Raw genomic sequence first — 55,678 nt, forward strand, 5'->3', positions numbered from 1 at the left:
GCTGCCTCAAGGAGTCGAGCACCCAGGCCGACCGCGACGCGCTGGTGCGCTGGATCTTCGTGGCGATGTCGGCGCATCCGCTGACCGCCGACCTGGCCGTGGTGCCCGCGGACACGGCCTCGGCCGTGAGCCGGGACGCCAGCGCGGTGTTCGCGAAGCTCATCACCGTGACATGCGGCGCGGAGTCGGCGGGCACGATCAAGTACGAGGGCACCGAGGCCTTCGGCAAGGCGTTCGAGGTGCTGGGCATGTCGGCGATGGACGGACTGATGGGCCATCCGCGGGTGGCAGGGGCGGTCGCCGAGATGACGTCGCACCTGGATCCGGCGCAGTTCGACGAAATGATGAAGCGTTACGCGGATTAATCCGCGCCGAAGCGTTCGCCGAAGAAGTCGCCGTCATTCCACGCCGGCCGTGCGTCGGCGTCGCCGATGCCGCGGGCGAGGGCCGCCGACAGTCGCGCCAGGCGCGCGGCGTCGCCGTAGTGGATCGGCAGCTCGGCTTCGTCGCAGGGCTGGTGGTAACAGTTGCGCATGAACCAGGTGGCGGAGACCTTGGGGTCGCGCTCGGCGTCGGCGGCCTCGATGCCGCCGTCGAGGTAGACGGCGGGGATGCCTTCGCGCACGAAGGAGAACTGGTCGCTGCGCACGAACACGGCTTCCTCGGGGAAGGGGTCGGGCGAGACCCTGACCCCGACCTCGCGCGCGGCGGCGTCCACCGCGGCCTTCAGCGAGGAGTGCTCGACGCCGATCGGCACGACGTCGCGGCTGGGCGCGGTCAGCACCGGCATGTCCAGGTTGATGTTCGCCACCAGGGTGGCGCCGGCGCCGGGGTGGCGCGCGAACCAGCGCGAGCCGAGCAGGCCCTGTTCCTCGGCGGTGACGGCGACGAAGGCCTGCGAGCGCCGCGTGGCTTCGGTGCCCTCCGCCAGCGTGCGCGCGGCCTCGGTCATGATCGCGACGCCCAGGGCGTTGTCGAGCGCGCCGTTGTAGATGCCGTCGCCCTCGACCTCGAGGCCGGTGCCGACGTGGTCGAGATGCGCGGTGTGCACGACGTACTCGCCGGCCAGCGCGGGGTCGCGGCCGCGCAGCACGCCGACGACGTTGCGCGAGTCCAGCGGCTCCACGCGGGTGCGCACGGCCAGCGCCAGGCGCACCGGCAGGTCGAAGCCGCCGGCCTGCCCGCCGCGGGCGCGCTCGGCCAGCTGCGCGGCGCTGCGGTCGCCGCCGGCGAACAGGGTGTCGGCGGCGGCGGCGCTGACGCGCGCGACCACCTGCAGCGCGGGGAAGGTGTCGATGCCGCGTCCGTCGGCATCGCGCAGGCGCATCGACGGCCGCTCCCAGCCGGCGGCGCTGCGCGCCCAGGGCGTGCGCACCTCGTCGGCGGCGGTCCCCACCAGCACCGCGCCCACGGCGCCGCGTTCGGCGACGCTGCGCAGCTTCTCGTCGAGCGCGGCGTGGAAGGCGCGGCGGGTGTCGTCGAAGCGTTCGGGGGCGCCGCCCAGCAGCACCGCGACCTTGCCGCGCAGGTCGAGGCCGGCGAAGTCGTCGTGGCCGAGGCCGGGGGCGTGGATCGCCTGGCCGACGAACACGGCGGGCGCGTCGACCGAGGCATCGGCGGCGTTGAAGTTGGCCATCGGCAGGAACTGGCCCTGGAAGGCCAGCGTCGCGGACTGGCCGCCGAGCCTGACGTCGAACCTTGCGCCCTCCGCCACCAGGGTGGCGCGCAGCAGCGGGACGCGCTGGAACCAGCCGCCGTCGTCGCCACCGGGCGCGAGGCCGGCGGCGGCGAAGCGGGCGGCGACGTGTTCGGCGGCGAGGTCGAAGCCCGGCGTGCCGGTCTCGCGGCCCTGCATGCGGTCGTCGGCGAGCGCGCGCACGTCGTCGGCGATGCGGTCGGCGGCCGGGTCCTGCGCCTGCGCGGCGTCCGGGGGGGCCGGCAGGGCGTCGGGATCGTCCGCGCGCTTGCAGGCCGAGAGGCCGGGCAACAGCAGGAGGGCGGCGGCGATGGCGAGCGCGAGGGCGGCCGTCGGGCGACGGCGGATGGCGGCGGGCATGATGGATCCGGCGGCGGAACAGGCCACAAGCCTAGCGTGCGGCGGCCTCGCGCAGGAACGCTTCGCCGATCGCGCGGGCGTCGGCATGGGGCTCGGGATCATTGCGATTGGTCAGCATCACCACGGTGAGCCGTTCGGCCGGCCAGCGCAGGATCACGTTGCGGAAGCCGATGGTCTCGCCGGAATGCCAGAGCGCGCCGCGACCGTCGATGCGCCAGCCATAGCCGTAGGCGGCGACGTCGTCCTCGCCGGTGGGCGTGGTGGTCTGCGGCGCGAACGCCAGCGCGCGCGAGGCGTCGGACAGCAGGCGGTCGTCGGACAGCGCCGCGTCCCACTTCGCCAGGTCGTCGATGGAGGAGTAGATGCCGCCGTCGCCAAGCACGGCGCTGGTGGTGGACTGGTCGGTGCGGCGCCAGCCGGCACCGTCGGCGCTGTGGCCGAAGGCGCGCGCGGGCACGGTGTTGCGGCCGTCGACGAAGGCCACGCTGTGGTCCATGCCGAGGGGGGCGAAGATGCGCTCGCGCAGGACCTCGGGATAGGGACGACCGGCGGCGCGTTCGACGACCAGGGCGAGCAGGGCGTAGCCGGAGTTGCTGTAGCGGTAGGCGCTGCCGGGGGCGAAATAGGGCGCGCCCGTGGCCGCCGCGGCTGCGGCCGGGTCCGTGGCTGTGCCGTCGGCCCCGGCGGCATCGGCCGTGGCATCGGCCGCGCGGGAGGCGGGCGGCTTCGCGGCGGCGTCGGCGGTGAAGGTGGCTCCGACGTGGTTGGCGGCGCCGTCGTCACCGGAGGCGCAGGGCAGGCCGCCGGCCAGCAGGCACAGCACGTCGGCGTCGCGCACCTGGCCCTGGAAGTCGGCCGCCATCAGGTCCTCGTAGTCGTGCAGGCCCGAGGTGTGGCTGAGCAGGTGGTGCAGGGTCACGCCGTCGGCGCTCGCGGGCAGCTCGGGCAGCCAGCGCCGCACGGGATCGTCCAGGCGCAGCCGGCCGTCCTCGGCGAGCAGCAGCACGGCGGCGGCGGTGAACTGCTTGCTGACCGAGGCCAGTCGGAAGTTCGTGGCCGGCGTCACCGGGGTACCGGCGGCGATGTCGGCCAGGCCCACGGTGCGGCGCAACAGGGGCTCGCCGTCGCGCAGCACCAGCAGCGCGGCACCCGGCACGTCGCCGGTGTAGCGCTGCAGGCGCGCCTCGGCGTCGGCGGCGGCCTCGCCCGCGGTGGCTGTGGCCCAGGGCAGGATCGTCATCAGCAGCAGTGTGGTGGTCAGGCGCATCGCCCGAGTCTAGCCGCGCACGGCCGACGGTGGCACACGGGGCGACGCAGGGTCCGGGCCGCCGCGCGGCAGGCGCGTCCGCTCAGGAGCGACCGCGCGGCGGGAAGGGCAGCACCTTGCCGCGCTCGTCCGCCTCGGGGTCGGGGCGGTGCCACAGCACCGGCACGTCGTCCGGGGCGGCGGGCTCGAACTGCGCGCGCTCGGCCGCCGCGCGCTCGGCATCGGCGGCGGCCTGCTCCTCCTCGAGCTCCCAGCTGTAGCGCTTGCGCGGCGGCGCGGGATCCAGGCGCCGGAACAGCCACGCCGCAAGGATCCCACCCAGCGCGCCGCCGAGGTGCGACTGCCAGCTCACGCCCGGCTCGCGCGGCAGCACCGTCAGCAGCATGCCGCCGTAGAACAGGAAGCCGATCATGGTGGCGGCAATGGCGGCGCGGTCGCGGCGCAGTACGGCCAGCGCGAGCACCAGGAACATCAGCCCGTGGGTCACGCCGCTGGCGCCGAGGTGGAACGAGCCCGGCGCGCCCAGCGCCCATGCGCCGAGCCCGGAGCCCAGCCACATCAGCGGCAGGCCGCGCAGGGACGCCTTCGGGTACACCCAGCCGGCCAAGGTGCCGAGGAACAGCACCGCCGCGCCGTTCGCGACGATGTGCTCGAGCGAGCCGTGCAGCAGCGGCGCGGTGAGGATGCCGAACAGGCCGCGCAGGGCGCCCGGCTGCACCGCGAACAGGCGCGCGTCGAAGCCCGCCTGCGCGCCGTAGACCACCGCCAGTACCGCGACGAACGCCGCCGAGACGCCCGCGGCACGACGGAACCGGCGCCAGTCGGCCGCGCGCTGGGCGGCCGAGTCGGGCGGATGGTCGTGGACGGGCAGGTGCATGGGCGAAGCATGGCGGCGGATGGCGGCAACGCAAGGGCGGGGGCCGTGCCGGACTTCGCCGCGCCGCACCGGCGCCGCGGGGAGCGCAGGGCCGCACCCGGTAGAATCACGCCATGAACGAAGCCCTCCCCGTCGTCCGCCTGCGCAACGCCTGGCGCTCCAGCCACCCGTGGATCTTCCAGAAGCTGGTCGAGAAGCCGAATCCGCGGCCCAGGCCCGGCACCATCGTCGATGTCGTCGGCATCGACGGCGAGTGGATCGGCCGCGGCTTCTACAACGGCCATTCGCGGATCGCGGTGCGGATCCTGGAGACGGACCCGAACGTGGCGGTGGACGCGGGCTGGTTCGCGCGGAAGATCGCCGATGCCGTGGCGCTGCGCCGCGACGTGCTGCGCCTGGACGAGGTGAGCGACGCCTGGCGCGTGGTGCACAGCGAGGGTGACGGCCTCAGCGGCCTGGTGGTCGACCGCTACGCCGACCTGCTGGTGCTGGAGTACTTCTCGGCCGGGATGTTCCGCCACCGCGAATGGATCATGGATGCGCTGCGCGCGCAGTTCCCCGGCTGCCGCTTCCATGCCTTCGCCGACGAGCACGTGCAGAAGCAGGAGAGCTTCGACTTCCACGGCACGCCCGGCACCGAGCCCGCGGTGATCACCGAGCACGGCATCCGTTTCCGTGCCGATCCCGCGGGCGCGCACAAGACCGGCTTCTTCGCCGACCAGCGCGAAAACCGCGAGTGGCTGAGCCGGCAGGTCGCGGGCAAGCGCGTGTTGGACCTGTGCTGCAACACCGGCGGATTCGCGGTGTATTCGGCGGTGCGCGGCGCGAGCGAAGTGACCGGCGTGGACATCGACGCCGACGTGATCGAGCTGGCCAAGGGCAACGCGAAGTGGAACGGCGTGCGTCCGCGATTCGTGCAGGCCGACATCTTCCCCTGGCTGCGCGACGCCGCGAACGCCGGCGAGCAGTACGACGTGGTGATCCTGGACCCGGCCAAGATGACCCGCGACCGCGAGCAGGTGATCCCGGCGCTGAAGAAGTACCTGGACATGAACAAGCTGGCGCTGTCGGTGGTGAAGCCGGGCGGGCTGTTCGCGACGTTCTCGTGCACCGGGCTTGTGGCCGAGGACCAGTTCCTCGACATGCTGCGGCGCGCGGCGTTCTTCTCCAACCGCACGGTGCAGGTGTTGAAGGTGTCCGGCGCCGGCCCGGACCATCCGTTCATGGCGAACGCGCAGGAGTCGCGCTACCTCAAGGCGGTGTTCTGCCGCGTCCTGGACTGACGTGCAGGAGCGGCTACAGCCGCGATCGATCGTTGGGCCGGGGCGGGGCATCGCGGCGGTAGCCGCTCCCACAGGGCGCCCTGCATGCACAGGATTTGTACAGGCCCGGGATTGATCAGCGGCTAACCGGAGCGTGCCTAGCGTGACAGGGCCGCAGCGGGCACGGACGACGTGCCGCCACTGCGGACCGACCCCTGTCACCGCTCCGGAGCCTCCCATGCGTACCTTGCTGATCCTCCCCTTGGCCCTGCTCGCCGCAGGTTCCGCGCACGCCGCCGGTCCCGAGGCCGGGCGCTGGTCGATGTCCCTCGTCGGCGGCCTCGACGCGCCGGTCAGCGGCGACGTCCATGACGGCGCCACGGTCACCATCCCCGACCTCGGTCCGCTCAACCCCGACCTCACCGGCGTGGACGCCGAGCTGCGGATCGGCGCGCGCAGCCACGACCGCATCTACGACCACGCCGGCACCGTCGGCCTCGAGCTCGCCTACGCGCCCAGCGACCGCAGCGAGATCTTCGGCCAGGTCCGTCGCACCGAGGCAGACGATGCCCGCGTGCAGGTGGGCGGCGCCTACGTGCCGGCGCTGGACACGGAGCTGCCGGTCTACGGCACCTTCGGCGACTACAGCGCCTTGTCGGCCGAGGTCGGCTACCGGACGTATTTCGGCACCGCAGGCTCCGCGCGGCCATTCGTGGGCGCGCGCATCGGCGCCGCGCGCGTTAACGAGATCCGCGCCACGTTCGAGATCCCGGATGCCGCCATCACCATCCCCGACGCGGCGTTCTACGACAAGGGCTGGGCGGCGAGCGCCGGACTCGACGTGGGCGTCATCGTGCCCATCGGCGAGACCTTCAGCGTCACGCTCGCCAGCGGCGTGCGCTACATCGCCGACCTCAAGGACGACGACAGCGCGATCGGCGGACTGGGCCTGGCCTCGATCAACGACACCGGCAGCCGCATCTCGGTACCGGTGATGCTTTCGGCACGCTGGGATTTCTGAGGCGTGCCCGCGTGCCCGCTGGCCGGGTGACAGCCGGCGGGCACGCGTCTTTGGCCGGGCGGAACCCGGCCGCTCAAGCTTCCACCGGGTCGGGTGCCGAACGGAGCACGTCGACCAGCGCACGTAACGCCGGAGGCACGGCGCGGTGCCCGGGGTAGTACAGGGCCATCCGCTCGGTGCCATGCATCCAGTCGGACAGCACGCACCTGAGCCGGCCCGCGGCGATGGCCGGCCCGGCGGCCCGGTCCACCACGTAGGCGATGCCGAGCCCGCGCTCGGCGGCGTCGACCATCAGCTCCTCGTCGTCCAGCACCAGCGCGGCATCCGTGTCGACCAGGCTCTCCTGCCCGGCACGCTCGAATTCCCAGCGGTACAGCCGGCCGCCGGGCAGGCGATGGCCGACCAGCCGATGCCGTGCCAGGTCGTCCGGCGCGCGTGGCTCGCCGGCCTGGGCGAGATAGTCCGGGGAGGCCACGCACACGAAGCCGACCGGCCTGCCGAAGGGCACGGCCACCATGTCCGCGGGAATGGAGCCGGCCAGGCGCACGCCGGCGTCGAACCCGGCGCCGACGATGTCGACCAGGCGTCCCTCGGCCACCAGGTCGACCCGCACGTCGGGGAAGCGCGCGGCCACCAGGGGCAACACGTTGCGAACGAGGTGCCCGGCCACCACCCGAGGCGCGTTCACCCGCACCCGGCCGGAGATGCGTCCGTGGAAGGCGGAGGTGGCCTCCAGGGCCTCGTCCAGCGACTGCATGGCACCGCGCAGCCGCTCGAGCAGCGCCGCGCCCGCTTCGGTGGGCGAAACGCTGCGCGTGGTCCGGTGCAGCAGGCGCACCCCCAGCCGTTCCTCGAGCGCGCGCACCGCGTGGCTCAGCGTGGACGGGGCGGATCCGAGCTCGTCCGCCGCGCGACGGAAGCTGCGGTGGCTGGCCACGGCGAGGAAGGCGGCGAGTTCGTTGAGGGAGGGGCGCATGATTGCTGCGATTCTTGCAGCAGCGCATGCGGATTCCAATGTCTTATCGCATCAGTCGCCGGCTGGTATTCCTGTCGTCGGCCACGGAGAAGACCCCTCCGGACGCCGCCCCCCCCACCGACCGGAGCAGGACATGCCCACCCGCGAACCCGTGTTTCCATCCAGCCGCCAGGCGCTCTATTCGATCAATCGCTATTCCGCCGCCATCCGCTCGGGCGACCTGCTGTTCGTGTCCGGACAGGTCGGCAGCCGCGAGGACGGCTCGCCCGAACCGGACTTCGGTGCCCAGGTCCAGCGGGCCTTCGACAACCTGGCCGACGTGCTTGCCGCCGCGGGCTGCGGCATGGACGACATCATCGACCTCACCACCTTCCACACCGACCCGGAGGCGCAGTTCGCCGTGGTCAGCGAGGCGAGGGACCGGGTGTTCCCGCGCGCGCCGTACCCGAACTGGACAGCCGTCGGCGTCAACTGGCTCGCCGGCTTCGACTTCGAGGTCAAGGTCATCGCGCGCATCCCGCCGCCGGCCTGAGCCCCGGGTCGCAGGGGCTGCGAACGCATCGCCTTAGACTGTCGGCATGAATGTCGAAACCGTGCTGGTGCTTCTCCTGGTGGTCGCGATCGCGGCCATCGCGTTCCTCGTCGCGCAGTTGCGCCGTAATCCGCTGGAGGCCGAACTGCGCGCCGAACGCGAGGCCGCCCGCGCCGCGGTGGAGGCCGCGGGCCGGCTGCAGGGCCAGCTTGGCGCCGTGACCGCCGAGCTGGACGGGGCGCGGGCCCGCCACCAGCGCGATGCGGAGGCCCTCGAGGCCGCGCGCGCCGCGCTCGAATCGGCCCGTACGCAGGCCGGGCTGGCCGAGCGCAGCCTGGCCGAACGCAGCGAGGCACTGGCCTCGATGCAGCGCCGCGCCGAGGCCGCCGAAGCCAACTGCGGCGAACTGCGGCAGCAGTGCTCCAACGCCGAGCGCCGCTGCGCGGAGCTCACCGCCAACCTCGAGCACTCCCAGCGCGCGCGCGCCGAGATGCAGGCTTTCGTCGACGAGGCGCGCACGCGGCTGTCGTCCGACTTCGCGGCGCTCGCCGGCAAGGTGTTCGACGAGCGCGGCAAGCAGTTCGAGGCCAGCGTGCGCGCGGCCAACACCCAGGGCCGCGCCGACATCGAGACCCTGCTCAAGCCTTTCCATGACCGCCTGGGCGAGTTCCGCAACCGCATCGACACGCTCTACAGCGAAGAGGCGAAGGAGCGCTCCGCCCTGTTCGGCGCGGTCACCGAGCTCAAGACCCTCAACCAGGACATGGCCGGCCACACCGCGGCGCTGACGCGCGCGCTGAAGGGCAGCAGCAAGGTGCGCGGCGACTGGGGCGAGCTGATCCTGGAAAGCGTGCTGCGCGGCAGCGGCCTCGAGGAGGGCGTGCACTTCGAGCGCCAGGCCGGCGTGCGCGACGACGAAGGCCGCGCGCTGCGCCCGGACGTGGTGGTGTTCCTGCCCGACGAGCGCAGTGTGGTGGTCGACAGCAAGGTCAACCTGGTCGCATGGCAGGAGGCGATGGATGCGTCCGACGAGCCCGAGCTGCACGCCGTCGCGCTGCGCCGCCATTGCGATGGCCTGCGCCGGCACGTGAAGGACCTGGCCGACCGGGCCTATCCGGCTGCGGTCGGGCCGCATGCGCTCGACGTCACCATCGCCTTCGTGCCGATCGAGGGCGCGCTGTCGGCGGCGCTGGGCTCGGACCCGTCGCTGCAGACCTACGCCTTCGAGAACAAGGTGGTGTTCGCTTCGCCGAACACGCTGATGGCGCTGCTGCGCGTGGTCGACCGGCTGTGGACGCGCGACCGCATCCACCGCCAGGCGCTGCAGATCGGCGAGACCGGCGGGCTGCTGCTGGATGCGCTGCAGGGCTTCCTCGAGGACTTCGAGCAGGTGGGCACGCGGCTGGACGCGGTGCAGAAGTCCTATGGCAACGCGAAGCGGCGGCTGGATGAATCCAACCGCAGCGTGCTGGCACGCGCGCGCAAGCTCACGGAGCTGGGCGTGCGCGGCAAGAAGGCGCTGCGCGAGGAGCTGAAGCCGGACGGGGCGGCGCTGGCGCTGCCGGCGGCGGAGGACGAGGCCGAAGTGGCGGCCGATGGCGACGCGACCGTCTGACGACGGTCGCTGCGCGTCGCGCGGGGATCAGGGCGGGGTGGAGCCCGGCACGATCGGCATGACGTCGACGGGGACCGTGGGGTTGGTCTCGTCGTCGAGCAGGTAGTCCGGCAGGTCCTGCTGGTCCTCGCGGATGCGGTCGCCGTGGATCTGGTAGCTGCGGCGCTGCATCCAGGCGTCGCGCACCAGGGCGTACTCGTCGGCGGCGCCCTCGCGCAGGCGGTCGACGGCGAACAGCTGGGTGCGCAGGTCGACCAGCTGCAGGCCCTGCAGGCCGATGCGCACGGTGTCGTCGTTGATCTGGCGCGTGGGCGAGACCTGGCCGTCGCCGACCAGGCCGAACACGTCGCGCACGGTGCGCGGGCCGAACAGCGGCAGTTCGACGAAGCGCGACTGCTCCCAGCCCCACACGCCCAGGGTCTGGCCGAAGTCCTCGCTGCGGTTGGGGATGCGCATGCGCGTGGCCGGATCGAACAGGCCGCCGACGCCGATCGTGGCGTTGACCAGGAAGCGGCCCAGCGACTGCCCGGCCTGCTTCGGCTTGCCCTGCAGCAGCGCGTTGAGCGCGCTCACCGGCTGGCCGAGGTTGGAGAAGAAGTTGCCCACGCCCAGGCGCACCGGTCGCGGCACGACCTTGACGTAGGCGCGCGCCAGCGGCTCGGCCACGGCGCGGTCGATGGCCATGTTGAAGCCGTGGACCTTGCGGTTCCAGTTCTCCCACGGATCGTGGCCGGGGGCGCCGATGGTGGCGGGCTCCGGCAGCGTCGGATCGGCGATCGGGTCGTAGACCTCACCGCCGTAGATCGCGGCGAAGTCGAGCTCGGCCTGGGTGGCGGCGGAGCTGGCGGCATCCATGTCTGCAGATGCGGGTCCGTCGATTCCGCCTTCGCCGTCCACGCCGACATCGCCCGCGGTAGTGGAATCGAGCGCCGGCTGGCCGGCCTCGTAGGACCCACCGTCCGTAACGGTCGAGGCCATGTCGGCGTGCGGCGTTGCCACGTCGCTCGCGGCCACCGGCGGCGCGTCGGCGGGCGCGGGCGTGCGCGGCGCGTGACCCGCGCAGCCCGCCAGCAGGACGAGGCCCAGCGCCAGCGCGGTGGCGCGCAGCGGGGCGGAAGACGGGCTGTGCATGCGGTGGATGCCCATGTCAGGTGCCGAAGCCGAGCGCGGCGTCCAGCCGGTAGGCCGCGCGCAGGTCGGACAGGCCGGGTGGGCTGCCGACGACCTCGATGCCGGCGCTGCCGGCCGCGTCGGCGAGCGCCGACAGCAGCGCCAGGCCGGCGCTGTCGACGCGGGTCACGCCGGTGATGTCGATGCGACGCACGCCAGCGCACTGCGGGCGAGCGCTGCGCCACAGCGCGGGCACGCGCTCGCCGGTGACGTCGCCGCGGACCCGCAGCGCGTCACCCTCGCGACTGACGCCGGGATCAGTTGGTGCGGGCATCGGCCTGGATCCGCCCCGCGCGCAGGTCGGCCGCGACGTCGCGGATCGACTTGCGCGAGAGCGGGGTGTCGAACTGCTGGCGGAAGGTCTGCACGAAGGACACGCCCTCGACCATCACGTCGAACACGCGCCAGCCGGCCGGCGTCTGCCGCATCAGGTAGTCGACCGGGATCGGCTCGCCGCCCTGGCGCAGCATCTCGCTGGAGACCTTCACGCCAAGGCCGCGCGGCAGCGGTGTTTCCGACTTCACGCGCACGCGCAGGCGGGTGTTGAAGTCGAGCAGCGAGCTGCCGTAGCGGCGCATCAGGCTGTCGGCGAGCGCGTCGGCGAAGACCTTCACGTCGGCGTCGTCGGCACCACGGCCGTGGCGGCCCAGCACCTGGCGCGCGGAGTACTCGCGGTCGAACATCTGGTCGAACTCGCCGGCGATGAAGGCCTGCAGCTTGCTGCGGTCGGCGGTGAACTCGGCGCGGCGCGAGTCCAGCGTCGACAGGATGCGCTGGCTGTTGTCGAGCACGAGCTTGCTGGGCGAGCCCTGCATGGTGGCGGCCGGCGCGGCCTGCGCCTGGGCCTGCGCGCAGGCGCCGAAGGGCGCGGTGGCGAGCAGGGCGGCGGCGAGGATCAGGGGAACCAGGGGGCGGGACGTCATGGGGTGCTCTCCGTGGGGGGCGGGGTGTCGTCGGCAGGCGCGTCGGGCGCCGGGGTGCCGCCGGCATCGGCGCCATCTTCGCCAGTGCCGCTGAACATGTACTTGCCGACCATCTGCATCAGGTCGACGGCGGGTTGGGTGTAGACCAGCTCTTCGCCGGGCTTGAAGACCTCCAGGTCGCCACCGGGCTGCAGGCCGACATAGCTTTCGCCCAGCAGGCCGCCGGTGAGGATCTGGGCCGAGGTGTCGATCGGGATCTCGTTGAAGCGGCTGTCGATGGCCAGCGTCACGATGGTGTCGAACTTGACCGGATCAAGGTCGATCTTCGAGACGCTGCCGATCGTCACCCCGCCGACCTTCACCGGCGCGTTGGGGCGCAGCTGGCCGAGGTTGGTGAAGCGCGCGGTCAGCTCGTAGCTGTCGCGTGCGAAGCCGAACTTGCCGTTGGTCGATGCGACGGCCAGCACCAGCACCGACGCCAGCGCCAGCACCAGGAAAGCGCCGACGGCGAACTCGAGTCTTGGGCCACGGGATGTGTTCATAAGGACACCTGGTAGAAGCTTTCTTGCCACGGATGACGCGGATGGACGCGGATTTTCACGGATAGAGCAGAAGCAATTCCTGTTTGGCTTTATCCGTGTAAATCCGTGTCATCAGCGTGCATCCGTGGCAAATGCTCTTCACGTTGCTCATCTGAACAGCAGCGCGGAGAGGACGAAGTTGAACATCAGGACCAGCAGCGAGGCGTTGACGACGGCGCGGGTGGTGGCGACCGAGGTGCCTTCGATCGTCGGCTCGGCGTGGAAGCCCACGTAGGCCGCGACCAGGGCCGCGGTGCCGCCGAAGATCGCCGACTTCAGGAACGCGACCAGGAAGTCGTCGCGGAAATCGACCACGTCGCGCATGGTCTGCCAGAAGGTGCCGTTGTCCACGCCCAGTACCTGCACCGCCTCGAACCAGCTGGCCGTGAGCGCCAGGCTGACGAAGAACGCGGTCAGCAGTGGCACGCAGACCACCGCCGCCCAGAAGCGAGGCGCGACCGCCTTGGCCACCGGGTCGATGGCCATCAGGCCCAGGGCCTGGATCTGGTCGGTGGCGCGCATCAATGCGAGCTCCGCCGCGATCGAGGAGCCGGCGCGGCCGATGAACAGGAGCGCGGTCAGCACCGGCGCCAGTTCGCGGTACAGGCCCAGGCCGATCAGCACGCTGACCTGGTTGGCGGCGCCGTAGGTCTCGAGCGCGCGGTAGCCGAGCAGGGTCAGCGACAGGCCGACGAAAGCGCCGCCGACGGCGATGATCGGCAGCGAGCGCGCGCCGATCTTGTAGATCTCGCGCACGAGTTCGGCGAAGAAGTCGCGCGTCGGCTTCGAGGCGGCGAACACCGACAGCGAGAACAGGCCGGCGCGGCCAAGCGAGCGGGTGCTGGAGACGAAGGGCATCAGCGGGCCTCGGCGTCGGGGCGCGGCGCGGTGGCGACGTGGGGTGCGGCGGCTGCGTCGAGCACGTCGGCGACAACGCGCGCCGGCGCGGCGGCTTCGGCGCGTGCCAGGGCATCGCGCGCGCTGGGCTGCGCCGAGGCCGGGTCGAAGGCGATCGGGCCGTCCGGCTCGCCGCGCAGGAACTGGCGCAGCAGCGGGTCGTCGCTGGCCTCGAGCTCGGCCGGCGTGCCGGCGAAGACGATGCCGCGGTTGGCGGTCACCAGCACCTGGTCGGCGATCGGCACGGTCTCGCGCACGTGGTGGCTGACGATGATGCTGGTCATGCCGAGCGTGGCGTTGAGGCGCGCGATCAGCGACATGATCACGCCGGACGCGATCGGGTCGAGGCCGGTCAGCGGCTCGTCGTAGAGCATCAGCGGCGGATCGAGCGCGATCGCGCGCGCCAGCGCCACGCGCCGCGCCATGCCGCCGGACAGCTCGCGCGGGTACAGGTCGGCGGCGGTGCGCAGGCCCACGGCGTGCAGCTTCATCAGCACCAGCTGCTCGATCACCGGGGTCGGCAGCGTGGTGTGCGTGCGCAGCGGCAGCGCCACGTTCTCGCCGGCGGTGAGGTCGGTGAGCAGGCCGTTGCCCTGCAGCAGCACGCCGATGCCCTTGCGCAGCGCGAGCAGCTCGCGGTGGCGGCGCGGCACCGGCTGGCCGAAAACCTCGACCGTGCCGGCCGCCGGCACCAGCTCGCCGGTCAGCGCCGCGAGCAGGGTCGATTTGCCGCTGCCCGAGGGCCCGAGGATGGCGGTGATGCTGCCGCGCGGCACCTCAAGGTCGATGCCCGACAGGATCGTGCGCGCACCGCGGTCCAGGCGCACGCCGGAGAGGCGGACGGCGGGGACGTTCGATGCGGGAGGCACGGCGTGGGGCATTCTGGGATCGGGTGACAGGGCGGCAGAACCCGAGGAGCATGAGGCTCTGCCGCTGAACAGGGGCAAGACAAGCCCATTATCCCTTGCAATGCGGGTGCGGTTGCTACACGTCAGCCGGTAGAGGCTGGGACCAATCCTGAATCGCTGCTTCGAACTCATCCTTGAAGTGGTACATCAGCCGATCCAGCTCCCAGCCATTCAGACCTGCGGACCGGGCGACTCCCAGAAAGAAGTCCTCTTCTTCCGTGTAGCTCCCCAAGGACAGTCCCAGAGCCGACAAGATCGATTTGATGCGGGCATCCACCGCGATACTGTCCCGGAAATCCTCGTGGTAGACATCCATCATGATGTTCCGCGCGTACTTCGGCCCAATCCCGGGAAACTGCTTGAGGAACCTGATTTTTGCATCGCGCCCTGGAAGAGCCAGGAGCTTGTCCCGGGCTGCGAGCGGCCCGCCAAGCATGTTGATGCGTTCGAAGCAGCCAAGAAGGAAGGCGGCCTTGCGATCTGGCATGCGGACCTTTGCCTCCCTGCAAACGGACTTCAACGTCGCCTCCCTGGCGTCCGGGGTCAGGCGGTCCAGGGCTTCGAAGGTGACACGATCGTAATTCGCCTTGTTGCCGATCAGTCCATGCCATCCGGACGATCGACCCATCGTCGCGAAACTTTGTAGGAGGAAGTGCCAGAGAAAATCCTCGCGACGCAGGTTGACGTAATCCGCCTTCAGGGCCTCAAGGTAATCAGCTTTTCCAAGCGAAATCATCTTCGCGATAGCCGCGAGCTTCTCCGACGCTTCTGTACGTGTCATCCAGTAAGTCTCTTGACAGCTTCCACGGGAGCGTGGCAGGAGCTCGGCCACGCCATTCTCAGTATCTATCCGGATCCAATCGCAGGGGTGTTCTGGCGTATCGGCAAACGTCGCATACAAGCAAACATCCGCCGCCAGCTTCCTGTTTCGATGACTCCGAGTCGATTTGAATCCAAGTGAAGTCCATCTGTCGAGCAAAAGCGCGAATCCCAGCGGGTCCATTGCGCCGTCGCGGAAAAGCTCGCCGTCGTGACAGCAGGAGCCGAAACTGGACGCTTCGCGGCGCAAGCCATGATCCTTGCGGCACCTGTCCCATCCGCCCGGATACTTGCGATCGATCACCCGGATCGGAATGATCAGGTTGTAGAACTCGAGTCGAATGGCCACCGGCGCCTCCGAAGCAACACCCGGACTGTGTGGCATTCCCGTCTCATGGTTTGCGATGTCCACCATCCACCGCTCCGGGAGGGGTAATGAAGCATGCGTCAGTGAAGTATCGCTACCGGAAAACCGTCGGCTCGGGCGGCTGGACCGGAAGCTCATGGAGCGGCAATGTGGCAGCACAGAGCGAGCAGCTCGTCATGCAGATCCTCCGTAAACGTCATCCCGGCTATGAGGTCGAATTGATCGAGATTCGATGGAAATGAGCTGAGTTCCGGCCAGGCGCGGTATCAGCGCCTGCGACCGGGCTGCGGCATCATGGCACCTGGTACGGGGGAGCAACGATGGGTCAGGGCCTGGCGGCGCATCTGCGGAAGGAATTCCGCCTCGACTGGAACGGCATCCACGGCGCATCGCACTGGGCGCGGGTGCGCTTCCACGGCGTGTCGCTGGCGCGCGGGCTGGGCCTGGACCCGCGCGTGCCGGCGCTGTTCGGCCTGGTGCACGACTCGCAGCGGCGCAATGACGACCACGATCCCGAGCACGGCCCGCGCGCGGCGGAGTACGCGCACTGGCTGTGGCGCAAGGGCGTGATCGCGCTGGATGCCGCCTCGATGGCGCTGCTGAGGGAGGCCTGCCACGGCCATAGCGACGGCCACGTGGAGGCGCATCCGCTGGTGCAGGTGTGCTGGGACGCCGACCGGCTCGACCTGGGGCGCGTGGGCATCCGCCCGGATCCGCGCTACCTGTGCACCGTGGCGGCAAAGGATCCGCGGCGCATCGCGCGCGCCTGGGCCTGGTCGACGCGATGAGCACGCCGCCCGACTTCCGCCTCTACCACTCCAACGCGCTCGAGGTGCTGGCGGGCATCCTCGCCGACCTGCTGCGCGCGCCGGTGGCGCCGGAGCGCCTGCTCGAGCCGGAGGTGGTGCTGATCCCGCAGGTGGCGATGCGGCGCTGGCTGCAGGCCACGCTGGCGGCGGCGCACGGGGTGGCGGCGAACATCGACTTCCTCACGCCGGGTGAATTCGTGGGCCGCGTGCTGGCGGCCAACCTCGGGCCGGCGCAGGACGAGCTGGACGCGGACACGCTGCACTGGCGGCTGTACGCGGCGCTGCGCGAGCCGGCGCTGCTGGAGCTGCCGGCACTGGCGGCGATCGCCGCGCACGTGGGCGGCGGCGACCCGCTGCGCGCCTGGGCGCTGGCCGGCGAGCTGGCCGCGGTGTTCGAGAAGTACCAGGCCTGGCGCCGCGACTGGCTGCTGCGCTGGGAGGCCGGCGCCGATCCGGACGATCCGCAGGCGATCCTGTGGCGGCACGTCGCGCGCGGCCGCGTGCACCGCGCGCGCCGCATCCAGGACTACCTGGACCGCTTCGAAGCGCCCGATGCGCCGCTGCCCGCGGGCATGCCGGCGCGGCTGTCGGCCTTCGCCACCCTCAACGTCTCGCCCGACGTGCTGCGCGTGGTGGCCACGCAGGCGCGCGTGGGCACGCTGCACTGCTTCGTGCCCTCGCCTTCGCAGGCCTACTGGGGCGACCTGCAGCGCATGCGCGCGGTGCCCGAGGCCGAACTGGCCACCGAGGGCGCACTGCTGGCCGGCGGCGAGAACCGGCTGCTGCAGGCCTGGGGCGCGGCCGGCGTGGACTTCATGCGCCTGGTGGGCAACTACGAGGTGGTGCACGCCTCGGCCGAACTGCGCGCGCACGCCGATCCGGCCGACGGCGGCGGCCCGCTGCGCGGCAGCCTGCTGCGGCGCATGCAGTCGGACGTGTTCCACCGCCGCGGCGAGCCGGGCGTCCCGAAGCGCGAGGCCGTGGACCGCGCTGATCCCAGCCTGCAGCTGCACGCCTGCCACACGCGACTGCGCGAACTGCAGGTGCTGCGCGACCAGCTGCGCGCGCTGTTCGACGACAAGCGCTTCGACCCGCCGCTGCAGCCGCGCGAGGTCGCGGTGCTCGCGCCGGACATCGATCCCTACCTGCCCTACCTCGGCGCGGTATTCGGCGACCGCGGCGGGGACGACGCTATCCCCTATGCGCTGGCCGACGCCAGCCCGCTTGCCAACGAACCGCTGGCCGAAGTGTTCCTGCGCCTGCTGGCGCTGCCTGTGTCGCGCTTCGGGCTGCACGAGATCCTCGACCTGCTGGCAAGCCCGGCGCTGGCCGAGGCCAACGGTCTCGACGCGCCCGCGCTGGAACGCCTGCAGGGCTGGCTGTCGGACGCGGGCGCGCGCTGGGGCCTGGACGCGCAGCACCGCACGCGCTTCGACGCGCCGGCCGATGCCGCCTACACCTGGGCCTTTGCGCTCGACCGCCTGCTGCTGGGCTATGCCAGCGGCAGCGACGCGCTGGTGCAGGCGAATGACGGACAGCTGGTCGCGCCGCTGCCGGACCTCGAAGGCGGCGCGCTGGATGCGCTCGACACCCTGCTGCGGCTGCTGCGCGTGCTTGCGCGCAACGCGGAGTTGCTGGGCGAGGCGATGCCGCCGGCGCAGTGGCGCGAGCGGCTGCTTGAGCTGCTCGATGCGCTGCTGCCGCGGCCGCCGGCGAGTGCCGCGGGCCAGCGCGCGCTCGACCGCCTGCGCACGCTGGTGGATGCCTTCGCGCGCAGTGCCGCGGAGGCCGGCTTCGACGCGCCGGTGCCGGCCGAAGCCGTGCGCGCGCACTTCGGCGCGGTGCTGGCCGAGGCCGACGTGCGCGCGCCGCTCCTCACCGGCGGCGTCAGCATCGCGCGCATGGTGCCGATGCGGCTGCTGCCGTTCCGGGTGATCTGCGTGCTGGGCATGAACGACGCCGAGTTCCCGCGCCGCGATCCCGCGCCCGGCCTCAACCGCCTCACCGCCGAACTCGGCACCGGCCGCCGCCGCGCCGGCGACCGCTCCACGCGCGATGACGACCGCTTCCTGTTCCTGCAGCTGTTCACCGCCGCGCAGGACGTGTTCTACGTCAGCTGGCAGGGCGCCGACCCGCGCGACGGCAGCCGCCGCGAACCCTCGGTGCTGGTGTCGGAGCTGATCGATGCCGCCGCGGCGCAGCACGCGGACGATGGCAAGGACGTGGGCGAGGCGCTGGTGGTGCGGCACCCGCTGCAGCCGTTCTCGCCGCAGGCCTTCGGCCCCGTCGACGAGCCGCGCCGCTTCTCCTACCACGCGCGCTGGCAGCAGGCCGCGGCCGGTGCCGCGGATCGCCGGGTGCCGCTGCCGCCGTGGTTCGAGGGCGTGCCACTCGCCGACGCCGATGCCGAACCGGAGCTTCCGATCGGCGCGCTGCGCCGCTTCCTGCTGCACCCGGCGGAAAGCCTGCTCGAGCGCATGGGCCTGCGCCTGGTGGGAGTGGAGGAGCAAGGCGACGACCTCGAGCCGCTGGCCGGCCCCGACGGCGGGCTGGAGCGCAGCATCCTGCAGCGTGCGCTGTTCGACGAGCTGCTGCAGGGTCGCGATGAGGCCGGCATCCACGCCATGCTGCGCGCGCGCGGCCTGCTGCCCTCGGGTGCGGCCGGCCGCCGGGTACTGGCCGACCAGCGCGATGCGCTCGCGCCGTGGCTGGACGCGTTCGCTGGCTGGCGCGACGACGCACAGCCGGAGTCGCTGCTGGCCGAGGTCGAGATCGACGGCGTGCGCATCCACGCCCGCATCCAGGACGTGTATCCGCAGGGCATCGCGCGCCTGCGCTTTGGCAAGCCGAACGGCCCCAGCGTGATCCGCAGCGGCCTCGACTGGCTGCTGGCGCGTGCGGCGGGCATCGAGCTGCCGTTCCATGATTTCTTCGAAAGCCGCGCCGCCGGGGTCGGGCCGCATCCGCGCCCGGCGCTGTCGCGGCAGCAGGCCGTGGACGCGCTGCGCCGGCTGCTGGCGCTGCGTGCGCTGGGCCTGCGCGCGCCGCTGTCGTATGCGCCCTACAGCGCCTGGGCCTACGCCAGCGTCGACAACGACGACGACCCCGACAAGGCGGTGGAGGCGGCACGCAAGCAGTGGCACGGCGTCGGAGGGGGCTTCGCCGAAGGCCAGGGCGATGCGCTGCGCCAGGTGCTGCGCGGTCGTGACCCCTTCGCCGACGAGGCGATGCTGGTGCGCTTCGCCGACGCGGCGATGACGGTGTTCCTCGCCGTGCGCGACGGCAAGGTGTACGACGGCGTCGATCCCGCAACGCTGGCCGGCCTCGCCCGCGCCCATGACCCGGAGGAAGGCGAGTGAACGCGCCGCTCGACCCGTACGCCACCCAGCCGCTCCAGGGCGTGTTCGCCATCGAGGCCTCGGCCGGCACCGGCAAGACCTTCACCCTCGCCACGCTGCTGGCGCGGCTGGTGCTCGAGCGCGGGCTGGGCGTGGGCGGGATCCTCGCGGTGACCTTCACCGAGGCTGCGACGCAGGAGCTGCGTGCGCGCGTGCGGCAGCGGCTGGTGCTGGCGGCGGAGGTGGCCGCGGACGGCGGCGCGGAAGCCGCGGGTGCTTCCGATGCCGCCGTCGATGCAACCGACACCTCGCGCGGCGGCGCAGGCGCGCCGGCCCGCGCAGCAGGCGCGCCGCGCGTTGCCGCCAACACCTCACCCGAAGCCGTACTGATGCGCCAGCTCATCGACGCCCACCTCGCGCGCGGCGACGAGTCGCGCGATGCCCTGCGCCGCCGCCTGCGCCGTGCCGCCGATGACATCGACATGGCGGCCATCTTCACCATCCACGGCTTCTGCGCCCGCGTGCTGCGCGAGCATGCGCTGGAGAGCGGGCAGGGCTTCGACCCGCCGGAGCTGCTGGCCAGCGACGCCGAGCTGCGTTCCGCCATCGCCGCCGACCTGTGGCGCGCGCACGCGGTGGACGCCGACGCCGTGGACGACCTGCATGCGCTGTGGCCGCAGGGCCCCCACGCGCTGGCGAAGGACCTCTCGCTGCTGGTGCGTGAGCAGGTGCTGCGGCCGGAAGCCCCCGACGACTTGCCCGATCCCGGCCCGATGCTCCGCGCCGCCGCGAAGACCTTCGCCGAGGCCGCGCGCACGCACGGCGACGGCTTCCGCGTCGAGCTGCTGCGCGCCACCGAAGGCAAGCTGCTCAACGGCAACAGCTACAAGGCCGAGTGGATCCAGGACCTGTTCGACCAGCTCGCGCGCTGGTGCACGCGCGCCGACGCCGGCATCCGCTTCCACCACGACAAGCTCGGCAACCTGCACCGCGAGACGCTCATCAAGCGCACCAGCAAGGCCGGCGCCGGGCGCACGCCGGACTCGCCGCTGTGCGATGCCGTGGAGGCCTATGCGCAGGCGCTGGCCGAGGCCGACCGCCTGCGCGAAGGCCGCAAGGCCGCGCTGCTGCACCGCCTGCGCGACGACGCCCGCCGCCGGCTGGCGCGGCACAAGCAGCTGGCGCGCGTGCTCACCTTCGACGACCAGATCGACCGCGTGGCCGACGCGCTCGCCGGCCCGCACGGCGACGCCCTGGTCGAGCGCCTGCGCGCGCAGTACCGCATCGCGCTGGTGGACGAGTTCCAGGACACCGACCCGCGGCAGTGGGCGATCTTCGACCGCGTGTTCGGCGCCGACAGCCCGGAGCCGGCGCTGTTTTTGATCGGCGATCCCAAGCAGGCGATCTATGGCTTCCGCGGCGGCGACGTCGAGACCTATCTCGCCGCGCGCGCCACCGCCACCATGGCGCCGCCGCTGGCGAGCAACTTCCGCTCGCGTCCGGCGGTGCTGCGCGGCATCGAAGCGCTGTACGCCCAGGCGCAGGCCGCGCACGACGCCGCGCCCGAGGCCGTGCCGCCGCCCTTCATCGACGCGCGCATCGCCTTCCATCCCGTGCAGCCCGGCGGCGTGCGCGACGACGCCGAATACCAGCGCGACGGCCAGCCCGCGCCCGCGATCACGCTGTGGCGCGCGCTCGAGCCCGCGGCCGACGACAAGGGCAAGGTGAAGCCGCACAGCTCGCCGTACTCGCGCGAACTCGCCACCCGCGCCTGCGTCGCCGCGATCCACCGCGTGCTGACCGACGCCCGCGAAGGCCGCGCCACGATCAAGGGCCGCCCGGTGCGCCCCGGCGATATCGCCGTGCTGGTGCGCAAGCACGGCGAGGCGGTGATGATCCGCGACGCCTTGGCCACGGTCGGCATCCCGGCCGTGGCCGCCGGCAAGCAGAGCCTGTTCGCGACGCCCGAAGCGCGCGAGCTGCACACCCTGCTGCAGGCGCTGGTGCACGGCGCCGACGACCGCCGCCTGCGCGCCGCGCTCGCCACCGTGCTGGTGGGCGAGGACGCGCACGCCGTCGCCGCGCTCGATGCCGATGGCGAGCTTTTGCAGAAGAAGCAGCTCGACGCCCTTGCCTGGGGCGAACGCCTGCGTCGTGCCGGCCCGCTGGCGCTGGTGGGCGAGCTGTGCGCCCAGCATGCGCCGCGCCTGCTTGGCCTGATGGACGGCGAGCGCCGGCTGACCAACTACCTGCAGCTGGCCGAACACCTGCAGGAAGCGCAGCGCACGGCGCTTGGTCTGCATGGCCTGCTCGACTGGCTGGCGCGCGCCATCGCCGATGCCAGCGCCGACGACGAGGCCCAGCAGCTGCGCCTGGAGTCCGACGCCCGCCGCGTGCAGATCGTCACCCTGCACAAGAGCAAGGGCCTAGAGTACCCACTGGTGTTCCTGCCCTACGTGGGCATCGGCGGCAAGCCGCCGCACCACGGCGGCCGCGTGGTGGTGCACGGCGACGACGGCCGCGTGCTGCACTGGAAGCTGCAGGAAGAAAGCAGCGGCTGGAAGGACGCGCTCGCCGCGTGGGAACGCCACGAACGCGCCGAGAACGCGCGCCTGCTCTACGTCGGCCTCACCCGCACGCGCGACGCGCTGTGGCTGGCCACCGGCCGCTTCTACAACCACGCGCAGTCGCCGCTGTGGCCGATGCTGGCCGATGCCGACGCGCTGGCCGCGCGCGCGCCCGGCACCATCGCCATCGACCGCGCCACGCAACCGGCCGCGCTGCCCTGGCTGGGCGCCGACGCCCGCGAGGACGTGCCCCCGGCCCGCAGCGCCACGCGCGCGCTGGCCAGCGACTGGTGGGTCTACAGCTTCACCCAGCTCGCCAATGCCGACGGCGGCCACGACACCGCCAGCGCCGCCACCCAGCCCGCCGCCGGCGGGCGCGACGAACCCGCCGAGGACGCCGCACAAGTGGATGCCGAAGCCGAAGCCTATGACCCGCGCTTCGGCGGCGCCCGCTTCGGCGTGGTGCTGCACGACGCCTTCGAACACGCCGACTTCGCCGCCTGGCGCGGCTGGCGCCCCGGCGACAGCGCGCCCGACGGCGAGCTTGCAAAGATCACCGCCGCGCTGGGCCGCGGCGGCTACCCCGCCGACGACATCAAAGACGGCGTGGCCGTGATCACCCCGATGCTGGGCCACTGCCTCACCGCCGTGCTGCCCGAAGGCAGCGCGCTCGCGGACGTGCCCGCCGCGCAGCGCCGCCCCGAGATCGAATTCCAGTTCGCGCTCGCGCCCACGCGCGTGGACGCACTGCTCGCCCTGCTGCACCGCCACGGCGTGGTCACCGCCCGCCAGGGCTTCGGCCTGCGCCGCCGCCTGGAAGGCCTGATGACCGGCCTGATCGACCTCACCTACCTGTCTGATGGCCGCTGGTACGTGCTCGACTGGAAGTCCAACCGCCTGCCCGGCTACGGCGCGGCCGACCTGGAACAGGCCATGGCCCAGAGCGAGTACACCCTGCAGGCGCTGATTTACACCCTGGCCCTGCACCGCTGGCTGCGCTTCCGCCTGGGCGACGGCTACGACTACGCCCGCGACTTCGGTGGCGCGCGCTATCTGTTCTGCCGCGGGATCGATGCGGGCGCGGGCGATGGCCGCGGCATCGCCGCATGGCGCTTCGCGCCGGAGCTGGTGCATGCGCTCGATGCGCTGTTCGCAGGCGAAGCGAAGGAGGTGGCCGCATGAGCCTGCTGGATGCGCTGGACCGCGCACGCGCGCTGCGGCCGCTGGACGTGGCGCTGGCGCAGAGCCTGCGGCGGCTGGATCCGGAGACGCCGGACGCCGTGCTTGTGGCCGCGGCACTGGCGTCGCTGGCGGTGGCAGCAGGGCATGCGGGTTTTGATCCGGCGGAGCCGCAGCGGCTGGTGGAGGCGCCGTTCGCGTGGCCGGAGATCGGCGCGTGGCGCGCCGCGCTGGAGGCGTCGCGCTGGGTGGCGCGGCCGGAGCGTGGCGATGACGAGTCCGCGCCCTATGCGCCGCTGGTGTTCGAGCATGGGCTGGTCTACCTGCGCCGGTACCGCGAGTACGAGCGGCGGCTGGCCGAAGGACTGCGGCGGATCGGGCATGCGCCGCCGCAGCATGGGGCTGCAGGCGCGGACGCATTTCCGGCGGACATCGATGCCCTGGTGCCCGAGCCGCTCGCGCCGCTGTTCCACCAGCTGTTCCCCGATACCGCCAGCGGCGACGACGCCCAGTCCCGCGCCGCCGCCGCCGCCCTGCGCCACAGCCTGCTGCTGGTCACCGGCGGCCCCGGCACCGGCAAGACCACCACCATCACCCGCATGCTGGTGCTGCTGGCCGCCCAGGCCCGCGACGCCGGGACCCCACCGCCGCGCATCGCCCTGGCCGCCCCCACCGGCCGCGCCGCCGAGCGCATGGCCGAAAGCGTGCGCCACGCCCTGCAGGCCCTGACCGCCCTAGGCGTGGACGAAGGCCTCTGCGCCCAGCTCCCCACCGCCGGCACCACCCTGCACCGCCTGCTCGAGACCATCCCCGACAAGCCCGTGTTCCGGCGCGATGCCGACAACCCGCTGTCGTACGACGTGGTGGTGGTGGACGAGGCGTCGATGATCGACCTGCCGCTGATGGCGAAGCTGGTGGAGGCGGTGCAGGACGGGGCGCGGCTTGTCCTTCTGGGGGATCCGGACCAGTTGCCATCGGTGGAGGCGGGCGATGTGCTGGCGGGGATCCTGGGGGCGGCTTCGGAAGCAGAGCAGGGCAAGCCGTCTGTCGAGGGCGACCCCGCCGCTTTCCCTGCGCGCCACATCCATCTCACGCGTGGTTACCGGCAGAGTGCGGCGCTGGATCTGGTGCCGCTCGCTGCCGCCGTGCGCGAAGGCGACAGCGATACCGCGCTGTCACTCCTGCGCAGTGGTGAACTTTCCGGCGTGCACTTCCACGAAGGCGATGTCGACGTCTTGCAGTCGCATGGCAAACATCTGCTGGCCCACTGGACGGCGCTGGCCGAGGCGAGCGATCCCGCCGAGGCGCTCGCCCGGGCAGGCCGGCTGCGCATCCTCACCGCCGTGCGCGAAGGCCCGCAGGGCGCGCGAATCCTCAATGCGCGAATCGAGGAATTGCTGGCCGGCACCCGCCGCGGTTCTGGCCCCGCTTCAGGCGGGAGCCGCTACTTCCACGGCAGACCTCTGCTGATCACTGAAAACAGCTACCGCCATCGCCTCTTCAATGGCGATGTCGGCATCTGCCTGCGCGACGACAGCGGCACGCTGATGACGTGGTTCCCGGGCGATGACCCGCGCAATCCGCGCCCGTTCCACCCCGCGTCGCTGCCAGCGCACGACAGCGCCTTCGCCATGACGGTGCACAAGGCCCAGGGCAGCGAGTTCGACGAGGTATGGCTGGTGCTGCCTGAGCGATACAACCGCGTGCTGTCGCGGGAGCTGGTGTACACGGGGATGACGCGGGCGCGGAGCATGTTGCATGTGGCGGGGACTGCGTGCGTGATCGCGGAGGCGCTGGCGCGACATGCGGGGCGGTGGTCGGGGTTGGGGTGGCGGCTGGGCGAGTCAGCCTGGTGCAACTGATGCTGCAGATCCCGCCAGGACCCTTCTTCAGCCCTATCGGCCATCCGCCACTGTTTATGGCATTACCATCGGGACCGACAAATGGAGCACGCCGTGGCCAATCCCATCCAACGCCTCCAGGGCGCGCAGCGCCAGTTCGCCGCCGAACGCGATTGGGAGCAGTTCCACTCGCCGAAGAACCTCGCGGCGGCCCTGTCGGTCGAGGCCGCGGAACTGCTTGAGATATTTCAATGGCTTTCCGAAGAGCAGAGCACGGCACTCACGCCGAAGCAAATGGGCGCAGCTCGCGAAGAGATCGCGGACGTTTTCCTGTACCTGCTCCGAATCAGCGACAGGCTAGGCATCGATCTTGTGGCCGCGGCCGACGAAAAGCTGGCACGCAATGCCGAGAAGTACCCAGTGGACCGCGCGCGCGGCAGCATCGCCAAGTACACCGAGCTGTAAGGGGCAGCGGGGGTGATCGTTTATCAGGCCAGCAAGAGCGAGTTCGTCCGGGACACGGATGATCTCGGTATCGAGTACCGCATCGCCCAAGCCTACCTACAACGCTGCGGCCGGTACGCGCCCGATGCGGAGATGCGCGCGTGGCGTCATTCCCTGCGCCATATGGCGGACGTGCTCCGCGACGAAGGGATCCCGGTAGACGCAGGGGTGGCTGTCGAGTTCGGCATTCCGCAGACCTCCAAGCGAATCGACTTCCTCCTTTCCGGGCGGGGCGCCGATGACAGGCCGCGGGTGGTGATCATTGAACTCAAGCAGTGGTCGGAATCCAAGCTCAGCGACAAGGACGGGATCGTCATCGCAAGCCGCGGGGGCGGCACAGAGCGCGAAGGAACGCACCCGAGTTACCAGGCCTGGTCCTATGCCGCGCTCCTGGAGGGATTCAACGAAGCGGTGTACCAGGACGATGTCCAACTCAGCCCGTGCGCCTACCTTCACAACCACGGACCTGGTGGTGCCGTGGATGATGACCGGTACGTGCCCTATACGCTCAAGGCGCCGCTGTTCCTGAAAGGTCGCCCTGAGCTGGAGCGACTGCAGGCCTTCATTCGGCAGCACATCTGCAAGGGCGACATTGACTTGCTGTATCGCATCGAGAACGGGCGCATCAGGCCTTCCAAGATGCTGGCCGACAGTCTCTCGAGCATGCTCAAGGGCAACCGTGAGTTCGTGCTGATCGATGACCAGAAGCTTGTCTACGAGACCGCCTTGGCGAAGGCACGGAAAGCGTCGCCCGGCGCCAAGCAAGTTGTCATCGTGGAGGGCGGGCCGGGTACCGGCAAGTCGGTCGTCGCCGTCAACCTGCTCGTGGCGCTGACGGGCGAGGGTCTGCTGGGCAAGTACGTATCGAAGAACGCCGCACCACGCACCGTTTACCAGCAGCGACTGCAGGGGGGATTCCGGCGTTCGGTGATCGACAACCTGTTCGCCGGTTCGGGCGGCTTCATTAATGCGCCGCATGATACCTACGACGTGCTGATCGTGGACGAAGCGCATCGCCTCAACGAGAAGTCGGGCCTCTACGGAAATCTCGGAGAGAACCAAGTCAAGGAGTTGATCGGTGCGGCGAAGTGCACGGTGCTGTTCGTCGACGACGACCAGACTGTAACGCTGAGCGACGTTGGGGAGACCGCGGAGCTGGAGAGGTGGGCAACCATGCTGGGCGCAGAGGTCACCCGCATGCAGCTCGCCTCACAGTTCCGTTGCAACGGCTCCGACGGTTACCTGACATGGCTCGACGACGTACTCGGCATACGCTCGACGGCTGCGATTCCTCCTCGCCCGGAGGAATTCGACTTCCGTGTCTTCGACTCCCCCACGGCGATGCACGCAGCGGTCGAGGAGCTCAACAGGAAGAACAACAAGTCGCGGGTAGTCGCCGGGTATTGCTGGGACTGGGCCAGCAAGCGCAACCCGGACGCCGATGACATCGTCATCCCCGAGTACGGGTATGCCAGGCAATGGAACCTCGGGAGAGATGGAAGTTTATGGATCGTCGCGCCGGACTCCATCGAGCAGGTCGGCTGCATCCATACCTGTCAAGGACTGGAACTGGAGTACGTCGGGGTGATCATTGGCGCCGACCTCGTCGCGGGCGAGGCCGGCCCAGTGCCGGATGCGAAGCAGCGGTCCAAGATGGATCGGTCGATCCGGGGATGGAAGAAGATGATGAAGCAGGATCCGGTGGTCACGACGGAACGTGTGAATCGCATCATTCGCAACACCTACCGGACCCTGATGACCCGCGGCATGAAGGGTTGCTTCGTCTACTGCGTCGATCCGGCGATGGCGGATTACCTGCGTAGGAGGCTGGTGCAGCCTGGCGAGCTCCAGGAGTCCGCATCTGCGGCGATGGATCCGTAGAGCTTTGCGCCGGGCGACGCGCAGCACCCGCCCGCTCGAGCCAGCATGGCATTCCGCCGGGACTCGAGACCTACCCATGACAGTGCGCGCCGGTTGACCCGCGATATCGCACCTCAGCGCGCCCGCCGCACCCGTGCCTGCCGGCGCGCTCGGCCACGCCAGCCCAGAACACATAGCCCCGCGGCCACAGCCGCAGGGCGCCGAGGCTCCAGGTGATGGCAAGCAGGAGCAAAAAGAAGACGACAGCCATGGGAGCGACCCCTCACCGCCGCATGCACTGCTCCCACCGCTCCTGCACCCGGTTCGCGAACTACGCGGTCGTCAGCGTGCGGGTGATCTTCGGGCTCTCCAGCACGATGCCCGGCAGCACGGCGCGCGGCACAGGCATGCCTGCAGCGGCGTCGGCCAGGGCGAAGACGCGGGCGTAGAGGTCGGTCTCTTCGAAGTCGAGGTCGCGGCCCTTCTGCAGGGCGCGACGGATCTGCTCGGCATCCATGCCGATGCGGCCGCCCAGCGCGCGCACGGCGCGTTCGGTGGCGCCGGGGTTGTCGAGGTTCGCGCCGGGCATCAGCAGGTCGCCGTCCGGCGCCAGTTCGATGCCGGACGCCTTGCTCACCGCGTTCTGGAAGGCGGCGTTGCGGCTGGCATACCAGCCGGCGTTGAAATCGGCGAAGCGGTACAGCGGCGTCCCGTAGTTCGCGGGGTAGCCCAGCAGGTGACGCGTTCCGAAGTACAGGCCGCCGCGGCGGGTGAACACTTCGTGGCGGATCTCGCGCTCGATCGTGTACGGGTAGCCGCGCGCATGTTGTTCGGCGAAGTCGATGCGCACCTGCATCGGCCCGCCGGTGCGCACCGGGTTGTGGCCCGCGAAGAGCCGGCTGCCCAGCGGCACCATGCCGATGAAGTCCTCGTAGAGTTCGCTCAGCTCGCGCTCGGTACGCACGCGCTCCAGGCGCTGCGCGTAGCTGCGGCCATCGGGCGATTCCAGCCGCAGCGCGGCACTGAGCACGAAGCCCGGCACGTGCGCGGCGGCGGCGCGGCGCTCGATCTCGGCGCGGGCGATCTTCGCCAGGCCAGGCACCTCGGGATCGGCGGTGTAGGTGCTCTCCTGCTGGGTGACGGCCAGCACCGCGCACACGTTGTCGCTGCCGGGTTCGATGTCCTGCGCGGTCAGCGCGACATAGACATCGTTGGCCCAGCCCTGGCGGTCTTCCACGCTGGTCGGCAGCTTGCGCAGGATCTCCGCGCGCACCTCATCGGGGCTGCGCTGCATCTGCAACGGCGCCTGGCTGGCGCAGCCAGCAAGCAGCAGCAACAGGAGGCCACAGAGGAGTCGGGTCATGGGACGCGCAACACATCGGGCGGTGCGGCATCGTGCCATGGCGGCGATCAGGGGCTGCATGACCCACCGCTGCGTGCCGCACAATGCATGGCCCCGCACGACCAGGACATCACATGGACGCTGAAGCACTCCTCCGCGCCGCCCTTCGCGAAGCCGGCTACGGCCCCGACGCCATCGGTTCCGCGCTGCCGCGGATCATGCGCATCCTGCAGGCCGAAGACGTGCGCCTGGAGGCCGGCCGCCCGCTGTCGCGCAAGGAGCGCGAATACGTGCGCGTACAGCTGGAGATGGGCGTGGATGTGTCGGAGATCGTCGCGGGGCTGAAGCGCGCACCAGCCCGGGGCCCTTCAAAGCCCGCATGACCGCGATGTCCGCACCTTGCCCTTGCAACCCCTCGGCCGCGTACGCCGAGTGCTGCCAGCCCTTGCACGGGGGCGCGCCGGCAGAGACGGCCGAAGCCCTGATGCGTTCCCGCTACAGCGCCTACGTGCTGGGACTGCGCGACTACCTCGTGGCCACCTGGCACCCGTCTACGAAGCCGGTGCCGTTCGAACTCGACGCCACGCCGGGCCGGCGCTGGCTCGGGCTGGAAGTTAGGCGCCATGCGCAACTGGGCAACGAGTCGGCCGTGGTCGAGTTCGTTGCGCGCTACAAGCCCGGCGGCGCGCCGGCGGTGCGCCTGCACGAGATCAGCCGCTTCGAGCGGGTGGGCGGGCACTGGCTGTACGTGGACGGGGAGTTCCCGAAGTAGTCATGGGCTCCCCTTCGGCACCTCGCCATAGCGGCTGCGCAGGGTGTCGGCCAGGCTGGCGCCGGTGAGTTCGCCCAGATGGGTGTCGACCAGGCGGCCGCTGGCGTCGAAGAAGAGGGTGGTGGGCAGTGCGCGGGCGCCGGTCTCGGCCATGGTCCGGGAGTGCGGGTCGCGCAGCACGTGCTGCAGGTCGAGGCCGGTCTCTTCCAGGTAGCCCCGGATGGTGTGGAGGTCTTCACCCTGGTTCACCAGCACGAAGCTGACGCCGGGATAGGCCGCCTGCGCGCGGGCCAAGACCGGCATCTCGCGCCGGCAGGGCGGGCACCAGGTGGCCCAGAGGTTCACGACCACGGGCTGGCCGCGATAGTCCGCCAGGGCCGTGGGCTGGCCGTCGAGCGTGGCAAGCGCGCTGTCGGGCAGTGGCTGGGCGCTCTGCTGCATCCACCAGAACGCAGCACTGGCGGCGGCCCAGGCCAGCGTGCCGGCCGCGATCCCCGCCAGGACCGGGCGCCGCAGCAGGGTCGCGGCCCGCGTACGCCACGCAACGAACGCAATGCCCGCGGCCAGGCCCGCCCAGGGATTGAAGCCGCCGTCCCCGATGCGGATGACCGACACGGGGGCGATGGCGTATTCGCGCCACCAGACGAGCACATAGGCGATCCGCGCCGCCAGCAGGCCGACGAACAGGGCGTCGACCACCAGCGCGCCGGCCATGCGGTGCGAAGCATCGGGCAGCCTGCGTGCGAGCGTGCGCGCAACGCCCCAGGCCAGGAGCGCGCACAGGCCCACCACCACCACGTGCAGCGGAAAGGGCCCGACGCCGATCATGTCTCTCCGTTGCCCTGGTTGGACCCTTCAGCTTCCGGCGCGATGGCATGCATCACCTCGCCCTCGGCGTTCAGGAACTCGATGGCGCCGAAGCCTTCCTCGGTCACCGTCAGACGCAGCCGCTGGCGATCGTTCCTGTCCGAGAGCGCGACGACAGGGGTGCCGTCCGCGGCCACCGACAACTGCATGCGGGTCGGCGTGCGCACGCCGGGCACCAGGGCGTCGCCGAGCGCGGGCTCGCGGACCAGGGGCGGGGCCTGGTTGATGACGAAGCTGACGGCGCCGTCGGGCGACACGCGCCAGCCGACGGCGTCCATTGCGGGATGGTCCAGCGCCAGGACCGCCATGCCGCCTTCGACGTCGGCCGTGCCGAAGCCGCCGCGCTCGCTTCCCTTGTCGTCGTAGAGGATCAGTCCGGCGACGTTGAATGCGCGCTTGTACTGGATCCCGTCGATGATCGGCGGCGGCGTGGCGCCGGCCAGCGTCATGCGGATGGTGCCGTCGGCGTCGACGATGTCGATGCGGCGCGCGGTGATGCGATCGTGGTCCGGCGCTTCGATCTTCGTTTCCGGCGTCCGGGTTTCGATGATCCGCTCCAGCGCCTGCAACGAGGGGCGCTCCGGCGCGGTCTGCGCCGACGCGGCAGGCGGCAGGGTCGCGATGGCGGAAATGCAGACGCACAGGGCGTGCGCGTACGGCGGTCGGGTCATTCCGGTGTCCTCCTGGGCGATGACGTGGATGGAAGCGGCCGGTGTGTCATCAGGCCGGTCCCTCGGAAGCGCGCGCCTCGCGGGAGCGCGGCTCCGGGCGATCTCCTGCGGCCGCGCCGAGCTTGCCCGCGATCCGCTCGATATCCCGCAGATCCCGGGCATCGAGCAGGTCGGCGAAGTGGTGGCGGACGGACGCGAGGTGCGTCTGCGCTGCCGCGCGCAGTGCGTTGCGGCCCGGGCGGCCGAGGATCAGCAGGCAGCCGCGCCCGTCGGAAGGATCGGCGGCACGCTCGATCAGGCCCCGGCTCTCCATGCGCGAGGCATGGCGCGAGAGCCGGCTGCGTGACCAGCCCATCTTTGCGGCCTGCGCATGCAGGGTGCTCGTGGTGTCCGGACGCTCGACCAGGGTGCTGAGGACTTCGTAGTCCGCTTCGGACAGGCCGGTTTCGGCCAGCGCCTGGCCGATCTGCGCGCGTACGTGGATGGCCATGCGCCGGAATGCGCGCCAGGCTTGTTCCTCGGCCGGGCTGAGCCAGTCGCGAGTCGCCGTCATCTTTTTCGTTGACATGTCATCGACTTTGCACCAGTGTTGTTTACATGTCAACGAACAAGCTCCGCATCATGGTGCTGGTCTGCAGCACACGCCCCGGCGCCTTGGCCCCGGCCGTCGGCGACTGGTTCCTGCGTGCGGCGTCGGCGCGGTCAGAGGTGTCGGACGCTCAACTCACGGTCGTTTCACTTGCCGAGCTGGCCCTGCCCTTCCTGGACGAAGCCGCGCATCCGGCCGCCGGCGACTATCAGCACCCGCATTCCCGGGCCTGGAGTGCGCTGGTGGACAACGCGGATGGCTTCATCTTCGTCACGCCCGAGTACAACCACGGCATGCCGGCCGTGCTCAAGAACGCGCTCGACTACCTCGGCCGCGAGTGGGCGTGGAAGCCCGTCGGCTTCGTCAGCTACGGGCACACGTCCGCCGGGACGCGAGCGGCACAACACGCCCGGCCGGTCCTGGCGGCGCTTCGGCTCGTTCCGACCGGAGCGACGGTGGCGCTCCGGATCGGCGATGACATCGTGGATGGCGAGGTCCGGCACGACGCGCGGCTGGACGGACTCGCGTCGCGGCTCCTGGAGGAAGTCGTCAGGCTCGGACACGCGCTCCGGCCCATGCGCGAGCCGCTGGATGGGTCGGCCCGGGCGGGACCGGTGGCAGGCAGCTACGCACGACGCCTCACGGCGGCGGATGCGGCCGATGTCATCGTCCTCCAGCGCTGCTGCTGGGTGGACGAGGCCCTCGCCAACCAGACCCTCGACATCCCGGCACTGCACGAGAGTCCCGACGACGTGCGGGACTGGCTGGATCAATGGTGGGCCGTGGGGCTGTGGCGCGACGGCAGGCTGCTCGGCATGGTCCGTGCACGCCGCGATGGCGCGTCCTGGCACATCGGTCGACTGGCCGTGGCGCCGCACATGCGCGGAGCCGGCATCGGACGCTGGCTGTTGGAACTCGCCGAGCGCGAGGCCGATGCCGGCTGCACCATGGCGGCACTGGAGACCGGCGCGCGAAGCGTGCGGAACATCCGCATGTACGTGAGCGAAGGCTTCGAGCGTCTTCCGGAACGCGACACACCTGAGGTCGTCCATCTGGTCAAGCCGTTGCGGAAGCCCGTTGGCGCGACTTCCCGAAGTGGATGACGGTCCCGCGACGGGTTTAGGCTTGGGGGCATGGCCCTCCGCGCGCCCGCCCGAGTCCGCTTCAAGGCACGCCTCCTGTGCCCGGCGAAGCCCGCCGACGCCGACTGGGCCTTCCTCGTCCTTCCGCAGGCCGCCAGCAACAGATTGCCGGCGCGCAGCCAGGTATCGGTGGATGGCACGTTCGGCACAGTGCCCTTCCAGGCCACGCTGGAGCCGGACGGGCAAGGCAGCCACTGGCTGAGGGTCGGGAAGTCGCTGCTGGATGCGGCCGGTGTCGTGGCCGGGGACACGGTGGCGCTGAACGTGGCGCATGTTGCGGAAGAGCCCGAGCCGGACGTACCGCCGGACCTTCGCGAGGCGCTCGATGCCAACCCGGCCGCCAGCGCCACCTGGGACGACATCACGCCGCTGGCCCGCCGCGACTGGATCCAGTGGATGACCTCGGGCAGGAAGGCGGAGACGCGGGTGAAGCGCATCGCGAGTGGCTGCGACATGCTGTCCTCGGGCAAGCGGCGCGCGTGTTGCTTCGATCGCTCCGGGATGTACAGCCGCGGCAAGCTGGGCCCGCCTGAAGCCGCCGGATAGCGGCCTGGATGGCCGCGGCTCAGCGCCCCGCCCGCAGCGTCGCGCCCGCGGCCACGCATGATTCATCACCGATCCCCAACCATGGACGCCATGGACACCTCAGGCTACGAACTCCTCCATCACGAAGGCGAGACCCCCATCAAGGGCTGGGTCCGCGGCGTGCCGCTGGAAGACCAGGCCCACGCGCAGCTGCGCAACATCGCCAGCCTGCCCTTCGTCGGGCCGTGGGTGGCGGTGATGCCGGACGTGCACCTGGGCATCGGCGCGACGGTCGGTTCGGTGGTGCCGACGCAGGGCGCGATCATCCCGGCCGCGGTCGGCGTGGACATCGGCTGCGGCATGGCCGCGGTGCGCACCACGCTCAATGCCCGCGACCTGCCGGACTCGCTGGCGCGCCTGCGCTTGGCGATCGAGCGGGCGATCCCGGTCGGCAACGGTCCGCAGGGCGAGCACCGCAAGGCGCCCGATAGCATCGAAACCGCGTTGGGCAGCTCCGGACTGTGGCAGCGGCTCGAACGCATCAAGGCCAAGCATCCGCGCATCCGCCTCGACAAGGTGGAGAAGCAGCTGGGCACGCTCGGCGGAGGCAACCATTTCATCGAGGTCTGCCTCGATGAGAGCGAGGCGGTGTGGGTGATGCTGCACTCGGGCTCGCGCGGCACCGGCAACCTGATCGGCACGTACTTCATCCAGCGGGCGCGCGAGGAGCTGGGCAAGCGCGTGCTCGGCTACCACGTGCCCGACCGGGACCTGGCCTTCTTCATGGAGGGCGAGGAACTCTTCGACGACTACGTCGAAGCCGTGGGCTGGGCGCAGGACTACGCCCGCGCCAACCGCGAGGCGATGATGCAGCGCGTGCTGCACGCGATGCGCGCGGAGCTGCCAAAGTTCAAGCTGCAGGCGATGGCCGTGAACTGCCACCACAACTACGTGCAGAAGGAGACGCACGCCGGCCGCGAGGTGTACGTGACCCGTAAGGGCGCGGTGCGCGCGGGCCGGGACGAGCTCGGCATCATCCCTGGCAGCATGGGCGCGAAGAGCTTCATCGTGCGCGGGCTGGGCAACGCCGACAGCCTGGAGAGCTGCAGCCACGGCGCCGGCCGGGTGATGAGCCGCACGGCGGCGCGCAACAGCATCACGCTCAAGCAGCACCGCGAGGCCACGGCGCACGTGGAATGCCGCAAGGACCAGGGCGTGATCGACGAGTCGCCGGCCGCGTACAAGGACATCGACGCGGTGATGGCGGCGCAGGCCGACCTGGTGGAGGTGGTGCACACGCTGCGGCAGGTGGTGTGCGTGAAGGGCTGACGGCGCGCGACGCCGGGCGTGCGCGTGTCAGCGCCCCCGGCGTACCCGGGCCTGCCGGCGGCGTTCGGCCACCCCGGCCCAGAACACGAAGCCGTGCAGGCTCGCCACGCACAGCGCCACCAGGGTCAGGATGAGGTCGAGCGAGAGATAGACGTTGGCGGCGCGGTCGAGCAGCGGCCAGCCGGTGCTGCCGAACCACCGCGTCCCCGGACCGAAGAGCCGATGCGCCGCCTGCGCGTTCGTCAGCGCCTGCCAGTCGCCCTGCCGCAGCACGCCCGCGAAACCCCAGGCGACGCACGCTGCGACGCCCAGCGCCAGCGCGCCGCCCAGCCACATGGACAGGTCGCGGACCCGGCCCGCGCGCGGCCACAGCTGCAGGGCGCCCAGGCCCCAGGCGGTCGCGATCAGCAGCAGGAGGAATGTCAGGGCCATGGGTCCGGATTCTGCCTCGCGCTCAGCCCAGGCCGAGCCGCAGCGCCAGCGCCGCCAGCGTCGCCAGCAGCACCGGCAGCGTCAGCACCAGGCCCACCTTGAAGTAGTAGCCCCAGGTGATCCGGATCCCCTTGCGCCCCAGCACGTGCAGCCAGAGCAGGGTCGCGAGGCTGCCGATCGGGGTGAACTTCGGGCCGAGGTCGCTGCCGATCACATTGGCGTAGACCATCGCCTCGCGCACGTCCCCCGCGGCCTGGCTCGCATCGATGGAGAGGGCGACCACCAGCACCGTCGGCATGTTGTTCATGACCGACGACAGGAACGCGGCGAGCAGGCCGGTGCCGATCGTCGCGCCCCACACGCCATGCGCGGCGAAGCCGTCGAGCAGGCCGGCGACGTGGTCGGTCAGCCCGGCGTTGCGCAGGCCGTATACCACCAGGTACATGCCCAGCGAGAACACGACGATCTGCCAGGGCGCGCCCTTCATCACCTTGCGCGTGGAGATGCGGTGGCCGTGCGCGGCCACCGCCAGCAGCACCAGCGCACCGGCGCCGGCCACGGCACTGATCGGCACGAGGTGGCCCAGGCCGAAGAATCCCACCAGCAGCAGGCCGAGCACGCCCCAGCCGGCGCGGAACGTCGCGGGGTCGACGATCGCGCTGCGCGGTTCGCGCAGCCCGGCGATGTCGTAGCTGACCGGGATGTCGCGGCGATAGAACCACAGCAGCATGCCCAGCGTCGCGGCCACGGACACCAGGTTCACCGGCAGCATGACCGCGGCGTACTCGGCGAAGCCGATGCCGAAATAGTCCGCGGACACGATGTTGACCAGGTTCGACACCACCAGCGGCAGGCTGGCGGTGTCGGCGATGAAGCCGGCGGCCATCACGAAGGCCAGCGTGGCCGCCGGGCTGAAGCGCAGCGCCAGCAGCATGGCGATGACGATCGGGGTCAGGATCAGCGCGGCGCCGTCGTTGGCGAACAGCGCCGAGGTCGCGGCGCCGAACAGCACCAGCAGCGCGAACAGCCGTCGCCCGTGGCCGCGGCCCAAACGCGCCACGTGCAGCGCCGCCCATTCGAAGAAGCCGGCCTCGTCGAGGATGAGGCTGATGACGATCAGCGCGATGAAGGCGAAGGTCGCGTTCCAGACGATGCCCCAGACGGTGGGGATGTCGGACAGCCCGACCACGCCGGTCGCGAGCGCCAGCAGCGCGCCGAAGCTGGCGCTCCAGCCCACGCCCAGACCTTTCGGCTGCCAGATGACCAGCACGATGGTGGCGATGAAGATCAGCAGCGCGAGGAGCATCGATCAGGCCCCGTGCGCCTGCGTGCCGCCCTCGCGCGGTTCCTCGGGACCGGGCTCGATGGTGCCGATGCCATCCAGCGCCTGCTGCAGCGCCTCGCGGTCGTCCCACAGCGCGGGAGGCAGCGCGATGAAGGCCTCCAGGCGCGCCTTGATGATGCGATGGGCCTCGCGGAATGCGGCGCGCTTCGCCGCGTCGTCGCCCTCGATCGCGGCGGGATCGGGCAGGCCCCAGTGCGTGCGCATGAAGTCGCCGAACACGGCGGGGCAGGTCTCGGCGGCGGCGGACCCGCAGACGGTGACCACCAGGTCCAGCGGCGCGGCATCGGCGGTCGCGAACTCGTCCCAGGACTTGCTGCGCAGGCCGTCGGTCGGCAGGCCCTCGTCGGCGAGCTGCGCGAGCGCCCAGGGATTGACCGTGCCGGTGGGCTGGCTCCCGGCGCTGGAGACCTCGTAGCGGTCGCCCGCCCAGGCGCGCAGGGTGGCTTCGGCCAGCACGCTGCGGGCGGAGTTGCCCGTGCACAGGAACAGGACGCGACGCTTCATCGTGAGGGCCTCGTGGTGGATCAGGTGATGGGGTGGGGGAATCAGCAGCGGCGCGTCGACGTCGCGCCGGGGGCGCAGCCGTCGTCGCCGGAGCCGGCGCAGCAGTTGTGGGTCAGGTAGGCCACCAGCGCGTTCATGGCGTCGAAGCGGGCGCGGTAGCAGACATGCCGCCCCTGGGCTTCGCTGCTGGCCAGGCCGGCGTTCACCAGCTCCTTCAGGTGGAAGGACAGCGTCGCGCCGGGCACGCCGAGCGCCCCGCCGATGTCGCCGGCCATCCGCCCGGCCGGGCCGGCTTCGACCAGCAGCCGGAACGCGGCAAGCCGGGTGGGGTGGCCGAGCGCATTCAACGCGGTGATTGCCTGATTCGTTTCCATGTTTCTAGAATAGTCGAATGAATATCGACCCGCCAAGCCACTCCCCCGAACTTCTCCACGTGGACAGGGCCCTCCTGCCCGGTCCGCGCCACGACCTCCTCGGCGCCGATGCGGGCGCGCATCCGCCGCGCATCCTCCTGCTCTACGGCTCGCTGCGGCCGCAGTCCTACAGCCGCAAGCTGGCGCTCGAGGCCGAGCGCATCCTCCGGCGCCTGGGTGCTGAGACCTGCGTGTTCGACCCGCACGGCCTGCCGCTGCTCGACAGCGTCGACCGCGACCATCCGAAGGTGCAGGAACTGCGCGCGCTGTCCGAGTGGTCCGAGGGCCAGGTGTGGGTGTCGCCGGAGCGCCACGGCAGCGTCACCGGCGTGTTCAAGAACCAGATCGACTGGCTGCCGCTGGAGGACGGCGGCGTGCGCCCGACGCAGGGCCGGACGCTGGCGGTGATGCAGGTCTGCGGCGGCTCGCAGTCGTTCAACGTGGTCAACCAGCTGCGCATCCTCGGCCGCTGGATGCGCATGGTGACGATCCCCAACCAGTCGTCGGTGGCCAAGGCCTGGCAGGAGTTCGACGAGGACGGGCGCATGCGCGCGTCGGCGTTCCACGACCGCGTGGTCGACGTGATGGAGGAGCTGGTGAAGTTCACCCTGCTGGTGCGCGGGCGCAGCGACTACCTGGTCGACCGCTACAGCGAACGCAAGGGCGCGGAGGCGGCGCGGCGCACGGCCGCCGGTGCCGGGGTGGTGGAAGACGCGGCCCCGGCGTCGACCTGATCGGCGCCATGTCGCGGTGCTAGTGTTCCGGGATCGTCGATCCGGGACGGCGCCATGCGATTCAAGGCACTCCTCCAGCGGCCCGCGCAGCCGAAGAATGCGACCTGGGCCTTCCTCGTGCTGCCCGCCGCCGCCAGCGCGAAGCTGCCCACGCGCAGCCAGGTGACCGTGGCCGGCACCTTGGGCGACGCGCCCTTCCAGGCCACGCTGGAGCCGGATGGCGCGGGCAGCCACTGGCTGAAGGTGCCGAGGACGCTGCTGGATGCGGCGGGCGCGAAGGCCGGCGACACGGTGGCGCTCGGGATCGCGCCGGTCGCGGTCGAGCCCGAGCCGACCGTGCCTCCGGACCTCCGCAAGGCGCTGGCGGCGAATCCCGCGGCGAAGGCGACGTGGGACGACATCACGCCGGTGGCGCGCCGCGACTGGATCCAGTGGATGACCTCGGGCAAGAAGGCGGAGACGCGGGTGAAGCGCGTCGCGTCGGGGTGCGACATGCTGGCCTCGGGCAAGCGGCGGGCCTGCTGCTTCGACCGTTCGGGGATGTACAGCCGGGGCCGGCTCGGCCCGCCGGATGCGGCGCAATGAGCGGTCGGGACCGGCGGGCAGCATCCGCCGCCGGCGCGCCTGCCACCATCGCCCAGCGCCGCAGGCTCAGCGTCCCTGCAGCGGCCTGGGCCGTCCTTCCGGATCGAGCGCGATCATCACGAAACGGCCGCGCGTGCAGGCGTGCCGCACGCCGCTCAGCAGGTCCTCGCTCACCAGTTCCACTTCCACCTGCATCGACGTCCGGCCGACGCCGACCACGCGCGCGATCGTCTCCACCAGCTGTCCCTGGCGGATGGGCCGGCTGAAATCCACCTGCTCGGAGCGCGCCGTGACCACGGTGCTGCGTGCATAGCGCGAGGCGGCGATGAAGGCCGCCTTGTCCATCCAGGCCAGGGCCTGGCCACCGAACAGGGTGCCGAGGTGGTTGGTGTGGTCGGGGAAGACGATGTCCAGCATCCGCGCCTCGGTGGGGGCGACCGTCATGCGGGCGCGCCGCCGGCCTGCGCTTCGACGGCCTGCGTGATCTGCGCCGGCGTCTGGAAGCCGGGCAGGCGCGCGGCCTCGCGGCCGTCGACGTGCAGCGCAAGCGTCGGCGTCTGCCGCAGGCCGAGGCCGCGGAAAAAATCTTCGCCGACGGTTTCCAGCTTCACCTTCAGCAGCACCAGGCCGGCGGCGCCGGGGCTGGCGGCGAACTGCCGCAGTGACATGTCGAGCATGCGGCAGGCCGGGCAGTCGTCCTTGTAGTAGTCGACCAGAAGCCACGGGTGGGCGGCGACGGCGGCGTGGACGTCGTCAGGCGTCGAGGCGTGCAGGGTCTGCATGGAGCGAGTCCTTGGCAACGGGTGTGGGGAAGTCGGCGCGCGGGCGGGCGCGAGTGCCGGCAACGGCAACGGCCGGAGGCGCGGATCCCGCAGTTGCGCCGGCCGCGGCAGTGGAGTCCATGGTCGCGAGCACCCGGTCGGTCCAGTGCCGGACCTTCAGCGCATCCCGTGCGCCGTGCGGCATCTGTTCGATGTCCAGCGGCGGATGGGGGCTGCCGAAGAAGTCGGCCATGCGCCTCAGCGCGCCGCAGTAGTACTCCTCGCCCCACTGCGTCTCGCCGGTGCCGAACACGGCCACGCGATCGGGCTTGCCGACGGCCTCGACCAGCTCCGAGATGAAACGCTTCATCGCCGCCGGCGTGCGGCCGGCATTGTCGGTCCAGGTGCCGAGCAGATAGAGGTCGTGGCGCGGATCGGGGCCGGCCTCGGCCAGGGTCTGGATGCCGGCTTCGATCCAGGTCACGTCATGGCCGCGCGCTTCGCAGCATCCACGTACCATCCGCGCGAGGTCGCGGGTGTTGCCGCTGAGGGAGTCGTAGGCGATCAGGATGCGCATGAGCGGTCCCTCACAGGTCGTCGAATCCGTTGTCGAGGTTGGTCTTCTTGTACGAGGCGTTGCGCATCTCGAAGAAGTCGGTCTTGGTCTCGGTGAAGTTGTCGGCGTAGGCGCGGATCCAAGGCATCACGTTGCCGGTGGATTCCGGGTACAGGCTTTCGATGCCCAGCATCCCGGCCATCTTGTTGGCGCGGTACTTCACGTACTGGATCATCTCGTCGACGTTGATGCCGTCGATGCCGTCCAGCACCTCGCCGGTCCACTGCACTTCCAGCTCCACCGCGTGCTCGAAGGCGCGGTGCACGTACTCCGTCAGCTCGTCGGTGCGCAGCTCCGGGTTCTCGCCGACGATCGCGCGGATCACCTCGCTGATGAACTTGGTGTGCGCCAGCTCGTCGCGGTTGATGAAGCTGATGATCTTGCCGGTGCCGGCCATCCGGTTCTGGCGCACCAGGTTGTAGAAGTAGGCGAAGCCGGAATAGAAGTTGATGCCCTCCAGGATCGAGGACTGGATCAGCGAGCGCAGCAGGGTCTCGGCGGTCTTCTCGCGCATGAAGTCGTCATACGATTCCATGATCGGCGCGTTGCGCTTGAGGATCGTCGGGTGCGTGCGCGCGATCTCGAAGATCCGCTTCTGGTTGTCGAGGTCGGTGATCGAGGCCAGCACGTAGCTGTAGCTCTCGTTGTGGATCACCTCCTGCTGGCCGATGATCGCCGCGTTGGCGTGCGCCGCCGGATCGGTGATGTACTCCGCGACGTTGTAGATGAAGCGCGTCTGCGGCGAATCCAGCGTCGCCAGCAGCCCGATGATCGAGTCGTACGCGTTCTTCTCGCGCGCCGAAAGCTCGCCGTAATGGCGCGCATCGGCCTTCATGTCGACCTCGTCAGGAATCCAGAAGTTGGTCGAAAGCTCCTTGTAGGCGCGATAGAACGACGGGTACGGAATGTCGTTCCAGTTGAGGATCCCCGAAGTGCGCCCGTTGATGATCCCGGTCGAACGGTTCGGATGCCGGGGCTCCAGGATGCGAATGCGGTCAAGCGGCGTGGCGGTGCGAGGTACGGCGAAATTCATGACGATGTCCTGTTCCTGCTTTTTCTGTAGGAGCAGCTATAGCTGCGACCGGCGGTGCGGCAAGGCCGGGTCGCGGCTGTAGCCGCTCCTACAGGGAGGGTTGGCGCGGATCTTCCGAAGCGGCGATGGCGGATGCCGTCAGCTCGAACACCATTCGCATTCATTGATGTCGATGTCGTTCGACCTGACGTAGTAGGTGGTCTTCAACCCCTCCCGCCACGCCGTCATATGCAGCTCCAGCAGCGTGCTGGCGCGAATGGTGCTCGGCACGTAGAAGTTGAAGCTGATCGACTGGTCGACGTGGCGCTGGCGGCGCGCGTTCTGGCGCACGCTGGCGAACTGGTCGACCTTGTACGCGCCCTTCTCGTAGTAGGGCCAGGTCTCCAGCGACAGCTCCGGCGCGGCCACCGGGCGGCGGTAGTCCTTCTTCTCCTCGTAGTAGAACGCCGAGTAGATCGGGTCGATCGAGGCCGTGCTGCCTGCGATCTGCGCCGTCGACATGTTCGGCGCCACCGCCAGGAGCCAGCCGTTGCGCACGCCGTTCACCGCGACCTGTGCCGCCAGGTCCAGCCACTGCGGGCTGTTGTAGCCGCGGTCGCGAAAGTAGCGGCCGGTGTGCCAGTCGCTGCCGGCGAACACCGGGTAGCAGCCCTTCTCCTTCGCCAGCGCCATGCTCGCCTGCACGGTGAGGAAGTTGATGCGCTCGTAGAGCGCGTCGCTGAAATCCTCCGCCTCCGTCGACTCCCAGTGGATGCCCTTCCGTGCCAGCAGGTGGTGCCAGCCGAAGGTGCCCAGGCCGATCGCGCGGTACTTGCGGTTGGTGATCGTCGCCTGCGGCACCGGCAGCAGGTTCAGGTCGATCACGTTGTCGAGCATCCGCACCTGGATCGGCACCAGGCGCTCGAGCACGTCGGTGATCAGGTCGCCCTGGCCGTCCTGCGGCAGGATCGCGCGGCCGAGATTGATCGAGGACAGGTTGCAGACCACGAAGTCGCCGGCCTGCTTCGTGGTCACGATCTGGTTGCCGCTGATGATCTCCTGCATCAGCCGCGTCGGGCTCATGTTCTGCAGGATCTCGGTGCAGAGGTTCGACGAATACACCATGCCCGCGTGCTTGTTCGGGTTCTTCCGGTTGACCTCGTCGCGGTAGAACATGAACGGGTTGCCGGTCTCCAGCTGGCTGACCATCAGCCGCTTGAAGATGTCGATCGCCTTGACGGTCTTGCGCGGGATGCGCTCGTCGGCGACCACCTCCTCGTACTTCTTCCGGAACGTGCCTTCGCCCTTCGCCTCGTCGAAGAAGTCCTGCAGGTACCAGCCCTTGATCCGGTGCACCTCGTGCGGATCGAACAGGTACCAGTCGCCTCGGCGCTCCACGGCCTCCATGAAGATGTCCGGGATGCACACCGAGGTGAACACGTCGTGCGCGCGCAGGCGCTGGTCGCCGTTGTTGAGGCGCAGGTCGAGGAAGGCCTCGATGTCGCGGTGCCAGACGTCCAGGTACACCGCCACCGCGCCCTTGCGCTGACCGAGCTGGTCGACCGAGACCGCGGTGTTGTTGAGCTGCTTGATCCACGGCACCACACCGCCGGACGAGTTCGGCACGCCGCGGATCGCCGAGCCCGAGGCGCGCACGTAGCCCATGTAGGCGCCCACGCCGCCGCCGCCCTTGGACACGCGCGCGATGTCGGTGTTGGAGTCGTAGATGCCCTGCAGCGAGTCGTCGACGGTGTCGATGAAGCACGAGGACAGCTGGCCGCCGGTCTTCCCGGCGTTCTGCAGCGTCGGCGTGGCGACGGTCATGTACAGGTTCGACAGCGCCCAGTAGGCCTCGCCGACCAGGCGCATGCGGCGCTCGCGGCCGTCCTGTCCGCCGCCGCCTTCGCCCTGCATCAGGTACAGCGCGATCGTCAGCCAGCGCTCCTGCGGCAGTTCGTACACCTCGCGCGAGGCGTCGGTGGCCAGGTAGCGCGTGGCCAGCAGGTACAGGCCGTTGTAGGCGAACAGCTTGTCGCGTTCCGGGTCGATCATGCGCCCGGCTTCCTGGAGCTCCTCCTTGGAGTAGGCACGCAGGATGTCGTTGGAGTAGACGTTGCGGTCGGCGAGACTCTCCTGCAGGCCGACGTAGGAACCGTACTTCTGCTCGGTGTCGTAGAAGCGGTTGCGGCTGGCACGCTTGTACAGGCGGTGTAGGTAGATCCGCGCCGCGAACATCTCCCACTCCGGCGCGCCCACGTCCACGCGCGCCTCGGCCTCGCGGATCAGATGGTCGACCAGGTCGTCGGCATTGACCGACTCCTTGCGCTCGACGAAGCCGAACACGCTGCGCTTGAAGTCGTCGACCTCGAGCTGGGGGAACTCGGCGTGCACGCGGTCGATGGCGCGCTCCAGGCGCGCGCGCTCGTAGGGCATGCGGCGGTTGCCGGCCTCCTTGGTGATCCAGGTGGCGACGCCGGCGTCGTGGCCGGTGCCCGCGTCCGGCATCGCGAGGGTGGGCGCGTGGTGGCCGTGGTCGGCCAGGGCGTCGGTTGTCGCGATGCGGGTGTCGGTCTCGCTCATGGATGTGCTCCCGGTGCATGCGCACGGCCGCTGTCCCTCGACAGTCGGCGGGCCAGGAGTCACAGGTTGGGAAAGCGGCGTCGCAGCGCCCGCGACGCGCTCCGGTGGACGGATCGCGGCCGCATGCCTGCTTCACCAGCCATCTCCCCCCGGAGATTCCGCAGCCGGCACCGCGCGATGTGCTTTGCGCGCGGCTGTCGGCAGGTCTTCGGGCTCGTGGATCCGGGAACCACCGGCTGTGCGCCGGGGATTCCTCGCCTCGGTCGCCGCTTCCCGGGACCACCGTCCCAGTGCGTGCGCGACCTCGTTTCCACCTACCGCTGCGGGGCAGCGCCGGGATGGGCGGGGGTCTGGACGCATCCGACCGCCGCCGCACCGGCTTCCCTTTTCATCCCGAGCCCTCTGGCGCGGGAACCGACGGGGCACAACATATCGGGGCCGGTGTGCATCGTCAACGCAATATATTGGTTCAGTCCAGCCCGCGATGCTCCAGCAGCGGCTCGACGCTGGGCTCCTTGCCGCGGAACTCGCGGTAGGCCTTGGCGAGATCCCGCGAGTGCCCGATCGACAGGATCTTCTCGCGGAACACCTGGCCGTTCTCCCGCGTCAGCCCGCCGTTCTCGCGGAACCACTGGAAGGCGTCGTGGTCGAGCACCTCCGCGCCGAAGTAGGCGTAGTAGCCGGCCGCGTAGCCGCCGCCCCAGATGTGGCTGAAGTAGCTGGTGCGGTAGCGCGGCGGCACCGCCGCCAGGTCGACCTTGTACTTCGCCAGCGCCTCCTTCTCGAACGCGTCCACGTCCTTCTTCGCGTCACGCGCCGGCAGGGTGTGCCAGGCCATGTCGAGCAGCGCCGCCGACAGGTACTCGGTGGTCGCGTAGCCCTGGTTGAAGGTGCGTGCGCGGACGATCTTCTCGACCAGCGCCTGCGGCATCGGCTCGCCGGTCCGGTAGTGCTTGGCGTAGTTCGCGAACACCTTCGGGTCCAGCGCCCAGTGCTCGTTGAACTGCGAGGGGAACTCGACGAAGTCGCGCGGCACGTTGGTGCCGGCCAGGCTCGGGTAGGTGGTCTTCGAGAACAGGCCGTGCAGGGCGTGGCCGAACTCGTGGAACAGCGTGGTGGTGTCGTCGAAGCTCAGCAGCGCCGGCTGGCCGGCCGCGGGCTTCGTGTAGTTCTCGACGTTGTAGATCACCGGGATGTCGCCGGTCAGGCCGTTCTGCTCGACGAAGTTGCCCATCCAGGCGCCGCCCTGCTTGCTCTCGCGCTGGAACGGGTCGAGGTAGAACAGCGCGAGCTGGGTGCCGTCGGCGTCGAAGATGTCGAACACGCGCACGTCGGGGTGGTAGACCGGCAGATCGCTGCGCTCCTTCGCGGTGATGCCGTACAGCTGTTCGGCGGCGAAGAACACGCCGTCCTTCAGCACGCGGTCGAGCTCGAAGTAGGGCTTGATGGCCTCGGCGTCGAGGTCGAACTCGGCCTTGCGCACCTGCTCGGCGTAGAAGTCCCAGTCGGCGGCGCCGGCGGTGAAGCCGCCGCCCTGGGCGTCGACCACGGACTGGATCTTCGCAAGCTCGGCCTGCGCGCGGGCGGTGGCTGCGGGCACGGTGTCGGTCAGCAGCTTCAGCGCGACCTCGGGCGTGCCGGCCATCTGGTAGGCGATGCCGTAGGCGGCGTAGCTGGGATAGCCCAGCAGTTCGGCCTTGCGCGCGCGCAGTTCGGCCAGGCGCTGGATGGTGGCGCGGGTGTCGTTGGCGTCGCCCTGTTCGGCGCGCGCGATGGATGCGGCCAGCACCTGCTCGCGCAGGCCGCGATCCTTCAGCGAGGCCAGTACCGGCTGCTGGGTGGTGTTCTGCAGCACCAGCATCCACTTGCCGTCGTGGCCGGCGTCCTTCGCGGCGGCCGCGGCAGCGGCGATCGTGGCTTCGTCCAGGCCGTCGAGCTTCGCGACGTCGTCCACCAGCACGCCGCCGGCCTTGGTCGCGGCCAGCAGCCTGTTGGAGAACGTGGTGGTCAGCGAGGACTCCTCGCTGTTGAGCTTGCGCAGTTCGGCCTGCTTGTCCGCGTCCAGCTCGGCGCCGGCGCGGACGAAGTTGTCATGCGTGCGCTCGACGAGGAACACCTGCTCGGGCGTCAGGCCGGACTCCGCGCGCTGTGCGTACAGCGCCTTCACCCGCGCGAACAGCTTCGGATCGAGGTGGATGGCGTCGGCGTGCTCGGCCAGCTTCGGCGCCAGCGCCTGCTCGGCGGCCTGAAGCGCCTCGTTGGTGTGCGCCGAGGTCATGGCGAAGAACACCGAAGCCGCGCGGGTCAGCAGCGCGCCGCTGCGCTCCAGCGCTTCGATGGTGTTGGCGAATGTCGGCGGCTCGGTGCTGTCGGCGATGGTCCGCACCTCGGCCAGGTGCTGGCGCATGCCTTCCTCGATCGCGGGCTGGTAGTGCGCGTCCTGGATCAGGTCGAAGCGAGGCGCCTGGAAGGCGAGGGTGCTGGCGACCAGCAGCGGGTTTTCGGTCTGGGCGGGCGCGGCGGGCGCGGCGGCGGTGTTCGGCATCGGGGACTCGGTGGCGGTGCGGTCGCAGGCGCCCAGGGCGAGCGCGATCGCGGCGGACAGCAGGAGGGGACGCAGCATGGGATGGGGTTCCTGACGGGCGGAGGCAAGCCTGGCCGTTCAGGATGCGCGCGGTGGCGGCGCGGCAAACGTGCCGTTCGGCACTCCGGGGCGCTCAGCGGTAGGGGCCGGGGCCGCTCCAGACCGGCTTGCCGCGGCGGTAGACCTGGTACATGGCGATCACCTCGCGGGCGTCGCCGATGCCGGCCAGCTCCGGGTCGTCCGGCTCGACCAGGCGGCAGGGCCCGGAGTCGCGGCGCAGTGCGGTTTCGAGCGGGCAGACCATGAGCTGGCGTACGCCCGGCAGCGGCAGGAAGACCTCGGTCATGCCCGCGTCGCGCCAGGCGCGCAGCCGGGTCTCGGCCATGAGGTCGTAGACCACCTGGAAGCCGCCGGCCTCCAGCGCGGCGCCGCTGGCCGTGCCCCGGGGGCGGGAACCGCGGCTGATCGAGGGGCTCGGGGCGGAGCCGGCGTCCACCACCGCGTGCTGCGCCGCCTGCGTGCCCGGCGGCTGGCCCCAGGCCTGCTGGCTGGGGTGCGGGCGCTGCGGCGCGGGAGGTGCCGGCGGGGCCGCGGCCTCGGGCCGGGGACGCCGCGGCTGTGGCAGCGGCGCGTCGGCCCGATCGACCTCGACCACCTGCAGGCGCGAGGGGTCGGGGCGTTCGGCGGGATCGGGCTCGACGGGCCTGCGCGCGCTGCGCTGCGGGGACGGCGGCGGCGGCGAAGGAATGGCCTGCGGCGCGTCGATGAAGGTGACGTCGAGCCTGCCGCCGGCGGCGGCGCCCGCCGGGTCGGAGGGCTCCAGCGGCTCGGCGGTCAGCGCCAGCAGCAGGAGCAGCGCATGCAGCAGCAGGGTGGCCGCGCCCGCGCCGATGCGCTGCAGGCGCTCCACGCGCGAGCGGTCGCCCCGCGACGCGACGGGCGCGGCTTTGGCGCGCGCGCTCACGGGGCGCGCAGACGCAAGCACCCCGGCCGTGGCCGGGGTGCGGGTGGAGCGGGGTGGAGCAGGCGGCTCGCCACCGATGATCCGGCGGTCCGTCAGTCCTTCAGGTCGTCGGGCACCTTGCCGCCGTTCTCGGCCAGCTTGCGCATCACCGCCTTGTGCAGGGCGATGTTCTGTTCGGCGCTGCCGTGCGCACCGGCGTTGACGTCGAGTTCGGCGGCCAGCTCCTTGCGCGCGTCGAGGCTGGAGTCGAGGTCGAGCAGCTTCAGCAGGTCGACGATCGAGCGGCGCCAGTCGCTTTCGCCGCCCTTCTCGCGGGCCATGGCGGCGAGCACGGCTTCGACGTCGACGGGTTCGGGCGCGGGCGCCGGGGCCGGGGCTGGCGGAGCCGGCTTCAGCGCGGGCGGCGCGACCTTCGGGTCGTCCTGGCCGCCGTCGAAGATGACGGGCGCGGGCTTGCCACCCTGCGAGGACGTGCCGGGCGAGGTGGCGGTTTCGGTGTTGCGACCCAGGATGCGGTCGCGGATCTTCGAGAACAGGCCCATGGTGAACTCCTGGCGGAAGGCTGCGATTCTGCAGCGATGGGAATTAAATTGCATGGCCGGATACCACAGGCCCCGGCATGGACCGGGGCCTGTGGCGGATCGGACGTGCGGAGTCGACGGCGATCCGCGGCGGGGATCAGCCCGCGTTCTTCATCGCGATCTTGCGGTTGCGCATGATGTCGTGGCACTCGGTGACGCGCGGCAGGTACTTCTGCGCCGCGGCACGCGCGGCGGCCGGGGTGTCGCTGTCTTCCAGCGTGTCCTTGAAGGCGTCGAGCAGGCGGTCCTCGAGCTCTTCGAGCTCCGCCACGTACGCATAGTTCGTGTCACCAAGCGCGGCGCGCGCCTTGGCGTAGGTCTGGCGCATCGAGCCGACCATGGTGCCGTGGTCGGCGGGATCGCCCCCGGTGGCGGCCACGTCGGCGCTCAGGCCGGTCACGATCTCGCGCTTGTGCTCGCCCATGCGGCGGAACAGCGTGGCGAGTTCGGCGCTCTCCACCTTGCCGGCGGCCTCGGCGTAGAACTCGCTGCCGTCGCGGGCGATCTCGATCAGGTCGTTGAGGCTGTGCTGGATCTTCTTGTCCGTCATGGAGCTGTCCTTGGGGGGAAGGGACGTCCACTCTGGGGGCACCGCCATGAAGTCCACGTGGAACGCGGGCCCGCAGGTGCGGCGCGGACACGGCGCATTGGCCTTTGTCGACGTGGCGTCGATGCATGTCATCCGGCCCCTGGCGCGACTCCCCGGTTCACGCCTGCGTATCGCGCGGGCTGCGAACGTCGCGCGCATGAACGAGGGCGGACCCGCACGCGAGGGCACGGCCCCGGACCTGCCGTCCGGGCTGCACGGATACGGCGCGCGGAGCCTGCCGTGAAGCGCTACCGCGGCAGCGACTCGGGCATCGCCGCGTACGCGTGCGGCCCGGGCTGGATCGTCATCCGCTTCCATCGCGGAGGCACCTACCGCTACGACGACCGGCATCCCGGCGCGGAGCACGTGCTGGAGATGCAGCGGCTGGCCGAGGCGGGCGAAGGCCTGAACACCTACGTCAACCAGCATGTCCGCGACGATTACGCGGCGCGGATGGCCTAGGCGGGGAGTGACTGCTGCCGCTCCCCGCCCGGCACCGCCTGCGCTCAGCCGGCCAGCAGGCGGTTCACGCGCTGCAGGAACGCGGCCGGATCCGGCAGCGGCGCGCCGGCGGCCAGCTCCGCCTGCTCCAGCAGCAGGTGGGCGAGGTCGGTGGCGCGGGCGTCGTCGGCCTCGCCCTGCAGGCGGCGCAGCAGCGCATGCTGCGGATTGATCTCGAGCGTGGGCTTCTGCTCCGGCACGTCCTGGCCGGCGTCGCGCAGCAGCCGAGCCAGGTGCGGCGCCATTTCCCACTCCGACATCGCCAGGCACGAGGGCGAATCGGTCAGGCGCGCGGACACGCGCACGTCCTCCACGCGCTCGCCGAGCAGGCGCTTGATGCGCTCCAGCAGCGGGGCCGCGGCGCCGGCGGCGTCGGCCAGCTTCTGCTTCTCCGCCTCGTCCATCGGCAGCTCGCCCTTGGCGACGTGCTTCATCGGCTTGCCGGCGTATTCGCGGAGGTGGCCGAGCATCCACTCGTCGATGCGGTCGGACATCAGCAGCACTTCGATGTCGCGGGCCTTGAACGCTTCCAGCTGCGGGCTGCCGGCCGCGGCGCGATGGCCGTCGGCGGTGACGTACCAGATCGCGTCCTGGCCCTCCTGCATGCGGCCGACGTAGTCGTCCAGCGAAACGTCGCGCGCCTCGCCGGCGCCCTTGGTCGAGCTGAAGCGCAGCAGCTTCGCGATGCGCTCGCGGTTGCCGGCGTCCTCGACGATGCCTTCCTTGAGCGTGTTGCCGAAGGCCTTGAGGAAGGCGTCGAACTTCGCCGGCTCGTCGCGCGAGAGCTTCTCGATCAGGTCCAGCACGCGCTTCACGCAGGCGCCCCGGATGCGCTCGAGCTGGCGGTTGTGCTGCAGGATCTCGCGGCTGACGTTGAGCGGCAGGTCGTCGGCGTCGACCACGCCGCGCACGAAGCGCAGGTAGTTCGGCAGCAGCTCTTCGGCCGCGTCCATGATGAAGACGCGCTTGATGTAGAGCTTCAGGCCCTTGCGCTCGTCGCGGCCGCCCATCATCAGGTCGAACGGCGGCTGCGACGGCAGGTACAGCAGGGTGGTGAAACTCTGGCTGCCCTCGACGCGGTTGTGGGTCCAGGCGGCGGCGTCGTTGAAGTCGTGGCCGAGCGCCTTGTAGAAGTTCTGGTACTCCTCGTCGCCGATCTCCGCCTTCGGGCGGGTCCACAGCGCGGAGGCGTCGTTGACCGTCTCCCACGCGGGCGCCGCCGCCGTCGCCGTCTCCGCCTCCTGCGCGCCTGCTTCGCCATCGGTGCCGGCATTCGCGTCCGCTCCGGCATTCGCGCCTGGCGCGTCCTTCGGCATCCGGATCGGGAAGGCGACGTGGTCGGAGTACTTCGTGATCAGCGAGCGCAGCGTCCACGGCTCGAGGAATTCGTCCTCGCCGTCCTTCAGGTGCAGGACGACGGTGGTGCCGCGCTCGGGCAGCTCCACGGCCTCCAGCGTGTACTCGCCGCGGCCGTCGCTTTCCCACTTCACGCCCTCGCCGGCGGGCGCGTCGGCGCGGCGGGTGAGCACGGTGACGCGGTCGGCGACCACGAAGGCGGAATAGAAGCCGACGCCGAACTGCCCGATCAGGCGCGCATCGGCCTTCTGCTCGCTGCCCATGGCCTCGAGGAAGCGGCGGGTGCCGGAGCTGGCGATGCTGCCGATGTTCTCCACCACCTCGTCGCGCGACATGCCGATGCCGGTGTCGCGGATGGTGACGGTGCGCGCCTCGCGGTCGGCGCTGACGTCGATGTGCAGCTCGCCGGCGCCTGCCAGCAGGTCGGGCTGGGCGATCGCCTCGAAGCGCAGCTTGTCGCAGGCGTCGGAGGCGTTGGAGACCAGCTCGCGCAGGAAGATCTCCTTGTGCGAGTACAGCGAGTGGGTGACCAGGTGCAGCACCTGGGCGACTTCGGCTTCGAACTTGCGGGTTTCGGGCGTCGTGGTCATGGGGTTCCGGACATGGCCAGGGGATTGGTCCACGGATATGCGCGCGCCTGCGCGGTTTTCAAGCGCGTGGCCGCCGGTGACCGGGACTTCTGTCCCGCGCAAAGTGGTCGAGGGCGCGGCTAAGGTCGACGGTTTGCACTCCGGAACCCGCCGCATGATCCGCACCACGCTCGCCCTCGCCCTGGCCACCGCGCTCGCTTCGGCCCCCGCGTTCGCCCAGGACCCGCCGCGGCCCGCGCCGTCGCCCTCGCCTGCACCGCAGCCTGCGCCGCCGGTGCAGCAGGATCCGGACCGTCGCGACAACGTCGAACTCGAACAGGAAGCGCTCGACCGCTCGGGCCAGGATCCGGCCGAGGCGCCGCTGGAGAGCGCGCGCGGCCAGCGCCGTGACGCCAACGGGGCGGAGGGCGAGGCGAAGTGGGACGTCGAGTCCGTCCAGGGCCAGGCGAAGACGGTGCGCTTCGAGACCAGCGAAGGCACGTGGATGGACGTCGACGTGTCGCCCGATGGCCGCGAGCTGGTGTTCTCGCTCCTCGGCGACCTCTACCGCATGCCGATCGCCGGCGGCGCCGCCACCCGCGTCACCAGCGGCCGCGCCTGGGACGTGCAGCCGCGCTGGTCGCCCGACGGCCGCCGCATCGCCTTCACTTCCGACCGCAACGGCGCCAACAACATCTGGACGGTGGCGGCCAACGGCGGCGACGCGCGCCAGGTGACCGACGAGGACTTCCGCCTGCTCAACAACCCGACCTGGACGCCGGATGGGCAGTACATCGTGGCGCGCAAGCACTTCACCTCGACGCGCTCGCTGGGCGCCGGCGAGCTCTGGCTGTACCACGCCGCGGGCACCACCGGCGGCATCCAGCTGGTGGAGAAGCCGAACGAACAGCAGGACCTCGGCGAGCCCAGCGTGTCGCCGGACGGGCGCTACGTGTACTTCTCGCAGGACGTCAGCCAGGGGCCCAGCTTCGAGTACAACCGCGATCCGCACGGCGTGATCTACGCGATCAAGCGCTTCGACCGCCAGACCGGCAGGGCCGAGACCGTGGTGGCCACGCCCGGTGGCGCGGTGCGTCCGCAGGTGTCGCCCGACGGGAAGACGCTGGCCTTCGTGAAGCGCGTGCGCGACGCCAGCGTGCTGCACCGCATGGACATCGCCAGCGGCGAGGTGCGCCCGGTCTGGGACGGCCTGAGCCACGACCAGCAGGAGGCGTGGGCGATCTTCGGGCCGTACAGCGGCTTTGGCTGGACGCCGGATTCGAAGTCGGTGGTGGCCTGGGCACAGGGTGGCCTGTGGCGCGTGGACATGGCGAGCGGCGCGGCGTCGAAGATCCCGTTCACCGCGCAGGTCGAGCAGGTGGTGTCGCAGCCGCTGCGCTTCGAACGGGCGCTGCCGGAAGGCCGCTTCAATCCGCGCATGATCCGTGACGTGGCCACCTCGGCCGACGGCGGCACCCTGGTCTTCCACGCGCTCGGCCAGCTGTGGCGCAAGTCGCTGCCGGGCGGCACGCCGTCGCGCCTGACCGCGAACCGCGACGTGTACGAGTACCAGCCGAGCTTCAGCGCCGACGGCCGCCAGCTGCTGTACACGACCTGGTCCGACGAGGGCCTGGGCGCGATCCATGTGCGCGGCGCCGGTGGCACCGCCGAAGGTCGCAAGCTCACGCAGGAGCCCGGTTTCTACTACCACCCGCGCTTCTCGCCCGACGGAAAGCACGTGGTCTACAGCCGCAGCAGCGGCGGCGGCCTGACCGGCAGCCTGTGGTCGGGCGAGCGCGGCATCCACGTGGTGCCCGTCGGCGGCGGCGACCCCGTGCGCGTGGCCGAGAGCGGGCAGTCGCCGCAGTTCAGCCATGACGGCACGCGCGTGCTGTACCTGGCCGGCAACGGCATGGAGAAGAAGCTGATGTCGGTCGGCCTGCACGGCGAGGAGCCGCGCGCGGTGTTCGACCTGAAGTACGTGGATTCGGTGCAGATCAGCCCCGACGGCAAGTGGGTGGCCTTCACCGAGCTCTTCAACGCCTACGTGGCGCCGATGCCGGAGACCGGGCGCACCATCACGCTCGACCGCAAGACCAGGGCGGTGCCGGTGCGCGCGGTCAGCGCCGACGTCGGCAGCTACCTGCACTGGGCGGCGGATTCGAAGTCGCTGCACTGGATGGTCGGCGACCGCTACCACTCGCGCCGCCTCGACCAGACCTTCGACTTCCTGCCCGGCGCCCCGGAGGAGATCGCCGCGCCCGCGCCCGGTGGCGGCATCGCCGTGGGCCTGGGCGCGGAGGTCTACGCGCCGCGCGACGTCGTGGCCTTCACCAACGCGCGCATCGTGACCATGCGCGACGCGGAGAACGCGCAGGACGTGATCGAGGGCGGCACGATCGTCGTGGACGGCCACACCATCACCGCCGTCGGCGCGGGGGGAGCGGTGCAGGTGCCCTCGGGCGCACGCGTCATCGACGTGGCCGGCAAGACCATCATCCCGGGCATGATAGACGTGCACGCGCACGCCTCGAACTTCGGCCAGGGCGTGGTGCCGCAGCAGAACTGGGCCTACTACGCCAACCTCGCCTTCGGCATCACCACGCTGCATGACCCCTCGGCCACGACCGAGTTCGTGTTCTCGCAGTCCGAGCTGCTGCAGGCCGGGCGCATGGTCGGCCCGCGCATGTTCTCCACCGGCACGATCCTCTACGGCGCCGACGGCGGCTTCAAGGCCGAGATCGATTCGCTCGACGACGCCCGCAGCCACCTGCGCCGCATGCAGGCGCACGGCGCGTTCTCGGTGAAGAGCTACAACCAGCCGCGGCGTGCCCAGCGCCAGCAGGTGGACCAGGCCGCGCGCGAGCTCGGCATGCTGGTGGTGGAGGAGGGCGGATCCACCTTCCACCACAACATGACCATGATCCTCGACGGCGTCACCGGCATCGAGCACAACCTGCCGGTCGCGCCGCTGTACGCCGACGTGGTCAACCTGTGGAAGGAAACCGACGTGCGCAACACGCCGACGCTTGTCGTGAGCTACGGCGGCCTGTCCGGCGAGTACTGGTGGTATGCGCGCGACAACGTCTGGGAGGACGCCAAGCTCAACCGCTTCTTCCCGCGCGAGACGCTGGACGCGCGCTCGATCCGCCGCGAGGTCGCGCCGGACTGGGACTACCACCACATCGAGGTGGCGAAGTCGCTGAAGGTGCTGCGCGATGCCGGGGTCAAGGTGCAGGTGGGTGGCCACGGCCAGCTGCAGGGCATGGCCACGCACTGGGAGACCTGGATGCTGACCCAGGGCGGCTTCACGAACTTCGAGGCGCTGCGCGCGGCGACCATCGACGGTGCCGACTACCTCGGCCTCGCCGGCCAGCTCGGCTCGCTCGAGGTCGGCAAGCGCGCCGACCTGGTGGTGCTGGACGGCAACCCGCTGGACAACATCCGCCACACCGCCGACACCCGCTACGTGATGGTGGACGGACGCCTGTTCGACGTCGCCGCCGACATGGCCGAGGTCGGCAACCAGGCGGCGCCCGCGCCGACGTTCTACTGGCAGCACCACGGCCACGGGCAGACGTTCGGCGAGTCCTTCGGGCCGACATCGATGTGCCACGGCGTGCACTGAGGTCCGGGAAGGACATCGTGGTACGCAAAGGGCCCGGGATTTCCCCGGGCCCTTTCGTTTGCCTGGCGGCCCGGAAGGCCGGTGGCCACGCGCCGACGCAGGGCGCCGGCGCGCCGCCTCCGTCAGCCCGCCTTCCGCGAGGCGATCCAGCGGTCCACGCGCTGCTCCAGCAGGTCCAGCGGCATCGCGCCGCCGCCGAGGATGGCGTCGTGGAAGCCGCGGATGTCGAAGGCGTCGCCCAGCTCGGCCTCGGCCTTCCGGCGCAACTCCTGCATGCGGATCATGCCGATCTTGTACGCGGTGGCCTGGCCCGGGAACACGAGGTAGCGCTGGATCTCCGAGCGGATCGCGGCGTCGGGCACCGAGCTGTTCTCGCGGAAGTAGGCCACGGCCTGCTCCTCGGTCCAGCCCTTGGCGTGCATGCCGGTGTCGACCACCAGGCGGATCGCGCGCCACATCTCCGACATCAGGCGGCCGTATTCCGAATACGGGTCCTGGTAGGTGTCGGGCATCTCCTTGGCCAGCCACTCCGAGTACAGGCCCCAGCCCTCGTTGTAGGCGGTGTCGAAGGTCTGCGTGCGGAAGGTCGGCACGCCGGTGAGCTCCTGCGCGATCGAGATCTGCATGTGGTGGCCGGGCAGGCCCTCGTGGTACGCGATCACCTCCAGCTCGGTCTTCGGCATGGCGTTCATATCGGAGAGGTGCGCGTAGTACACGCCCGGGCGCGAGCCGTCGGGCGAGGCGGGGTTGTAGTGCTGGGCGGCGCCGTCCTGCTCGCGGAAGGCCTCGACGCGCTTCACCACCAGGTCGGCCTTGGGCAGCAGGCCGAAGTACTGCGGCAGGTGCTTCTTGATGTTGTCGATGGCCTTCGTGGCGTCGTCGATATAGGCCTGACGGCCGGCGTCGGTGTTCGGATACAGCCGCTTGGGATCGGCCTGGACATGCTTGAAGAAGGCCTGCAGGTCGCCCTCGAAGCCGATCTGCTTCTGCACCGCCTCCAGCTCGCCGCGCAGGCGCGCGACCTCGGACAGGCCGAGCTCGTGGATCTGGTCGGCGGTCATGTCGGTCGAGGTGTTCTCGCGCAGCTGATAGGCGTAGTACGCGGCGCCGTTGGGATGGGTCTGGCCCACGCCGGTCGGGTTCGCGGCGGCCTTCGGCAGCTCCTCGGCGGCCAGCGCGAGGATGCGCTCGTAGGCGGGCTTCACCTCGTCGACCAGGGCCTTGCGCGCTTCCTCCTTCAGCTCGGCCGCGCGCTCGGCGGTGATCCTGCCGGCGGTGGCCAGGGCGTCCGCCTTGGCCTGGGCGTCGGCCCAGAGCG

Annotated in this window: 51 protein-coding genes, 1 pseudogene and 1 riboswitch (2 of these 53 only partly in view); of the genes and pseudogenes, 22 read left to right on the forward strand and 30 right to left on the reverse strand. The window is 70.8% G+C overall.

Annotated elements, in window-relative coordinates:
• On the forward strand, positions 1-365 hold the 3' portion of the coding sequence (locus H9645_RS05405; protein ID WP_189499431.1) for a hypothetical protein. The gene continues 91 nt to the left of window position 1, outside the view; 365 of the gene's 456 nt are visible here — the last part of the coding sequence; its start codon lies off the left edge, out of view; the stop codon is at positions 363-365.
• Here H9645_RS05405 and H9645_RS05410 read toward each other — a convergent pair.
• From H9645_RS05410 to H9645_RS05420, 3 genes are all read right to left on the reverse strand, one after another.
• Positions 362-2,056, reverse strand: a complete 1,695-nt coding sequence (locus H9645_RS05410) for a M28 family metallopeptidase (protein WP_191728704.1) — start codon at positions 2,054-2,056, stop codon at positions 362-364. The two genes, H9645_RS05405 and H9645_RS05410, sit on opposite strands and share 4 nt — an antisense overlap.
• 31 nt (positions 2,057-2,087) lie before the next feature.
• A complete protein-coding gene (locus tag H9645_RS05415) occupies positions 2,088-3,323 on the reverse strand; it encodes a serine hydrolase domain-containing protein (RefSeq protein ID WP_191728705.1) in 1,236 nt (411 codons plus the stop codon).
• Positions 3,324-3,405: 82 nt separating this feature from the next.
• Entirely contained in the window at positions 3,406-4,200 is a 795-nt protein-coding gene (locus H9645_RS05420; protein ID WP_191728706.1) for a rhomboid family intramembrane serine protease, read from the reverse strand.
• Between the two features lie 113 nt (positions 4,201-4,313).
• On the opposite strand from H9645_RS05420, the gene H9645_RS05425 reads away from it, so the two are divergent.
• Together H9645_RS05425 and H9645_RS05430 are read left to right on the forward strand one after the other, a co-directional pair.
• Entirely contained in the window at positions 4,314-5,483 is a 1,170-nt protein-coding gene (locus tag H9645_RS05425) for a class I SAM-dependent rRNA methyltransferase (RefSeq protein ID WP_191728707.1), read from the forward strand.
• Between the two features lie 217 nt (positions 5,484-5,700).
• On the forward strand, positions 5,701-6,483 hold the full coding sequence (locus tag H9645_RS05430; RefSeq protein WP_191728708.1) for a hypothetical protein: 783 nt from the start codon (positions 5,701-5,703) through the stop codon (positions 6,481-6,483).
• A 73-nt stretch (positions 6,484-6,556) separates the two neighbouring features.
• Here H9645_RS05430 and H9645_RS05435 read toward each other — a convergent pair whose 3' ends face one another.
• On the reverse strand, positions 6,557-7,462 hold the full coding sequence (locus H9645_RS05435; RefSeq protein WP_191728970.1) for a LysR family transcriptional regulator: 906 nt from the start codon (positions 7,460-7,462) through the stop codon (positions 6,557-6,559).
• Between the two features lie 130 nt (positions 7,463-7,592).
• Between H9645_RS05435 and H9645_RS05440 the strand changes: the two genes are divergently transcribed.
• Positions 7,593-7,991: a RidA family protein gene (locus tag H9645_RS05440; RefSeq protein ID WP_191728709.1), complete on the forward strand. Its 399-nt coding sequence runs from the start codon at positions 7,593-7,595 to the stop codon at positions 7,989-7,991.
• A 46-nt stretch (positions 7,992-8,037) separates the two neighbouring features.
• Positions 8,038-9,606 carry a DNA recombination protein RmuC gene (locus H9645_RS05445; protein ID WP_191728710.1) on the forward strand — a complete coding sequence of 523 codons (1,569 nt, stop codon included), beginning with the start codon at positions 8,038-8,040 and terminating at the stop codon, positions 9,604-9,606.
• 27 nt (positions 9,607-9,633) lie between these two features.
• Here the strand turns inward: H9645_RS05445 and H9645_RS05450 are convergent, their stop codons facing one another.
• From H9645_RS05450 to H9645_RS05480, 7 genes and pseudogenes are all read right to left on the reverse strand, one after another.
• Positions 9,634-10,752 carry an MlaA family lipoprotein gene (locus H9645_RS05450; protein WP_425490200.1) on the reverse strand — a complete coding sequence of 373 codons (1,119 nt, stop codon included), beginning with the start codon at positions 10,750-10,752 and terminating at the stop codon, positions 9,634-9,636.
• A 1-nt stretch (position 10,753) separates the two neighbouring features.
• Positions 10,754-11,050, reverse strand: a complete 297-nt coding sequence (locus H9645_RS05455) for an STAS domain-containing protein (protein WP_189499364.1) — start codon at positions 11,048-11,050, stop codon at positions 10,754-10,756.
• A complete protein-coding gene (locus tag H9645_RS05460; protein WP_189499366.1) occupies positions 11,034-11,699 on the reverse strand; it encodes an MlaC/ttg2D family ABC transporter substrate-binding protein in 666 nt (221 codons plus the stop codon). The genes H9645_RS05455 and H9645_RS05460 overlap by 17 nt, the downstream gene beginning before the upstream one ends.
• On the reverse strand, positions 11,696-12,241 hold the full coding sequence (mlaD, locus tag H9645_RS05465; RefSeq protein ID WP_189499368.1) for an outer membrane lipid asymmetry maintenance protein MlaD: 546 nt from the start codon (positions 12,239-12,241) through the stop codon (positions 11,696-11,698). Before mlaD ends, H9645_RS05460 begins: the two co-directional genes overlap by 4 nt.
• A 147-nt stretch (positions 12,242-12,388) precedes the next feature.
• Positions 12,389-13,138: an MlaE family lipid ABC transporter permease subunit gene (locus H9645_RS05470; protein ID WP_191728711.1), complete on the reverse strand. Its 750-nt coding sequence runs from the start codon at positions 13,136-13,138 to the stop codon at positions 12,389-12,391.
• 137 nt (positions 13,139-13,275) lie between these two features.
• Positions 13,276-14,058 (reverse strand): annotated as a pseudogene (locus H9645_RS05475) (ABC transporter ATP-binding protein); the annotation flags it as partial.
• A gap of 103 nt (positions 14,059-14,161) precedes the next feature.
• The gene (locus H9645_RS05480) at positions 14,162-15,319 is read right to left on the reverse strand and encodes an HhH-GDP family DNA glycosylase (protein WP_191728713.1); all 1,158 of its coding nucleotides are present in this window, start codon (positions 15,317-15,319) and stop codon (positions 14,162-14,164) included.
• 35 nt (positions 15,320-15,354) lie between these two features.
• On the opposite strand from H9645_RS05480, the gene H9645_RS05485 reads away from it, so the two are divergent.
• The 7 genes from H9645_RS05485 (at position 15,355) to H9645_RS14340 (ending at position 27,390) form a co-directional block, all read left to right on the forward strand.
• Positions 15,355-15,513: a hypothetical protein gene (locus H9645_RS05485; protein WP_191728714.1), complete on the forward strand. Its 159-nt coding sequence runs from the start codon at positions 15,355-15,357 to the stop codon at positions 15,511-15,513.
• Between the two features lie 78 nt (positions 15,514-15,591).
• Positions 15,592-16,059: a hypothetical protein gene (locus tag H9645_RS05490; RefSeq protein WP_225218027.1), complete on the forward strand. Its 468-nt coding sequence runs from the start codon at positions 15,592-15,594 to the stop codon at positions 16,057-16,059.
• Positions 16,056-19,439, forward strand: coding sequence for an exodeoxyribonuclease V subunit gamma (recC, locus tag H9645_RS05495; protein ID WP_191728715.1), 3,384 nt, complete (start codon positions 16,056-16,058; stop codon positions 19,437-19,439). Before H9645_RS05490 ends, recC begins: the two co-directional genes overlap by 4 nt.
• Complete coding sequence (locus H9645_RS05500; protein ID WP_191728716.1) at positions 19,436-23,167, forward strand: UvrD-helicase domain-containing protein; 3,732 nt, start codon at positions 19,436-19,438, stop codon at positions 23,165-23,167. The genes recC and H9645_RS05500 overlap by 4 nt, the downstream gene beginning before the upstream one ends.
• On the forward strand, positions 23,164-25,026 hold the full coding sequence (recD, locus tag H9645_RS05505) for an exodeoxyribonuclease V subunit alpha (RefSeq protein WP_191728717.1): 1,863 nt from the start codon (positions 23,164-23,166) through the stop codon (positions 25,024-25,026). Before H9645_RS05500 ends, recD begins: the two co-directional genes overlap by 4 nt.
• Before the next feature lie 93 nt (positions 25,027-25,119).
• A complete protein-coding gene (locus H9645_RS05510; RefSeq protein ID WP_425490201.1) occupies positions 25,120-25,470 on the forward strand; it encodes a nucleotide pyrophosphohydrolase in 351 nt (116 codons plus the stop codon).
• A gap of 12 nt (positions 25,471-25,482) precedes the next feature.
• Complete coding sequence (locus H9645_RS14340) at positions 25,483-27,390, forward strand: DNA/RNA helicase domain-containing protein (protein ID WP_191728719.1); 1,908 nt, start codon at positions 25,483-25,485, stop codon at positions 27,388-27,390.
• 310 nt (positions 27,391-27,700) lie between these two features.
• On the opposite strand, the gene H9645_RS05520 is transcribed toward H9645_RS14340, so the two are convergent.
• On the reverse strand, positions 27,701-28,732 hold the full coding sequence (locus H9645_RS05520; protein ID WP_191728720.1) for a DUF1615 domain-containing protein: 1,032 nt from the start codon (positions 28,730-28,732) through the stop codon (positions 27,701-27,703).
• A 113-nt stretch (positions 28,733-28,845) separates the two neighbouring features.
• On the opposite strand from H9645_RS05520, the gene H9645_RS05525 reads away from it, so the two are divergent.
• Positions 28,846-29,094, forward strand: a complete 249-nt coding sequence (locus tag H9645_RS05525) for a polyprenyl synthetase (RefSeq protein ID WP_191728721.1) — start codon at positions 28,846-28,848, stop codon at positions 29,092-29,094.
• A gap of 5 nt (positions 29,095-29,099) precedes the next feature.
• Positions 29,100-29,483, forward strand: a complete 384-nt coding sequence (locus tag H9645_RS05530) for a YchJ family protein (protein WP_318240495.1) — start codon at positions 29,100-29,102, stop codon at positions 29,481-29,483.
• On the opposite strand, the gene H9645_RS05535 is transcribed toward H9645_RS05530, so the two are convergent.
• The 3 genes from H9645_RS05535 to H9645_RS05545 are packed head-to-tail and all read right to left on the reverse strand — an operon-like array spanning position 29,484 to position 31,511.
• A complete protein-coding gene (locus H9645_RS05535; protein ID WP_191728723.1) occupies positions 29,484-30,311 on the reverse strand; it encodes a TlpA disulfide reductase family protein in 828 nt (275 codons plus the stop codon). It lies immediately after the preceding gene.
• Positions 30,308-31,021 (reverse strand): hypothetical protein, encoded by a 714-nt coding sequence (locus tag H9645_RS05540; protein ID WP_191728724.1) that lies wholly within the window; start codon positions 31,019-31,021, stop codon positions 30,308-30,310. Before H9645_RS05540 ends, H9645_RS05535 begins: the two co-directional genes overlap by 4 nt.
• A gap of 49 nt (positions 31,022-31,070) precedes the next feature.
• Complete coding sequence (locus tag H9645_RS05545; RefSeq protein ID WP_225218028.1) at positions 31,071-31,511, reverse strand: MarR family winged helix-turn-helix transcriptional regulator; 441 nt, start codon at positions 31,509-31,511, stop codon at positions 31,071-31,073.
• A 107-nt stretch (positions 31,512-31,618) separates the two neighbouring features.
• Here H9645_RS05545 and H9645_RS05550 point away from each other — a divergent pair, with 107 nt between their 5' ends.
• The 3 genes from H9645_RS05550 to H9645_RS05560 all read left to right on the forward strand — a co-directional run bounded on the left by H9645_RS05550 (position 31,619) and on the right by H9645_RS05560 (position 34,606).
• Complete coding sequence (locus H9645_RS05550) at positions 31,619-32,713, forward strand: bifunctional NAD(P)H-dependent oxidoreductase/GNAT family N-acetyltransferase (RefSeq protein ID WP_191728726.1); 1,095 nt, start codon at positions 31,619-31,621, stop codon at positions 32,711-32,713.
• A 30-nt stretch (positions 32,714-32,743) separates the two neighbouring features.
• Complete coding sequence (locus tag H9645_RS05555) at positions 32,744-33,298, forward strand: YdeI/OmpD-associated family protein (protein WP_191728727.1); 555 nt, start codon at positions 32,744-32,746, stop codon at positions 33,296-33,298.
• Positions 33,299-33,388: 90 nt separating this feature from the next.
• Complete coding sequence (locus H9645_RS05560; protein ID WP_191728728.1) at positions 33,389-34,606, forward strand: RtcB family protein; 1,218 nt, start codon at positions 33,389-33,391, stop codon at positions 34,604-34,606.
• A 27-nt stretch (positions 34,607-34,633) separates the two neighbouring features.
• Here the strand turns inward: H9645_RS05560 and H9645_RS05565 are convergent, their stop codons facing one another.
• The 4 genes from H9645_RS05565 to H9645_RS05580 are packed head-to-tail and all read right to left on the reverse strand — an operon-like array spanning position 34,634 to position 37,261.
• A complete protein-coding gene (locus tag H9645_RS05565) occupies positions 34,634-35,038 on the reverse strand; it encodes a hypothetical protein (RefSeq protein WP_191728729.1) in 405 nt (134 codons plus the stop codon).
• 22 nt (positions 35,039-35,060) lie between these two features.
• Positions 35,061-36,344, reverse strand: coding sequence for an arsenic transporter (locus H9645_RS05570; RefSeq protein ID WP_191728730.1), 1,284 nt, complete (start codon positions 36,342-36,344; stop codon positions 35,061-35,063).
• Between the two features lie 3 nt (positions 36,345-36,347).
• Positions 36,348-36,887, reverse strand: a complete 540-nt coding sequence (locus H9645_RS05575) for an arsenate reductase ArsC (protein WP_191728731.1) — start codon at positions 36,885-36,887, stop codon at positions 36,348-36,350.
• A 41-nt stretch (positions 36,888-36,928) separates the two neighbouring features.
• On the reverse strand, positions 36,929-37,261 hold the full coding sequence (locus H9645_RS05580; protein ID WP_191728732.1) for an ArsR/SmtB family transcription factor: 333 nt from the start codon (positions 37,259-37,261) through the stop codon (positions 36,929-36,931).
• A 23-nt stretch (positions 37,262-37,284) separates the two neighbouring features.
• On the opposite strand from H9645_RS05580, the gene arsH reads away from it, so the two are divergent.
• Positions 37,285-38,034, forward strand: coding sequence for an arsenical resistance protein ArsH (gene arsH / locus H9645_RS05585; RefSeq protein WP_318240506.1), 750 nt, complete (start codon positions 37,285-37,287; stop codon positions 38,032-38,034).
• 54 nt (positions 38,035-38,088) lie between these two features.
• Positions 38,089-38,619: a YdeI/OmpD-associated family protein gene (locus H9645_RS05590; RefSeq protein WP_191728734.1), complete on the forward strand. Its 531-nt coding sequence runs from the start codon at positions 38,089-38,091 to the stop codon at positions 38,617-38,619.
• 66 nt (positions 38,620-38,685) lie between these two features.
• Here the strand turns inward: H9645_RS05590 and H9645_RS05595 are convergent, their stop codons facing one another.
• The 9 genes from H9645_RS05595 to H9645_RS05635 form a co-directional block, all read right to left on the reverse strand.
• Positions 38,686-39,063, reverse strand: coding sequence for an acyl-CoA thioesterase (locus H9645_RS05595; RefSeq protein WP_191728735.1), 378 nt, complete (start codon positions 39,061-39,063; stop codon positions 38,686-38,688).
• Positions 39,060-39,401 (reverse strand): thioredoxin family protein, encoded by a 342-nt coding sequence (locus H9645_RS05600; RefSeq protein WP_191728736.1) that lies wholly within the window; start codon positions 39,399-39,401, stop codon positions 39,060-39,062. The genes H9645_RS05595 and H9645_RS05600 overlap by 4 nt, the downstream gene beginning before the upstream one ends.
• A complete protein-coding gene (locus H9645_RS05605) occupies positions 39,373-39,957 on the reverse strand; it encodes a flavodoxin (protein ID WP_191728737.1) in 585 nt (194 codons plus the stop codon). The genes H9645_RS05600 and H9645_RS05605 overlap by 29 nt, the downstream gene beginning before the upstream one ends.
• Before the next feature lie 10 nt (positions 39,958-39,967).
• Positions 39,968-41,029, reverse strand: coding sequence for a ribonucleotide-diphosphate reductase subunit beta (locus H9645_RS05610; protein WP_191728738.1), 1,062 nt, complete (start codon positions 41,027-41,029; stop codon positions 39,968-39,970).
• Between the two features lie 138 nt (positions 41,030-41,167).
• Positions 41,168-43,513 carry a ribonucleoside-diphosphate reductase subunit alpha gene (locus H9645_RS05615; protein ID WP_225218065.1) on the reverse strand — a complete coding sequence of 782 codons (2,346 nt, stop codon included), beginning with the start codon at positions 43,511-43,513 and terminating at the stop codon, positions 41,168-41,170.
• 257 nt (positions 43,514-43,770) lie between these two features.
• Positions 43,771-44,021: riboswitch (cobalamin riboswitch) on the reverse strand.
• 36 nt (positions 44,022-44,057) lie between these two features.
• Positions 44,058-46,211 carry a peptidyl-dipeptidase Dcp gene (gene dcp, locus H9645_RS05620; protein ID WP_191728740.1) on the reverse strand — a complete coding sequence of 718 codons (2,154 nt, stop codon included), beginning with the start codon at positions 46,209-46,211 and terminating at the stop codon, positions 44,058-44,060.
• Between the two features lie 94 nt (positions 46,212-46,305).
• Entirely contained in the window at positions 46,306-47,136 is an 831-nt protein-coding gene (locus H9645_RS05625) for a hypothetical protein (protein ID WP_191728741.1), read from the reverse strand.
• A 92-nt stretch (positions 47,137-47,228) separates the two neighbouring features.
• Positions 47,229-47,678, reverse strand: a complete 450-nt coding sequence (locus H9645_RS05630) for a DUF3597 domain-containing protein (RefSeq protein ID WP_191728742.1) — start codon at positions 47,676-47,678, stop codon at positions 47,229-47,231.
• Between the two features lie 136 nt (positions 47,679-47,814).
• A complete protein-coding gene (locus tag H9645_RS05635; RefSeq protein WP_191728743.1) occupies positions 47,815-48,267 on the reverse strand; it encodes a PA2169 family four-helix-bundle protein in 453 nt (150 codons plus the stop codon).
• Between the two features lie 46 nt (positions 48,268-48,313).
• Between H9645_RS05635 and H9645_RS05640 the strand changes: the two genes are divergently transcribed.
• Both H9645_RS05640 and H9645_RS05645 read left to right on the forward strand, forming a co-directional pair.
• Complete coding sequence (locus H9645_RS05640; protein ID WP_191728744.1) at positions 48,314-48,550, forward strand: hypothetical protein; 237 nt, start codon at positions 48,314-48,316, stop codon at positions 48,548-48,550.
• Positions 48,547-48,768: a hypothetical protein gene (locus H9645_RS05645; protein ID WP_191728745.1), complete on the forward strand. Its 222-nt coding sequence runs from the start codon at positions 48,547-48,549 to the stop codon at positions 48,766-48,768. Before H9645_RS05640 ends, H9645_RS05645 begins: the two co-directional genes overlap by 4 nt.
• Before the next feature lie 44 nt (positions 48,769-48,812).
• Here H9645_RS05645 and htpG read toward each other — a convergent pair whose 3' ends face one another.
• Positions 48,813-50,753 carry a molecular chaperone HtpG gene (gene htpG, locus H9645_RS05650; protein WP_191728746.1) on the reverse strand — a complete coding sequence of 647 codons (1,941 nt, stop codon included), beginning with the start codon at positions 50,751-50,753 and terminating at the stop codon, positions 48,813-48,815.
• Positions 50,754-50,907: 154 nt separating this feature from the next.
• Between htpG and H9645_RS05655 the strand changes: the two genes are divergently transcribed.
• Entirely contained in the window at positions 50,908-54,360 is a 3,453-nt protein-coding gene (locus tag H9645_RS05655) for an amidohydrolase family protein (RefSeq protein WP_225218029.1), read from the forward strand.
• A gap of 122 nt (positions 54,361-54,482) precedes the next feature.
• Here H9645_RS05655 and H9645_RS05660 read toward each other — a convergent pair whose 3' ends face one another.
• On the reverse strand, positions 54,483-55,678 hold the 3' portion of the coding sequence (locus H9645_RS05660) for a DUF885 domain-containing protein (RefSeq protein ID WP_191728747.1). 709 nt of this gene lie beyond the right edge of the window; the window shows 1,196 of its 1,905 coding nt (coding positions 710-1,905); its start codon lies beyond the right edge, outside the window — the gene reads right to left on this strand; its stop codon occupies positions 54,483-54,485.

Source organism: Luteimonas colneyensis (genome assembly GCF_014836665.1).
GTDB lineage: Bacteria > Pseudomonadota > Gammaproteobacteria > Xanthomonadales > Xanthomonadaceae > Luteimonas > Luteimonas colneyensis.

What these genes read in the sequence shown, in the direction of transcription:
- H9645_RS05635 (WP_191728743.1), bottom strand. Translation starts at nt 48,267, where the DNA reads ATGACGGACAAGAAGATCCAGCACAGCCTCAACGACCTGATCGAGATC.
- H9645_RS05640 (WP_191728744.1), top strand. Translation starts at nt 48,314, where the DNA reads ATGAAGTCCACGTGGAACGCGGGCCCGCAGGTGCGGCGCGGACACGGC.
- H9645_RS05520 (WP_191728720.1), bottom strand. Translation starts at nt 28,732, where the DNA reads ATGACCCGACTCCTCTGTGGCCTCCTGTTGCTGCTGCTTGCTGGCTGC.
- H9645_RS05525 (WP_191728721.1), top strand. Translation starts at nt 28,846, where the DNA reads ATGGACGCTGAAGCACTCCTCCGCGCCGCCCTTCGCGAAGCCGGCTAC.
- H9645_RS05610 (WP_191728738.1), bottom strand. Translation starts at nt 41,029, where the DNA reads ATGAATTTCGCCGTACCTCGCACCGCCACGCCGCTTGACCGCATTCGC.
- H9645_RS05450 (WP_425490200.1), bottom strand. Translation starts at nt 10,752, where the DNA reads ATGGGCATCCACCGCATGCACAGCCCGTCTTCCGCCCCGCTGCGCGCC.
- recC (WP_191728715.1), top strand. Translation starts at nt 16,056, where the DNA reads ATGAGCACGCCGCCCGACTTCCGCCTCTACCACTCCAACGCGCTCGAG.
- H9645_RS05480 (WP_191728713.1), bottom strand. Translation starts at nt 15,319, where the DNA reads ATGGTGGACATCGCAAACCATGAGACGGGAATGCCACACAGTCCGGGT.
- H9645_RS05540 (WP_191728724.1), bottom strand. Translation starts at nt 31,021, where the DNA reads ATGACCCGACCGCCGTACGCGCACGCCCTGTGCGTCTGCATTTCCGCC.
- htpG (WP_191728746.1), bottom strand. Translation starts at nt 50,753, where the DNA reads ATGACCACGACGCCCGAAACCCGCAAGTTCGAAGCCGAAGTCGCCCAG.
- H9645_RS05605 (WP_191728737.1), bottom strand. Translation starts at nt 39,957, where the DNA reads ATGCGCATCCTGATCGCCTACGACTCCCTCAGCGGCAACACCCGCGAC.
- recD (WP_191728717.1), top strand. Translation starts at nt 23,164, where the DNA reads ATGAGCCTGCTGGATGCGCTGGACCGCGCACGCGCGCTGCGGCCGCTG.
- H9645_RS05580 (WP_191728732.1), bottom strand. Translation starts at nt 37,261, where the DNA reads ATGGAAACGAATCAGGCAATCACCGCGTTGAATGCGCTCGGCCACCCC.
- H9645_RS05590 (WP_191728734.1), top strand. Translation starts at nt 38,089, where the DNA reads ATGCGATTCAAGGCACTCCTCCAGCGGCCCGCGCAGCCGAAGAATGCG.
- H9645_RS05445 (WP_191728710.1), top strand. Translation starts at nt 8,038, where the DNA reads ATGAATGTCGAAACCGTGCTGGTGCTTCTCCTGGTGGTCGCGATCGCG.
- H9645_RS05440 (WP_191728709.1), top strand. Translation starts at nt 7,593, where the DNA reads ATGCCCACCCGCGAACCCGTGTTTCCATCCAGCCGCCAGGCGCTCTAT.
- H9645_RS05535 (WP_191728723.1), bottom strand. Translation starts at nt 30,311, where the DNA reads ATGATCGGCGTCGGGCCCTTTCCGCTGCACGTGGTGGTGGTGGGCCTG.
- H9645_RS05570 (WP_191728730.1), bottom strand. Translation starts at nt 36,344, where the DNA reads ATGCTCCTCGCGCTGCTGATCTTCATCGCCACCATCGTGCTGGTCATC.
- H9645_RS05550 (WP_191728726.1), top strand. Translation starts at nt 31,619, where the DNA reads ATGTCAACGAACAAGCTCCGCATCATGGTGCTGGTCTGCAGCACACGC.
- H9645_RS05655 (WP_225218029.1), top strand. Translation starts at nt 50,908, where the DNA reads ATGATCCGCACCACGCTCGCCCTCGCCCTGGCCACCGCGCTCGCTTCG.
- H9645_RS05630 (WP_191728742.1), bottom strand. Translation starts at nt 47,678, where the DNA reads ATGGGCCTGTTCTCGAAGATCCGCGACCGCATCCTGGGTCGCAACACC.
- H9645_RS05595 (WP_191728735.1), bottom strand. Translation starts at nt 39,063, where the DNA reads ATGACGGTCGCCCCCACCGAGGCGCGGATGCTGGACATCGTCTTCCCC.
- H9645_RS05600 (WP_191728736.1), bottom strand. Translation starts at nt 39,401, where the DNA reads ATGCAGACCCTGCACGCCTCGACGCCTGACGACGTCCACGCCGCCGTC.
- H9645_RS05415 (WP_191728705.1), bottom strand. Translation starts at nt 3,323, where the DNA reads ATGCGCCTGACCACCACACTGCTGCTGATGACGATCCTGCCCTGGGCC.
- H9645_RS05555 (WP_191728727.1), top strand. Translation starts at nt 32,744, where the DNA reads ATGGCCCTCCGCGCGCCCGCCCGAGTCCGCTTCAAGGCACGCCTCCTG.
- H9645_RS05410 (WP_191728704.1), bottom strand. Translation starts at nt 2,056, where the DNA reads ATGCCCGCCGCCATCCGCCGTCGCCCGACGGCCGCCCTCGCGCTCGCC.
- H9645_RS05545 (WP_225218028.1), bottom strand. Translation starts at nt 31,511, where the DNA reads ATGGCCATCCACGTACGCGCGCAGATCGGCCAGGCGCTGGCCGAAACC.
- H9645_RS05455 (WP_189499364.1), bottom strand. Translation starts at nt 11,050, where the DNA reads ATGCCCGCACCAACTGATCCCGGCGTCAGTCGCGAGGGTGACGCGCTG.
- H9645_RS05420 (WP_191728706.1), bottom strand. Translation starts at nt 4,200, where the DNA reads ATGCACCTGCCCGTCCACGACCATCCGCCCGACTCGGCCGCCCAGCGC.
- dcp (WP_191728740.1), bottom strand. Translation starts at nt 46,211, where the DNA reads ATGCTGCGTCCCCTCCTGCTGTCCGCCGCGATCGCGCTCGCCCTGGGC.
- H9645_RS05560 (WP_191728728.1), top strand. Translation starts at nt 33,389, where the DNA reads ATGGACACCTCAGGCTACGAACTCCTCCATCACGAAGGCGAGACCCCC.
- H9645_RS05460 (WP_189499366.1), bottom strand. Translation starts at nt 11,699, where the DNA reads ATGACGTCCCGCCCCCTGGTTCCCCTGATCCTCGCCGCCGCCCTGCTC.
- H9645_RS05530 (WP_318240495.1), top strand. Translation starts at nt 29,100, where the DNA reads ATGTCCGCACCTTGCCCTTGCAACCCCTCGGCCGCGTACGCCGAGTGC.
- H9645_RS05615 (WP_225218065.1), bottom strand. Translation starts at nt 43,513, where the DNA reads ATGCCGGACGCGGGCACCGGCCACGACGCCGGCGTCGCCACCTGGATC.
- H9645_RS05430 (WP_191728708.1), top strand. Translation starts at nt 5,701, where the DNA reads ATGCGTACCTTGCTGATCCTCCCCTTGGCCCTGCTCGCCGCAGGTTCC.
- H9645_RS05425 (WP_191728707.1), top strand. Translation starts at nt 4,314, where the DNA reads ATGAACGAAGCCCTCCCCGTCGTCCGCCTGCGCAACGCCTGGCGCTCC.
- H9645_RS05470 (WP_191728711.1), bottom strand. Translation starts at nt 13,138, where the DNA reads ATGCCCTTCGTCTCCAGCACCCGCTCGCTTGGCCGCGCCGGCCTGTTC.
- H9645_RS05565 (WP_191728729.1), bottom strand. Translation starts at nt 35,038, where the DNA reads ATGGCCCTGACATTCCTCCTGCTGCTGATCGCGACCGCCTGGGGCCTG.
- H9645_RS05490 (WP_225218027.1), top strand. Translation starts at nt 15,592, where the DNA reads ATGGGTCAGGGCCTGGCGGCGCATCTGCGGAAGGAATTCCGCCTCGAC.
- mlaD (WP_189499368.1), bottom strand. Translation starts at nt 12,241, where the DNA reads ATGAACACATCCCGTGGCCCAAGACTCGAGTTCGCCGTCGGCGCTTTC.
- H9645_RS05575 (WP_191728731.1), bottom strand. Translation starts at nt 36,887, where the DNA reads ATGAAGCGTCGCGTCCTGTTCCTGTGCACGGGCAACTCCGCCCGCAGC.